Here is a 57,671-nt window from a genome sequence, read left to right on the forward strand (position 1 = left end):
TTCAATAAACTTTTAATTTAATCAGTATTACAAAGGGATTCAGAGGTTTTTACCAACCATTTTTTGCCATTAAGCCTGTTTTATAGGATATAAAAAATAAGACCAAATTTTAAAATAGTAGTATTTATAGACTCTAAGTTGATATTTGCATTTTTAAATATAGGTGAAAGACCGTAAAAAACATTCATATTAAATTCATCATAACCTGCAGATAATGTTAACCCATACTGTAAATTATTATAAGCAGAAACATTTTTATACTTAAATTTAGTATTGTTAGCATCTATGTATTCGAAAGAATTGGATAGATTGTATAAAAACTTGATACCTGTATAAATTCTCCAAAAATTATATTTTTGAGCAGTAGATGTTCGCCAGCGCAATTCAAAAGGAATCTCTAAATTATGTGATCTAAAAAAATTGGAATCGATATTTTTAGTATCATCAAAAAAAGTAGTTCCATTTATCTCATCTACTTTTAATTTATGGTTAAAATAATTATATCCATAACCTACACCAAAAGCAACAGAAATGTTGCCCTGTTTATTTAAGATAAAATCTTTTAGAAACCCAGTAGATATAGCATAAGAAAAGCTACTCTTTGTAATTGTAGAAGGTTGAGACGCAAATTGTGCATAAGAAATTGACACATATATTTGATCATCTGCATATTTATCTCCTAATTGTAAAGAATCTTTCTGCGCATTTAATGAAGTATGAACAACTAAAAATAAAATAAATAACTTCCTTATCATAATTAACAAACGTTGTATAAATATACAATATTTCATAGCCATTGTTTTTAAACCTAAAACAAAAAAAAAGGATAACTTAAAAAGCTATCCTTTTTCTATTATTTTAAAAGATATTAATTACTCCCATTTCCTTTAGAAGCAGAATAACTAATTTTAAGAGCATTTACATCTCTTAATTTTAATCTAATATCTGTAATAGTACCAACACTAGATTCTTTATCAGCTTTAATAGATGTTGTCATAAATGGAACCTCAGCTTCAGATACTTTAGATCTTGCATTGATAATAAATGCAGGAACATCATCAGCAGTTGCTATTTTGTCATTTAATTGAATTCTATTATAGCTAGTTCCGTATTTAGGATCTTTGGCTTTACCAACATAAATAGTACTTACTAGACTTTTATGTTCCAATTTTTTAACTTCTGTAGCAGAAGGTAATCTTGGATTATCAATTTTTAAGTCGGTTTCTCTCATAGTAGTAGTTACCATAAAGAAAAATAACAACATAAAAACGATGTCTGGTAAAGCAGCCGTATTTACAGCTGGCATTCCTTTTTTCTTTTTTCTGAACTTAGACATATTGTTATACTATTTTAAAATTAATTAGACGTTGGTTCAGCGTCAGAAATAATTTGAGGATAACTTGTTTTGATAAACTCAACTTTTTTCTTCAAACTTTCAGCTCTATCTTTTTGATTTTTATCATCCTTAATATCTTTGTAAGACTCTTCTAACTCAGAGAATGGAATCTGATATTTTTCTAAAGATAATCTATTACGTAATTCTGAGTAAGCTCTTAAAAGTTCGTTTTGAACTCTTAAATACGTCCCATATTCTGTACCTCTATCACTTTGAACAGAAATAATTGCTTTATTTGGATGATCTGAAGAAGACTCACTTCTTTCTCCTCTACAATAATCACATGGTCCAGTAGCAACACCGTTTTCTACTTTACCTTCTCCTCCTCCATTGTCAATAAACTTTTTAGCTGCCTCTTTTAAGTCTTTAATATCCATTCTTTCTTCTTCTACCAATAACTCATTATTTCTATTGATATTAACTTCAAAGATATTTTTTTCTTTAATAATTGGCGGCACATAATCTGGTGGTGGTTTCTCAGATAATTTCTTCGATACCCCAGAGTCTACATTCATAGTAGTTGTTACTAAAAAGAAAATTAAAAGCAAGAAGGCAATATCTGCCATGGAACCTGCATTAATTTCTGGATTCTCTCTTCTTGCCATTTATTTATGATTTTATTAGACCCTTAACTAAATCGTACACAAAGAATAAACTTGCTACGCCTCCTAACATTATACTATACCAAATTCCAGTACCAACCCATTTATTGGTTGTTGTACCAGCTTCTCCTCCTTCTATTACTTTACCTGTAGTATCTAAAACAGCTGCATCATCTGCAATGAAGTAAGCAAATACTAAAACAACACCTAATACTACTAATCCTAATAGAGTTTTCTTTAAGTTTTCTGGATTTCTTACCATACTCCATAAAGAAAGACCAATTGCAATTACTACAGCTGCATAAAACAGAATAGTTGAAAAGTATATTATTGGACTAATTACTTTATTTTGTAGGTCACCATCGGTTTTTAGTGCATCTGAATCTTCCATAAAAATTCTTACGAAAAGGAATGCACCTACAACAGCAATTACAGCTATTAATATATTTAATATTTTAGATAAATTATTACCTTTCATAATTCTTTTTATTTTTTATATTTTACCAATAAATCGATTAATTGAATTGATGCGTCTTCCATATTGTTAACGATACTATCAATTTTAGAAACGATATAATTGTAAAAAATTTGTAAAATAATTGCAACAATTAAACCAAATACTGTTGTTAATAATGCAATTTTAATACCACCTGCAACTACTGCTGGAGAAATATCATTTGCTACTGCAATTCTATCAAATGCATCAATCATACCAATTACAGTACCCATAAACCCAAGCATTGGTGCTAAAGCAATAAATAAAGATAACCAAGAAACGTTTTTCTCTAAAAGTCCCATTTGAACTCCACCATAAGATACTACTGCTTTTTCTGCTGCATCTACACCTTCATCTACTCTATCTAAACCTTGATAAAAAATAGAAGCTACAGGTCCTTTAGAGTTTCTACAAACCTCTTTAGCTGCTTCTATACCTCCAGAACTTAGAGCATCGTCTACATTTGCTACTAATTTCTTAGTATTTGTTGTAGCCATGTTTAAATAAATAATTCTTTCGATTGCAATTGCTAATCCTAGAATCAGAGCTACTAATACTATTCCCATAAAACCTGGATCACCTTCAATAAAACGAAGTTTTAATTCTTGGTGAAAAGTTCTGTTTTCATCTGATGCTGCTTCTTGTGCGAAAGTTGATTGAATGGCTCCAAAAAACATAAATCCTGCTATTGATAGGATATTTACTACTTTTTTCATCGTTGTTATAATTAATTTTTAATAGTTAACGGGTTAAAGATATAAATTTTCAATTCAAAAAAACAATATGTTAAGTATTTTATGAATAAAATCCATTAAAAAAAACAAATTTGCTTTTTTGAGACTGCCAAGTAACAAAAAATTATTGAGGATTTAAAAAAATATATCTATTTTTATGAAACAAATATTGGCTTTTCCTAATAATTAAGTTCTTTTTTAGAAATCATTCAGTAATTTCTCCTCTTAAAGATTGCTCGAAAAAAGTTTTAAAATCCTTGTTAGACAGTTCTTTATTTAGCAAGTACATTAATTTTGCAACTGCAGATTCTGTTGTAATGTCTTTACCATTTATAACTCCTATTTTTCTCATTTCAAGGCTGGTATCATAGTGTCCCATCAAGACTTTACCACTTTTACATTGTGTTACATTAACAATTTTTAATCCTTTTTCTATAGATTTTTCTAAAAGATTTATAAAAGACTTATTGTTTGGTGCATTTCCAGCTCCGTAAGTTTCTAAAACCACACCTTTTAAATTAGAAATATTTAAAATACTTTCTACAACTTTATTTGATATTCCTGGAAAAAGCTTTAAAACAACAACATCTTCTACCAATTCTTTTCTAACAATTAAATTTTGTTGTGCTGTTTTTTTATAAGAAATTAAATGTTCATTAAAATTTAAATGCACTCCACTTTCTGCCAATGGTGGAAAATTCATAGAGGTGAATGCTTCAAATTGCTCAGAGCTAATTTTTGTTGTTCTATTTGCTCTATAAAGTTTATATTCAAAATACAAACAAACTTCTTTAATAATGGGTGCATTATTTTTTTTTGCTGAGGCAATTTCTATAGAAGTGATTAAATTTTCTTTAGCATCTGTTCTCAAATCTCCTATTGGCAACTGAGAGCCTGTAAAAATAATAGGTTTCGCTAAGTTTTCTAGCATAAAACTAATTGCAGAAGAGGTATAAGACATCGTATCTGAACCAGTTAAAACAACAAAACCATCAAAATTTGCATAATTGTTTTCTATAATAGTTACTATATCTTTAAAATACGCTGTATTCATATTAGAAGAATCTATAGGTTCTGCAAAAGAAATGCTTTCTATATCACAATTAAGTTGTTGCAATTCTAGAATTTTGTTTTCTATTTCAGAAAAATCAAAAGCTTTTAAAGCCCCAGTTTTATAGTCTTTAATCATACCAATAGTCCCTCCAGTATAAATTAATAATATTTTTGGCTTGTTTGTCATATTGTCATTTGGTTTCACAAATTATAGAGTAAAAAGGTGTCAAAACTAAATTTTTAGCTAAAAAAAATAATATGGAATAATTTATGTTGTAAATTTATCAAACAAAAATGATATACAATTTAAAACTTTATAAATTATGATGGGATTTTATATTTTAATTGGTGCAATCTCTTTAGTGAGTTGGCTAGTTAGTAATCAATTGAAGAGTAAATTCAAAAAATATTCTCAAATAAGTCTAAGAAACGGAATGAGTGGTGCAGAAATTGCCACTAAAATGTTATCAGACAATGGTATATTTGATGTAAAAGTAATTTCTACACCTGGTAGATTAACAGACCATTACAACCCAAAAGATAAAACTGTAAATTTAAGTGAAGCTGTTTACAACCAAAGAAATGCAGCTGCAGCTGCTGTTGCAGCTCACGAAGTTGGGCATGCAGTACAACATGCAAAAGCATATAGTTACTTAACAATGCGTTCTCAATTAGTACCTATTGTTAGTGTTACTTCTAAATTTTCTCAATGGTTAGTTATTGGAGGTTTAATTTTGGGAGCAGCTTCTAGTAATTCTGGAATTGGTTTTTATATTGCTATTACTGGTTTGATTTTTATGGGTTTTGCAACTCTTTTTAGTTTTATAACTTTGCCTGTAGAATATGATGCAAGTAATAGAGCATTGGCTTGGCTAAAAAATAAGAACATGGTTTCTAGAGAAGAATTGGCTGGTGCAACTGATGCTCTTAAATGGGCAGCAAGAACTTATTTAGTTGCAGCATTAGGTTCTCTAGCAATGTTATTGTATTGGGGTTTACAAGTTTTAGGAAATAGAGATTAAATTAGTTACTTTTACAATCTAAAAATTTAAAAAATGAAAAAAACAATTTTATACGTAGCTTTTTCGATATTATTTTTTGCATGTAGTAGTGATAATGATAGCATTGGTGGATCTCAAACTAGTGAAGCTTGCCAAAAAGTAATTAACTCTGTTAAAGTTGCTTTAGATGCTTATACAAACTCTACTCAAGCAACTGCAAAGTCTAATTGCGAGAATTATAAAGAAGCACTTAAAAGTCAGATAGTGGTTTGTGGTGATGCTAATGGAGAAATTCAAAAAACTATAGACGATTTGAAAGACTGTAGCTTAGTTAAATAAAAAATCTTAATCCATATCATAAAAAGACTTCTTAAAATTAAGAAGTCTTTTTTTTTGCAGGAAACTTTTTATTCATTTTATGCGTCTTGATTTAATAGGAAAAGAATATCCGTTTATCGGAAAAAGAACCCAATTCGTCAGATATTTCTTTTTCTAGTGTAACAAAACTGGCACTTTTACAGTGTTATATAAATAAAATCAACCCAAATGAAAAATTTAACAACGTCACTTTTATTTTTATTCTTAGGAATATCAACTTTATTCTCTCAACACTCTATTAAAGGAAAAATTGTTGATGAACAAAACAATCCACTACCTTTTGCAAACGTCATTTTATATAAAATAGGCGAAGAAGCAAACCCTAAAGGAATGGTTTCTAACAATGATGGAAATTATAATTTTGATAAAATTGCTTCTGGAAAATATAAAATAGAAGTTTCTATGTTGGGTTTTGAAACTCAAAAGATCAAAACTTTTAATTTAAATGAAAACAAGACATTTAATATTACACTTAAAGAAGAAAGTACAACTTTAAACGAAGTTGTTATCAAAAGTAAACGACCAGTTATTAGACAAACTGCAGAAAAATTGGTGGTAGATTTAGAAAAATCAGAAATGATTAATACCAATTTACAAGATGTAATGCGTAAAATTCCAGGAGTTCTGGTTACCAACAACGGAATTTCTATTGCTGGAAATAGAGGTGTAAGAATTTTAATCAATGGAAAAACTACAGAATATATGGACGTAGAAACTTTATTACGAGATTTTCCTGCAGATAATATTGCTAAAATTGAGGTTGTAGAGCAACCTGGAGCAGAGTACGAAGCTTCTGGTTCTGGAGCCATCATTAACATTATTTTAAAGAAAAATGTAAAACTGGGCACACATGGTAGCACTAATCTTTGGGTTGGAGAAGATGAAGGTTTTGAGTGGGGTTCTGGTTTTTCTATTGCCAGCTATAAAAATAAATTAAATTGGCAAACAAGTGCTAGTTACTCTCAACCTACTTGGAGAGACGATTTGTTTTTAGTAAGAACTGTAGGTAATGAAACTTATGACCAAGTTACTAGAGAACCTTATGATCCAAATAATTTTAGAATTAGCGGAAGTTTAGATTATTATATTAACGATAAGCACTCTATAGGAATTGGAGGTAGAATTAGCACAAGAAATTCTACAAGAATTGCAAGTAGCAAAACCATAATTTCTGATGCTAACAATACAAATACACTATTTTCTGAAAACAGTTTTGATAGAGAACGAAAAAACTTTAACATTAATCCTTATTACGAGTACAAAACAGATACAGATAAATTAGTTATTGATTTTAATTATGTAGATTTTGTAAACGATAACACAAATACTTTGTCTGATGTTGCAGGAAGTACTGTTGCTTTTACAGACAGAAGATACATACAAGATGGTAAATACAATATAAAAACTTATAGAGCAGATTATACAAAAACCTTTTCTGATAACTTTAAATTAAGTGCAGGAACTCGTTTTGCTGATGTAACAACGGATAATGATTTACAAGCCTTTTCTCAAAATAATAATGGGAATTTTGATAAAGATGTAGATGAAAGTAGTCGTTTTGTAATTGATGAAACCATCTTTGCTTTGTACTCTAAAGTAAATGCAAAATTTGGAGATTGGTCTTTTTCTGGTGGATTGCGTTATGAAGATAGCAATACAGATGGGACTTCTACCTTCTTAAAAAACGGAACACCAACTACAGAAGTTCAAAAAAGACCTATTAAAAAAGTATTTCCAAGTGCATCAATTAGTAGAAAACTTACAGATGTTTTAGGTGCAAGTATTTCTTACAGTTATAGAATTCAAAGACCATCTTATAACAGTTTAAACTCGTTTCAACAGTTTTTAGATCCGTTTTCTGCTGGTGAAGGAAATCCAAATTTAACACCTGCTTACACCAATAATTATCAATTTAATTTAACGTATGAAGGTCAGCCTTTTTTTACAGTGGGTTACAGCAAAACAGACGATGTTATTTTTCAGTTGATAAAACAAGACAATGCAACTGCACAAATACGTCAGCAAGATGTAAATGTAGAAAATAACACCAATTGGAACTTTAGATTGTTTGCTCCCGTAAATTTTGCAAAAGGTTTAGAGGGTTATACAGGAATTATCGTTACAAATACAGATTTTCAATCTTCAACTTTTGGAGTAGATTTAAATAAATGGAACCTAATTTGGTTTATCCAAGCTAGTTATCAATTACCTTGGGATATCAATTTTGAATTAAGTGGAAATTATGGTACAGGAGCTTTAGAAGGTCAAATAGAAGTAGATTGGTTGGCAGAATTAGATTTTTCTTTCGGAAAAAAGTTTTTAGATGATAAATTAAAAGTAAATTTAGGCTTTAATAAAATGCTTAACAGAGGTTTTGTGGGTAATATAGATTATGGAAATGGAACAGCTGCAGTAGAAAGTAATGGCTCTAGACAAAATATTCAATTACGTTTGGTATATAGTTTTGGAGACAAATTTGGGAAGAAAAAATCAACTAGAAACAGAAATAATGATGAAGAAAACAGAATTAATGATGGTAATTAACACCTTTGTTTAGATGAATACCAAATTAAATAAATCTGATTGGATTATATTAACCATAATTTTTGCGGCTACTACTTTATTTGGTGTTTACGATTATTATCTTGAAGAAAATTCATTAATAGAATATCTCATTGATTTTCCTGTAGATATTTTCTTAAGTCTTCTAATAATTATAGTTAATATAAATTATATAATTCCAGAATTCTTAGTTAAAAAAAAGCAGTATTTCGTATTCTTTTTAGTTAGCATTCTTTTTTTAACAACCATAGGTACTATAGACAAAGTTATTGGTAATTTAACTGCTGGTAACGATTTAAGGGAAATTGATAATATTTTATCTTTTTGTATTGGAGGATTATATAATGCTGTAGATATGGGAGGATTTCCTTTAGCCATTTTACTCATAAAAAAATTTTACGAAGGCCAGCAAGAATTAGTTTCAATTCAAAAACAACAAAAAGAAAACGAATTAAAATTATTGCGCTCTCAAATAGATCCTCATTTTTTATTTAATAATTTAAATACTTTAGATGCTTTAATAGATAGCAACCCACAAAAAGCAAAAGAATATATTAATAGACTGTCTTTAATTTATAGGTATTTAATACAAACCAAAGATGCAGAGGTTATGGAACTTTCTAAAGAAATAAATTTTGCAGAAAATTATATTTTTTTGATAAAAACCAGATTCGAAGCTGATTATGAATTTAAAATTGAAGAAAATACATCTATAAAAGATAAATTTATTCCAACTGGTGCTATACAGACATTGTTAGAAAATGTGGTAAAACATAATAAATCCGATGGAAAAACGCCCATAAAAACAACTATTCAAATTAATGATGGATGGCTAATTATTACCAACTCAAAATCTGATATGGTTTCCAAACAAGAATCTTTAAAAACAGGTTTAGAAAATTTAAAAGCGCGTTATAAGTTGCTTTCAGATGAACAAATTCAAATACATGATATGGATAAAAAATTTGAAGTTTTTATTCCTGTTATTACATTAAGCGAATAAAAGTGTCAGGTCGAGCGCAGTCGAGACCTAAATTAACCTCTCGACTGCGCTCGAGTAGACAAAGTTAAAACTATGAATATTTTAATTTTAGAAGATGAAATTCCTGCATATCAAAAATTGCAAGCTTGTTTAAAATCTTATTTTAAAGATGCTGAAACAAGTTCAGCTCAAAGCGATTGGGCAAGAACAATAGTTGATGGAGAAAAACTACTAAAAGAAAATACCTACGATTTTATTTTGTCTGATATTCAGCTTTTAGACGGACTTTCTTTCGATTTGTTTAATCATATAAAAATTGAAGCTCCAATAATTTTCTGCTCTGCTCATGATGAATATTTATTCCAAGCTTTTCACACAAACGGAATTGCCTACATTTTAAAACCTTATTCTCAAGATGATTTTAATAAGGCAATTAAAAAATACGAATCGTTATTTAAAAAAGGAGATTACAATTCTTTAGACTCCAATACAATTGATGCTTTAAAAACTGCTTTACAACAAGAAAGTACAACTTATAAAAAGCGATTTGTCATTAAAAAAGCATCTGGAATTCAATTATTAAATGCTGTAGATATTGCATTAATTACTGCTTCTGGAGATTTTTGTTTGGTAATAGATAATAATGGAAAAAGGCATACCATTTCTCAAAATTTAGGTAGTATTTATCAGCAATTGAATCCAAAGAAATTCTTTAAAATTAATAGAAGTGAAATTGTAAATATCGATTTTATTGATAAAATAGAAAGTCATTTTAAAAACCGATTATTAATATCAATAAAAAACCACAAAGAAAAAGTAATGACAAGTTCTTCTACTACTTCAGATTTTAGGAAATGGTTGGAGAGTTAAATTAAACTCTATGGTTAAAAAAATTATAATAATACTGTTAGTTCTAATAGTAAGTTTTGCTATTTCGCTATTTCTTGATTCATATTTAAGAAGACAAATTTTTAATTTATACAAATGGACAACTAGTAATAAAATAATCTTTACAGGAAAAGGTTTTCATTTTTTCCCATCTACTTATTTTATTATTAGTTTTTCTATTTCATTATCAGTTTTAGTTCTAAGTTTAATTTATCATAAGCATCAGTCAATTAAAAGAATTATGCTTTGGTTAATTCTATTTGTTTTTTCAACAATAATAATTTCAGCAATACATGCAAATATTCTTGTTATTGAATGTACTGCTTGTGAAAATGGAATTAGAAAAATAAGCTATTATGATATTAAGTATGGTTTAATTTTAAGTGTTTCTTCTTTTTTGAGTTTGACTCCAATTCTTTTTAGTTTCTTTAAAAAAAAGATTTTGTAGGTTTTGATAATCTTTGAGATACAAGTTCTGCAACCACTGCTGATTTTAGAAAATTGTTGGAGAGTTGAAAAATTACTTCGTTTTAAACCTCACAGGTCTTAAAAAACCTGTGAGGTTTTTATGAATTTACAGATAAATAAATTCCCTAAAATTCCTTTTATCAATCACTTTAACATCCACATGATACGTTCTTGTAAATGTTTTTGGGATTTTTGCTTTTTGTTTTTCACTCCATTTGAATTCGAAAGCTGATAGATCTTGGTGTTTCTCCTCAATATAATCAATTTCTTGTTGCGCTGTTGTTCTCCAAAAGTATTTCCCAACTTTATTTCTTGCATATAAATTAGATTTCAAGCGCTCTGTAATCAAGAAGTTTTCCCAAATTGAACCCTTATCTATTCGTTCAGAAAAAGGACGAAAATCACCAATGATATTATTTCGTAAACCTAAATCATAAAAGTAAACTTTTTGATTTCGCTTAATTTCGTTTCTTAAATTTTTACTATAACTTGGAAGTTTATAAATAATGTAGCTTTGTTGCAAAATATCAATATAACTGCTAATTGTATTTTTATCTACACCAACAGTTTGCGATAATTCATTGTAACTTACTTCATTTCCAATTTGATATGCTAACGCTTTCAATAATTTCTCTAAAACTTCTGGCTTTCTTATATCATATAAAGCCAAAATATCCTTGTACAAATAACTATCAGATAAATTTGCTAAAACCTCTTCTTCATCTCCTAGTTTATTGATAACTTCTGGATACATTCCAAACACCAAACGATGCTCCAATTGTTGAGTTGCAACAATATAATTTTCAGAATTTTCAAATTCTTTCCAAGAAATAGGTAATAAAGTATATTCAAACTTCCTTCCTGTTAACGGTTCATTAGTTTGGTTTTTAATATCAAAAGCAGATGAACCACTTAAAATGAGTTGAATATCAGAAAAATAATCTGCAATGATTTTTGCAGTTAATCCAATATTTTCAATACGTTGTGCTTCATCAATAAAAATAGTTTGGTAGCCACTAATAATTGCCTTTATGTCTTCTGTATTTGCTGTGTTTAGTAAATTGCGTGTAGAGATATCATCACCATTTAAAAATAAATACTCTTCATTTTTCAATATTTTTTTTATTAATGTGGTTTTACCAACTTGTCTTGGTCCTAAAACAACAATAACTTTACCTTGTTTAAAACGGTTTTCTATATTTTTTTGTAACAGTCTATTTATCATATTTGATAAAATTATATTACAAAGATAAGAATTTAAATAAATTATTCACCAAATATTATGTTTTTTAGTGAATGTATTCACCAAATATTATGTTTTTTAGTGAATGTATTCACCAATAATTAAATTTATAAATTAAAATATCATCTTAATATACATCTAACAAATTCTTAAAAACTATAAAATCTGTGGAATTTATATAAAAACCACAAAGAAAAAGTAATGACGAGTTCTTCTACAACTTCAGACTTTAGGAAATGGTTGGAGAGTTAGTACTTTAATTTAGAATATCTTTCAATTTTTCATATACCAAAACTAATTCATCGTGTTTAGGCTGATTTAAGCATAAGAAGTTGGGATATAAAATAAAATACGCATCGTTTTCAAAGGTAGTCCCAGATATAATACCTTTCTTAACAATATTTATATTGTTTTTATTAGATAAAAAATCCGCAAGAAGATCATTATGAAGAAATTTATATCGTTTTGTAGAGGTTTTTTTTTCTAATATTTTTTTATGTTTTTTATATAAAATATTTAAATATTTTACAATATCCTCTACAATTAGTTTTACAGAGCTATACTCGATAAATTCTTTGAAATTTTTAGTGTTTTTGATAGCTTTTAATATTTTTTCATTTGAATCATAAATTGAATTGATTGGTTCGAATTTATTTTTAAATTCATTTTTAATATAATAATCAAAGAGTTTTATTGGTTCTTGAAAATAATATAATTCTTTCCATTTTTTAAAAGATTTAGGAAAATACCTTAAAAATAAATTCGACATAGAATTTAAGCCCAAAATTTGACTTTCTATTTTTTCAGGTTCATAGATATAGTAACTAATTTCACTAGACAGACCTTCTAATTTATTAACTAATCCTGAAGATGGAATAGTTGAATAAAAACCCATAAATCCGTCACAATTATTGGTTTTAACTCTATCAAGAATATCTTGCTCAATACTTGAACCAATAGATTTTTTTGAAAAAACATAATGTTTACAACTTACTAACCAATAAAAAGTAGAAGTCTGATCATTTACACCAATTCTAGTTTCTTTTATTTTTAAATCAATTCCACCATCAACACCTCTTGCTGGATTTTCTATAATTTCAAAACCAATATTTGATAAAAAATCTCTAGCAAATAATTCAAAAGAATCTTGGTCTCCTTTTCCAGTATTTGCTTGTGGAATTTCTTCAAAATTAATTATCATAACTCGTACAAGGAATTAATCATTCAACTTTAAAACTGCCATAAATGCTTCTTGCGGAATTTCTACATTACCTACTTGACGCATACGTTTCTTACCTTTTTTCTGTTTTTCTAACAGTTTACGCTTTCTAGAAATATCTCCTCCATAACATTTTGCAGTAACATCTTTACGTAAAGCTTTGGTAGTTTCACGCGCAATAATTTTTGCTCCAATTGCTGCTTGAATAGGAATGTCAAACTGTTGTCTTGGAATTAAAGTTTTAAGTTTCTCTACTATTTTTTTACCAATAGAATATGCATTATCTGCATGCAATAAAGCAGAAAGTGCATCTACTGGCTGCCCATTTAGTAAAATATCTACTCTTACCAGTTTAGATACTTTCATACCAATTGGATGATAATCAAAAGAAGCATATCCTTTAGAAACTGTTTTTAAACGGTCATAAAAATCGAATACAATTTCTGCCAAAGGCATTTCGAAAATTAGCTCTACTCTTTGTGTGGTTAAATAGGTTTGATTGGTAATTTGCCCACGTTTTTCTATACACAAACTCATTACTTGCCCAACAAAGTCAGATTTAGTAATGATAGACGCTTTAATAAAAGGTTCTTCTACCCTGTCTAATCTAGATGGATCTGGTAAATCTGTTGGATTGTTTAACAGAATTAATTCGTTTGGCTCTTTCTTTGTATATGCATGGTAAGAAACGTTAGGCACTGTTGTAATCACAGTCATATTAAACTCACGCTCTAAACGTTCTTGAATAATTTCCATGTGCAACATTCCTAAGAATCCACATCTAAAACCAAAGCCCAAAGCTGCAGAGCTTTCTGGTTGAAATACTAAAGAAGCATCATTTAATTGCAGTTTTTCCATAGAATAACGCAATTCTTCATAATCTTCTGTGTCTACTGGATAAATTCCTGCAAAAACCATTGGTTTTACATCTTCAAAACCATCAATTGTTTCTGTTGTTGGTTTATGAGCATCTGTAATAGTATCTCCTACTTTTACTTCTTTTGCGGTTTTAATTCCTGTAATTAAATACCCAACATCACCAGTTTTTACAGACTTTTTAACAACTTGCTCTAATTTTAAAGTTCCAACTTCATCAGCAAAATAATTTTTGCCTGTTGCCATAAACTTTATTTCTTGTCCTTTTTTAATTTCACCATTTAAGACTCTAAAATAGGTTTCAATTCCTCTGTAAGAATTATAAACTGAATCAAAAATCAAGGCTTGTAAAGGCGCTTCTGGATCTCCTTTTGGAGCAGGAATTCTATCTATAATAGCTTCTAAAATATTGTCAACTCCAAAACCCGTTTTTCCACTTGCATGAATTACTTCTTCTGGGTTACAACCTAATAAATCTACAATATCATCTGTTACTTCTTCTGGATTTGCAGAAGGTAAATCTACTTTATTTAAAATTGGAATAATTTCCAAATCGTTCTCTAAAGCCAAATATAAGTTAGAAATGGTTTGTGCTTGTATACTTTGTGCAGCATCTACAATTAATAATGCACCTTCACAAGCAGCTATTGATCTAGAAACTTCGTAAGAAAAATCTACGTGACCTGGAGTATCTATTAAATTTAAAATAAAGGGTTCTCCATTATGGATATAATCCATTTGAATGGCATGCGATTTTATAGTAATACCACGTTCTCGCTCCAAATCCATATTATCTAGTAATTGGTTCTGTTTTTCACGTTCTGTTACAGAGCCTGTATAATCTAACAATCTATCTGCTAATGTACTTTTACCATGATCTATATGAGCAATGATGCAAAAGTTTCTAATGTTCTTCATACTTCGTTTTCTAACTACTTTCAACCAACAAAGATATGCTATTTACAAACCTTGTCAAATAAAAAAAGAGGCTGTCTTAAAAGTTAATTTATCTGTCATTTTGAGCCTTTCGTCTTCGCTCAAGACAGGCTTTATCGAAAAAATCTATGTAATTGATTTTGAATAAATAAGATTTCTCCATTACAGTCGAAATGACAAATTTTAATACTTTTAAGACATCCTCTTTTAAGTTGTTATATACTTTAAATTATAAGTCTCTTTCTAATTCTGCAATAGCTACTTTAAATTCTTCCCAGTTAATGGTATCATCACTAGAAGTGTCATAACCTTTTAATAATTCATTCGCAACAATACCTCTTATAAAACCATTAACTGCTGCAGCTCTCAACATTTTTTTTATTTCCGATTTTTTTAACCTTCCATTATCATCAGAGTCAAAAAAACTAAATGCTTCTTCTGGCGTATCAAATTGATTGGTTATTAAAATTCTAATCTTTCTTAAAATATTTTCTTTTGTTCCCATTTTCTTTTTAATTATTGAATGATTAAGGTAAGAAATAAAATCAAGTTTTATGGAAATTTTTAAATCTTTTCAGAATGTGTCAGTCCTTTTAGTCCTGCCACTCTGCAATAAACAAGTTGGTATCTCTTGTTATGTATTTCAGATTGTCAGTCCTTTTAGTCCTGCCACTCTGCAATAAACAAGTTGGTATCTCTTGTTATGTATTTCAGATCGTCAGTCCTTTTAGTCCTGCCACTCTGCAATAAACAAGTTGGTATCTCTACCACCTCCATTATTTCTATTAGAAGAAAAAATTAGTTTTTTACCATCATTAGAAAATACTGGAAAAGCATCAAAAGTTTCTCCATGAGTTACTCTTTCTAAATTTTTACCATCTAAATCTATCATATATAAGTTGAAAGGAAACCCTCTTTCTGCTTCAAAATTAGATGAAAATAGTATCTTTTTTCCTGATGGATGAAAAAACGGGCTCCAATTGGCATTCCCTAAATCTGTTAGTTGGCGTAAATCAGAACCATCCGCATTACAGATATACAACTCCATTTCTGTTGGTTCTACCAAACCTTCTGCCAATAAATCTTTGTAAGCTTTTATTTCTTGTTCGGTTTTTGGTCTGGATGATCTAAAGATAATCTTACTTCCATCTGGAGAGAAAAATGCACCTCCATCATAACCTAATTCATTGGTAATTTGTTTTACATCAGAACCATCAACATTCATGGTGTACAATTCTAAATCTCCACTTCTAGTAGATGTAAATACAATTTTATCGCCTTTTGGAGAAACTGTAGGTTCTGCATCATATCCTTTTTCATTGGTTAATTGTTTTACAATGTTCCCTTGTAAATCTGCTACAAAAATGTCAAAACTATCATAAACTGGCCAAATATATTTTCCGTTTTTACGCAAAGGAACTTCTGGGCAATTCTCATCTACTAAATGCGTAGATGCATAAATAATGTGTTTATTATCTGGTAAAAAATAGGCACAAGTTGTTCTTCCTTTTCCAGTAGAAATCATTGGTGGCATTCTATCTTTAAATGTTTCATTGGCATTCATTAAAAACATTTGGTCGCAAGAAACTCCCCATTTTTTATAGTTTGATTGAAATACTAATTGTTTATCATCAAAACTCCAATATGCTTCTGCATTATCACCCCCAAAAGTTACTTGACGTAAACTTTTAAAATGAACTTCTTCTGGATATATTAATGAATTTTTTACATCATTTTTTTCTAAAATATTAGTTTCTTTTGCTTTTTTGTCGTTTTTACAAGCTGTAAAAATTAATGCAAATACTAATATGTAAACTATTCTCATTTTCTTATTTATTAATTAACTTTACAAAAATAATATATATCATCATGAGAAACATCCTATTTTTAATCTTTTTATGTTTTCTAATTTCTTGTAAACCAGAAATTAATCAAGAAAAACGTATCAAAGAAGATGTTGCATTTTTAGCATCAGACAAATTAGAAGGAAGACAAACAGGAACAGAAGGAGAAAAAAAAGCTGCTAAATATATCGCTGAGCGTTTTAAAGAATTGGGGTTACAATCTAAAGGAACACAAGAATATTTGCAACCTTTTACATTTAAACCAAAAACAAATCCTCATGATGAAGTAAAATTTGATGTTAATGGTGATGGAACTATTACTGGAAATAATGTGCTTGGTTTTTTAAACAATAACGCAGAAAATACCATAATTATTGGAGCACATTTTGATCATTTAGGTTATGGAGGTGAAGGTTCTTTGTATAGAGATTCTATCAAAGCAATACACAATGGTGCAGATGACAACGCTTCTGGAGTTGCTGTTATGCTAAACCTTGCTGCCAAATTAAGAAATAAAAACACCAATAATAATTATCTTTTTATGGCTTTCTCTGGTGAAGAAATGGGTTTGTTAGGCTCAAATTATTTTGTAAAGAATCCAACAATAGACACTAAAAAAGTTTCTTATATGATAAATATGGATATGGTTGGGCGAATGAAAAAAGATTCTTCTTTGGCAGTTTATGGTACAGGAACTTCGCCTATTTTTAAACAAGTTTTAAAATCACATAATAATAACTTTAAGTTAATTCAGCAAGAATCTGGTGTTGGCCCAAGTGATCATACCAGTTTTTATTTGGCAGATATTCCTGTACTACATTTTTTTACTGGGCAACATGAAGATTATCACAAACCTGGTGATGATTCAGAAAAATTGAATTATGCAGGTATGGAATTGATTTCTGATTACATTTTTAATATTATCACAGATTTAGATGATAATGGAAAATTAGCTTTTAGAAAAACCAAAAATGAAAGCGAAAATACCCCTCGTTTTAAAGTAGGTTTGGGTGTAATTCCTGATTATTTGTTTGATGGAAAAGGAATGCGAATTGATGGAGTTTCTGAAGGTAAACCTGCTCAAAAAGCTGGACTTAAAAAAGGCGATATTGTTATAAAATTAGGTGATAGCTTAGTTACTAACATGATGAGCTATATGCGTTCTTTATCTGTTTTTGAAAAAGGTGATAAAACAAAAGTTTTAGTAAAAAGAGGAAGTGAGAAAATTGAGAAGGAAATTGAGTTTTAGAACCATTTGTACGTTATTTTTTACAATTCACACACTTGAATCTTAATATTAGTTAAGATTTTTTAAATTAGATTTCATAAGCTGTTTATTTTGAAATCATTAAACCTATCTATTCTTTTTGTTTTTTCTTTTTTATCTGTTGCAATTTATTCTCAGCAAAAAAAAGTTGATTCTATTGCAAGATTCTTAGCTGGTAAAGCATGGAGCTTTTATGGTACTCAAAATGATAGTTGTCTACATTATGCTAATAAGGGTATAGAATACTCAAGGAAAAATAATTCTAAAAAAGGAGAAGTTTTAAATTTAGAAGTAAAAGGAGTTTATTTAGAAGAGGTAAAAAACAATTATTCTGAGGCATCAAAATATTACTACAATGCAATTGAAATTGCTGAAGAGCATTACATAAATTATATATCTCCATTATACAATAATTTGTGTATTATGTATATTGCTACTAAAGATTATGAAAAAGCAGAAGTTTACGGTAAAAAAGCAGTAGAAAACACAAGGTATATTAAAGATAGTAGAGGTGAAGCAAAAGCCTATGTAAATTTGGGAATTGCTCAAAGTCTGTTAAAAAAATATAATGAAGCAGATAAAACTTTTCAATACTTTTTATCGCTTAAAGTTTTAACACAATTTGAAAGAAATATTGCCTACCTAAGAATCGCAAAAAATTATAAAGAGCAGGGATATTATAAAAAAGCTCAACCATTACTTTTAAAAGTAGTTGCACTTGATTCATTAAAAGGTCAAAGAGATTATAATTTAGATTATAATCAACTTATTGAAAATTTAATGAAGTTAAATGATAAAGTTGCTGTAACAAAATATCTAACACCCTACAAAGAAAGTTTTAAAAATGAAAAAAGTTTAGAATACTTAGATGCTTTTTATGAAACTATGGTAAAGGTTTCTATATTCTTAGGCAACTCTAAAGATGCTCTTTATTATCAAAACAAATCAATTAAACTTAAAGATTCTTTAAACACAAAAAAATACAATAAACAAATTGCCGAACTCGAAACCCAATACCAAACCAAAAAGAAGGAAGAACAAATTGTAGAAGAACAAAACAAAAAGAAATTATGGAGCTATATTTCTATTGCTGCCTTTGTAATATTAATTGTTGTGGCTATTCTGCTCTATAAAAATAGCCAAAAAAGAAAACAATTAAGAGCCAACAAAATTGAGTTGGAAAAACTACTCAATCAAAGAAACATGTTGTTAAAAGAAACACACCATCGTGGAAAAAACAGTTTTCAAATGGTGAGTAGTTTACTACAACTACAAGCACAAGGTAGTGAAGCAGAAGTTGCAGTTACTGCTTTAGACAATGCTGTGCAAAGAGTAAATTCTATGATTGTTTTGCATCAACAATTGTATGCTAAAGATAATTTATTGGGTATTGATTTAAAGGTTTATATCAATGATTTAATTAACGAAATAATGAGTTCTTACGCATCAGAAAATATCAATTTTAATGCAATTGTAGTTTCTACAATTTTAGATATTGACACTGCAACTTCCATTGGTTTATTGGTAAATGAACTGGCTACCAATTCTATAAAATATGCTTGGAATAAAAACAACTCTAATAGAATTATCAGTTTAAACATTAAAGAGAAAGATGATGAAATTCAATTTATAATGTTTGATAATGGAACATCAAAAAAGACAAAAAACACTCAACAAAATTATGGCTCTGAATTGATTGAAATTTTAATTGAACGTTTAGATGCTATAAAATTATCATCATCAGAAAATGATTTTGGTATGCACTTAAAATTTAAAAAACAAAATGGCTAAACATCGATTTTTAATTATTGAAGATGACCCATTTATTTCTAGAACGATTAAAAAAACACTGGAAAAAAATGATGTGGAAGTTGTTGGTATTGCCAAAGATTTTCCTACAGCTATTCAATTATTAGAAATTACAAAACCTGACTTATGTTTGGTAGATATTCAACTAAAAGGTGATTTTGATGGTGTTGTTTTTGCTAAAGAATTGGATAAAATTCACTTGCCTTATTTTTATCTAACTGCACAAACAGACCCTCTAACACTAAGTGAAGTTGGTAAAACAAAACCTTTAGGGTACTTGGTTAAGCCTTTTACAGCATCTGGTTTGTGGAGTAGTATTTCTGTAGTTTGGAATAAATATTTAAGCGAAAAAGACAATATACTTTCTGTAAAATCTGATGGTTATATGTATAGAATTCCAGAAAATGATATTTTATATTTAGAAGCCTATGATAATTACTGCTATATTCATATAGAACCAAAAAAAATATTGGTACCTCATACATTAAAAAAAGTAAGAGAGCAGTTAAAAAGTAATCACTTTTTTATACCTCACAGAAGTTACTGTGTAAATACCAATAAAATTACTGATATTGGTAAAAAAACCATTCACTTAAACTCCATAGAAATTTCTTTGAGTGAAGCTAGAAGATCTCAACTCTTAGAAGTTATTAAAAATATTGATTAACTAAATGTATCAATAAAAATTTTTGAGTTTTTTTGCTCAAAACAAAACCTTACTTAAAATTAAAGATTTGAGTAAGGTTTTTTGTTTTTAAAAATATAAAAATCTGATTTACTGGTTTTTATATTTAATTCCTGTTTTCTATTTCACTAAAAAAACACCCTGTTTCACTAAAGATTTATCAATTAAAGCAGTAAGCTCAACTAAATTTGAATGAGTAAAAAACTTGCTTTTGATTATTTAAAAAAAATCACAATTTATTAATTAAAAATATAGAAATTATGAAAACAAAAAATTACATTTTAATATTTTGCTTTTTTACAGCAAATATATTCGGGCAACAAGTTGAGTTGGTTAAAGATATTAGTGTAGATGCCTTTAATAAAAATGGTTATCCTTACAACATCACAGAATTTAATGAAAAACTTTATTTTTCTGCTGATGATAAAATTAATGGTCGTGAACTATGGATTAGTAATGGTACAACAGGACAAACAAGACTTTTAAAAGACATTAATCCTGGAGAAAATGGTTCAAGTCCAAGAAGGTTTACATCTTATAATGGAAAAGTGTATTTTACTGCATACAGTAATCAGCTTTGGCAAACAGATGGCACAACAGAAGGTACAATATTAGTAAAAGAAATTGAAGGTGGTAATTTTGGAAATCAGAACACTTTTACAGTCTTTAATAACTTACTTTTTTTTACTGCTGATGATATTATAAATGGTTATGAATTATGGGTAAGTAATGGAACTACAGAAGGCACAATGATATTTAAAGATATAAATCTAGAAGAATCTAGTGCTTCAAACCCAAATATTTTATCTGAAGGTTCTAATCCATCTAGTTTAATTGTGTACAATAATAAACTTTATTTTTCTGCTGATGATGGAATTAATGGAAGAGAACTATGGGAAAGTGATGGAACAGAAAATGGAACTAATTTAGCTGTTGATATTAGAAATGGTAGCAGTAGCTCAAGCCCATCAAGTTTAACTATTTACAACAACCAATTATATTTCTCTGCTTCTGAAGGAACTCATGGAGCAGAATTATGGAAAAGTGATGGAACTACAAATGGAACAGAATTGGTAAAAGATATTAATTTAGGTAGCTCAAGTTCGATACCAGGCTTTACAGATGGCGTAAATACTGGAGGAACTAAGTTTAATGAAATGGTAGTTCTAAACAACAAATTATACTTTACTGCTAAAGTTGATTATAGTTCTTCTAATACAATAGGTATTGAACTTTGGGAAACTGATGGAACTGCAAGTGGAACTAAACTTGTAAAAGATATATTTGAAGGTTTTTCTGGGTCTAATCCTGTTTACCTAACCCAGTTTAATAATAAAATCTATTTTAGCGCAACAATAGGCTTTAATAATGGTTTAAGATTAAAATATTTATGGGAAAGTGATGGTACTGAAATAGGTACTAAAGAAGTAAAAGATATAAATAACAATTCAATTAGAACACCACAATTCATTACACCATTTAATAATAAACTATTTTTTGCTGCTTTTGATGAAAGTTTAGGAAATGAACTTTTTTCTTTTGCTCCAGAACCAACCAAAAATCAAAACACTACAAACATTCCAGACAACGCTTTTGAGCAATATTTAATAGACCAAAATTTAGATGATGTGTTAGATGACCAAGTATTAACAGCAAACATCAACACATTAACCACATTAAATTTAAGTAATTTAGGTATTGAAGATTTAACAGGTATTGAGGGTTTTGCAGCATTACAAGAATTAATTTTAGATGGTAATACAGCATTAACTACTTTCGATTTAAGCAACAATGCTAACTTAACTAAACTATCTTTAAATAATATGGGGTTAAATCAATTTGATACTTTTAATTATAGTTTTTTACAGGAATTAAGCATTAACAATAACAATTTAACAAATTTAGATACAAGTGCTCTTTATCAAATTACACATTTAGACGTTAGTCACAACCAACTTACAACTTTTGAAGCATCTTTTTTAAATCAACTTCAAGAATTTACAGGAAATCACAATGCATTTACGCAACTAAATTTTGCGGGTTTAATGAGTATAACAAAAATTATAGTAAATAATAATGCTCTTGAAAGTTTAAATATTAAAACAGGTAACTCTCAAAATATTACTCAATTTAATGCTACAAACAACCCAAATTTAACTTGTATAGAGGTAGATGATGCAACTTATGCAACAACCAATTTTACAAATATTGACGCACAAACCAATTTTAGCCAAAACTGTTCTGCATCAGCTACTACCTATGTTCCAGATGATGCCTTTGAACAATATTTGATTGATCAAGGTTATGATACTGCACCTTTAGATGATTATGTACCAACAGTAAATATTAATACTGTTACTCAAGTTTTTGTTGCTAATAAAGGCATACAAAGTTTAGAAGGCATTCAAGATTTTACTGCTTTACAAGAACTGAACTGTTCTAACAATTCTATAACTCGTTTAGATGTAAGTAACCTTGAAAATATTTCTAGTATAGATGTTAGAAATAATAATTTAAACGAGCTTAAATTGAAAGTAGGTAATATACAATTATTCCATTCTACAGGAAATACAAACTTAACTTGTATAGAAGTAGATAATTTAGCAGCTACCAATAATTTCGCTTTTTCTGGCAATCCAGATTTTAGTAAAGATAGTCAAAGCTCTTTTTCAGAAAATTGTGGTAGCCTTTACACTTATGTGCCAGATGATAATTTTGAGCAAGCACTAAAAGATTTTGGTTTTGATGATAATGCGCCTTTAGATGATTATGTGCTAACTGCAAATATAAATACTATTGAGTCTATGAATATTGCCAACAGAGCTATATCAGATTTAACTGGTATAGAAGATTTTGAAGCTTTAAAATTTTTAACAGTAAGTAGCAATAATTTAACAACGGTTAATCTTGGGCAAAATTCCAATTTAGAAATAGTAAGTATTAATAATAATAAATTAACTTCTTTAAGTGTAAATACAAACCTTAAGTTAAGAAAACTGATTGCAGGTTTTAATGAATTAACATCTATAAACGTAAATCCTAACCTTATAGAATTAGATGTAAGCAATAATAACTTAGAAACCTTAAACTTAAATGCAAAGCCACAGTTAGAAAAAGTTGTATGCAAGTCTAATAGTAATCTTTCAGAAATTATACTAACAAACTCACCATCTGTTAAAATAATAGATGCCAGCTTTTGTAATCTTTCTGCTATAGATTTATCAAATAAAAATCAACTAGTAACTTTAGATGTAAGCTACAATGCAATAACCAATTTAAATTTAGAGGGATTATTTAAGTTAGAAACTGTGCAATGCAGAAATAACCAAATGGAAACTCTAATATTTAATAACAATACTAATAAGATAAAATCTCTAATTGCTAGAGATAACAATTTAGCCTCTTTAAATTTAAGTAACGCTCCAGAGTTAGAAGAACTTTGGGTAAATGATAATAATTTATCTACCCTAAACCTAAAAAGTGGTGCAGGAAATTTATCAAAATTAACCACATTTACTGCTATAAGAAATGAAAATTTAATCTGTATAGAAGTTGATGATATTGCTTACGCTAGAGAAAATTTAACAAATATTGATAGTCAAACAGGTTTTTATGCAGACTGTAATTTTGGTGCAGAATATGTATACATACCAGATAATATTTTCGAACAAAAATTAATAGACCAAAACCTTGATGATGTTCTAGACAATCACGTGCTAAAAACAAACATACAAACGTTAACTGAATTAAACATTGCTACAGCAAATGGTGATCCAAAAATAGAGGATTTAACAGGTATAGAAGGCTTTACACAACTTAGAAAATTAAGTATGAGTAATAATAATACTGCTACTGTAAACCTTACAAACAATCTGTTTTTAGAAGAGTTTACAGCACAATTTTGTAATATTTCAGATTTAATATTACCTAATTCTCAAAGTTTAAAAAAATTAGATATTCATACTAATACTATTACAAACTTAAATGTAACCAATTATGTAAACTTGTCTTTTTTACAAATAGACACAAATAACATTACCTCAATAAACCTTAGCCAAAATACAGGATTACATTTTTTTAGTGGAAGTAATAATGCTTTAAAAAACTTAGATTTTAGCAACAATACCCAATTAAAAGAATTATATCTTTCATTTACAGGAATTCAAGTACTTGATGTAAGTAGTAATACAAACCTTACACATTTAACTTGTGATAGAAATAATTTAACCACATTAAACATTAGTAATAATACAAAGTTAAAAATACTAAATACAAGTGGTAATCAATTAAATAGTTTAAACACTACTAACAATAGGTTATTAGAAGATTTAAACTGCGAAAGCAACAATTTATCTGTTTTAGATTTAACAACTAATATAAGACTAACAGCATTTAACGTATTAGGTAATAACTTAACTTGCATAAAAGTATTTGATGTAGCCTACGCAAACGCAAATTGGAGCAACAATATAGACAGTACTGCAAGTTTTGGTGATAGTTGTTATACTGCAATACCAGATGCTAACTTTGAGCAAGCCTTAATTGATGCTAAACACGATGATGTTTTAGACGGTTTTATACTAACCTATAATGCAGAAACTATAACGTTTTTAGGCTTAAATTCTAAAAATATTTCAGATTTAACTGGTATAGAATCATTTACAGCTTTAGAATCTTTAAATATTAAAGGAAACAATTTAACCTCAATGGATTTAAGCCAAAATACGCAGCTAAAAACCTTATTTGCAAATGATTTGGAAAATTTAGACAGACTAGACATTTCCAACAACACAAACCTTCAAACTTTTGATGCGTTAGACAATCCAAATTTAACCTGTATTAAAGTTTGGGATGTAAACTATGCAAACAACAATTGGTCAGATAAAATTGATGCTCACACTTCATTTAGTGAAGATTGTAATGAAATTTGGACAGTAGAAGTTGATGAGAAAACAGAAACAATTATCATAACCATCCCTGGAATTGATAAAAACAATGATGGAAAAATTACACTTAGAGAAGCTAAAGAATTTGCTGGTAATTTAGATTTAAGTGATAAAGATATCAAAAATATCAGAGGTTTACAGGCTTTCTCTAACATTAAAAGTCTTAATTTATCTGGAAACAACCTAAATGATTTGAGTGCTTTAACTGGTAAAAAAATAACATTAATTAGTAAAACAACAGGTAAAAAAAGAGAAGTTGAGGCAAAAACATCTGGTTTAGAAACTTTAATCATCAGCAACAATAGTTTTGAAACTTTAAATTTAGAAGAACTTAAAAATTTAAAAGTGATAAATGTAAGCAACAATCCAAATTTGGTTACAATGAGTATAAAAAACAGCAATAACGCAAATATTACTTCTTTTGATGCTACAAACTCACCAAATTTAACTTGTATTATTGTTGATGATAAAAATGCTGTTTACTTAGCCAACTTTAATAAAGATGTTTCTAGCAATTTTGTTGCAAACGAACAAGATTGTAGGCAAACTATACTTTCTACAGATGATGAAATTTTAGAAAAAAAAATTATAATATACCCAAACCCAGTAAAAAATAATTTAAATATAAAAATATCTAAGCAAGTAGAGTTTAATAAAGTTTCTATTGTCAATACAACTGGTAAAATAATTTTGGAAAGCGTGCAAAAATCAATTAATATCTCTCATTTATCTAAAGGATTTTATTTCTTAAAAATTGACACGAATAAAGGTTCTATTTTTAAGAAAATTCTAAAAGATTAAGAAAAATTAATTTATTAGATTTCTAGGAAACCTCTTATGCAAATAAGAGGTTTTTTTTTGCTAAATAATAAAGTATCTTTGCAAAATGGTAAAAATAGACAACATTCAACTTCCTGACTTTCCATTATTGTTAGCTCCAATGGAAGATGTTTCTGACCCTCCATTTAGAGCTCTATGCAAAGAAAATGGTGCAGATGTTGTGTATACAGAATTTATTTCTTCAGAAGGTTTAATTCGTGATGCAGCAAAAAGTGTTATCAAATTAGATATTTACGAAAAAGAAAGACCTGTTGGAATTCAAATTTTTGGTGCCAATCTAGATTCAATGTTAAAAACAATTGAAATTGTAGAAAAATCAAATCCAGATATAATAGATATCAATTTTGGTTGTCCTGTAAAAAAAGTAGTTTCTAAAGGTGCTGGTGCTGGAATTTTAAAAGATATAGATTTAATGGTTTCTTTAACAGAAGCAATGGTAAAACATACCAATTTACCAATTACTGTAAAAACACGTTTGGGTTGGGATCATGATTCTATAAGAATTGTAGAAGTTGCTGAAAGACTCCAAGATGTTGGCTGCAAGGCTATTTCTATTCATGGTAGAACACGTGCCCAAATGTATAAAGGTGATGCAGACTGGAAGCCAATTGCAGAAGTAAAAAACAACCCAAGAATGCACATTCCTGTTTTTGGAAATGGAGATGTTACATCACCAGAAAGAGCCATGGAAATGCGAGACAAATATGGTTTAGATGGTGCTATGATTGGTAGAGCCTCTATTGGTTATCCTTGGTTTTTTAATGAAGTAAAACACTTCTTTAAAACTGGAGAGCATTTACCAAAACCCACAATTTCTGAGAGAACTCAAGTTGCTAGAAGGCATTTACAAATGGCAATTGATTGGAAAGGAGAACGATTAGGAGTTGTAGAAACAAGAAGACATTATACCAATTATTTTAAAGGAATTCCTCATTTTAAAGAATATAGAATGAAAATGGTTACTTCTGATGACCCAAAAGATGTTTTTAATGCTTTTAATGAGGTTGAAGAAAAATTTGGTAACACAATTATTCCTCAAATTTAAGTATTCTTTAAATTTACTTTTCTATAAATTGTTTCGAAATTCTACTACTTGCTATTTTTGATGCGATAAATCCTAGAACTATAATTGTAATAATAACAATTAAAAGATTAGATATTAAAAACTCTACTGGATAAGGTAAACCTGGCACTATCTCAAAAAAACCAAATTGCTTTTGAATTACAACAATAAATATTCCTAAAACAAGGCCAATTACCATTCCAAAAAAGGTTAGTAAAAAACCTTGAATTGTAAATATTTTTTTTATTTGTCTTATAGTAACTCCTAAACTAAATAATGTTTTAAGATTTTGTTTTTTATCAATAATCATCATAATTATGGCACCAATTACATTAAAAAGCGCAATAATTATAATTAAAGTAAATATAAGATAAGACACAAAATTTTCAGTATTAATTACTTTATAATATATTTCATTTAATTGCTCTTTAGTACGAACTTTAAACTTACTTCCTAATTTATTTTGAAGATTTTCAGCTACAATTGCAGCATCGCTATTTTCTGAGAGTTTTAGTTCAATACCAGTTACTTGATTATTTTTATAATTAAGTAGTTTTCTTGCAGATTCAATTTCTACAAACACATATTTATTTTTAAACTGTTCTGTACCAGAATATATACCAACTATTTGAACATTTATTTTACTAAAAGCATTGTTAGGGTTTATAAAACCAGTGCCAGGTTTAGGAATCATTATAGATAAAGGTTCTCCAAAATTTAGTATACTTAAAGATAACTTTCTTGAAATACCTTCTCCAATAACTGCTGTATTTTGGAAATCATTCTGTAACCAAGTTCCTAATTCTATAACAGAGTCTATTTTTGTAATGTTGTTATAGTTTTCTTGAACTCCTTTTATGTATGCAATTTCATTTTTCTCATTGTATTCTAAAAAAACTCTTTCTTCTATAATACTAGAAGTTCCTACAATTGATTTGTTATTTTTTAAAATCTCTTTTAAATCATCAGAATATGTAAAAGATTTTCCTTTTGTTGCCCAAATTTTTATATCTGGGTCAGAAACATCTAATAAATCGTAGCTAAATGTTTTTAAACCAGAAAACCCAGATAGAATTATAAAGAGCGCACAAGAACTAACTATAACTCCAAAAGAAGCAATAATTGTGATAATATTAATAGCATTGGTACTTGTTTTTGTAAACAAATACCTTTTAGCTATGTATAGAGAAAAGTTCAAAAACAGTTATATTTTTTTTCTTTTAGGAAGTATTTCTGGATTTAAAATAGGGTTTTCATCTTTCCCTTTCAAAGAGTTATCTATGCTTTCATTATAGTCTAAAGTATCATCACCAAAAAATAATAATTCTGGCATTCTACGTAATTGATTTCTAGTTCTAGATGCCATTTCATGTCGAATTAAAGAAGTGTTTGACTGTACTCCTTTAATAATTTCATCTCTCTTTTCTGAAGGAAAAACACTCAAATATACTTTTGCAATTCCCAAATCTGAAGTTACATGTACTTTAGAAACTGAAATGATAACCCCTTTCATTCCATCTTGTGCTGCTTTTTGCAAAACATCTACCAAGTCTTTCTGTAAAACACCTGCTATTTTTCGTTGTCTATTCGTTTCTTCCATAGTGTAAATTTACAATTTTTTGTTTGTTGATAAACAAAAAAATCTCAAAGCGTTATTTACACTTTGAGATTTTATATAATATATATTAATTTTTAATCTGCTAAAATAATTGCCTTGTTATCATTTAATTCTAATGTACCTGAATTAATTGTTAACGTTAAAATTTTATCATCAGCTTCATCTGGAACTAATTTGCCATGTAAATCATCTAATTCTATCTTAGCTTGAGAATGAATATGAATCTTTATTGTTCCTTCTTTTAAATTAGAAACAACTGGTGCGTGATTATTTAGCATTTGAAACTCTCCATTTACTCCAGGCACTGATAAAGAATCAATCTCTGATGAAAATAAAATAGCTTCTGGTGTTACAATTTCTAAAAACATATTTCTTTTAGTTTACAGTTCCGCAGTTCGCAGTTTTACAGTCTTTATAGACTGGATACTGTTTACTACTAACTATTTTAAGCTTCAGCTAACATTTTTTCTCCAGCATCAATTGCATCTTGAATTGACCCTCTTAAGTTAAATGCAGCTTCAGGATATTTATCTAACTCACCATCCATAATCATATTAAATCCTTTAATAGTGTCTTTAATATCTACTAAAACTCCAGGAATACCTGTAAATTGTTCTGCAACGTGGAAAGGTTGAGATAAGAAACGTTGTACACGTCTTGCTCTGTGAACTACTAATTTATCTTCTTCAGATAATTCTTCCATACCTAAAATTGCGATAATATCTTGTAATTCTTTATAACGTTGTAAAATTTCTTTTACTCTTTGTGCACAATCATAGTGCTCATCACCTAAAATATCTGCGGTTAAAATTCTTGATGTAGAATCTAAAGGATCTACTGCTGGATAAATACCTAACTCAGCAATTTTACGAGATAATACTGTAGTTGCATCTAAGTGCGCAAAAGTTGTTGCTGGTGCTGGATCTGTTAAATCATCTGCAGGTACATAAACGGCTTGTACAGAAGTAATAGAACCTTTTTTAGTTGATGTAATACGCTCTTGCATAGCACCCATTTCTGTTGCTAATGTTGGTTGATAACCTACTGCAGAAGGCATACGTCCTAAAAGTGCTGATACCTCAGAACCTGCTTGTGTAAATCTAAAAATATTATCTACAAAGAAAAGTACATCTTTTCCTTGTGCTTCTCCAGCTCCATCTCTAAAATATTCTGCTATTGTTAATCCTGATAATGCAACTCTTGCACGTGCTCCAGGAGGTTCGTTCATTTGACCAAATACAAAAGTAGCTTTAGAATCTTTCATACCAGATTTATCAACTTTAGATAAGTCCCATCCTCCTTCTTCCATAGAATGCATAAAATCGTCACCGTATTTTATAATTCCAGATTCTAACATTTCACGAAGTAAATCATTTCCTTCACGAGTTCTTTCTCCAACTCCAGCAAACACAGATAAACCACCATGTCCTTTTGCGATATTGTTAATCAACTCTTGAATTAATACTGTCTTACCTACTCCAGCTCCACCAAATAATCCAATTTTACCTCCTTTTGCATAAGGCTCTATTAAATCGATTACTTTGATACCTGTAAATAAAACTTCTGTAGATACTGATAAATCTTCAAATTTAGGTGCAGACCTGTGAATTGGTAAACCGTCTTTACCTTCTTTTTTCAAATTCCCTAAACCGTCAATTGCATCTCCAGTAACGTTAAATAATCGTCCATAAATATCATTACCAATTGGCATTTGAATAGGATTACCTGTTGCTACAACTTCTGTACCTCTACTTAATCCATCAGTAGCGTCCATAGAAATTGTTCTTACTGTATCTTCTCCAATATGCTGTTGAACTTCTAATACTAGAGTAGAACCATCAGCTTTTTTTATTTCTAAAGAATCGTAAATTTTAGGAAGTTCATTTTCAGTATTGAATTCAACATCAATTACTGGTCCAATAATTTGAGAAACTTTACCTGTTATTGTAGACATTGTGTATCTAATTAAGTTATTATTTTAATTCTGAGATTTCTCTCTCATTTTCAGGTTGCAAAGGTAATTTTTTTGATTGAAACTAAAAAAGTTTTTTGTTTAAAAAGTGTAATTATTAAACACAAAAAAAAGCCTCATCAAATGATGAGGCTTTTATGTATAATTTAAATAACTTTATTAGTTAGTTACTTTAATTTCAACTCTTCTGTTGTTAGCCATTCCTGCTCTAGTTTTGTTAGTATCTACTGGAGATCCTTCACCAAAACCTTTAGCTTCTAATCTAGTAGCGTCAATTCCGTTTTTAACTAAGTAATCTCTAACAGCAATTGCTCTTTTGCTAGATAATCTTAAATTTAAAGGAGCTGGACCAGAACTATCTGTATGACCTTCTATAGCAAATGTAGCCTTAGAATTTTTCTTCATAATATCTACTATAGCATTTAATTGCTTAGTAACTCCTGGCTTGAAAGAAGCTCTACCTGAATTAAATAAGATAGATTTAGCTGTAAAGTTAATAACTTCTATATCTTCTTTATTAATTACTTCTTCTGGACAACCATTATTTGAAGCAACACCTGCAACAGATGGACATTTGTCATCTTTATCTAAAACACCATCACCATCAGTATCTGGCCAAGGACAACCTGCATTTGCAGCTGGACCAGCAACATTTGCACATCTATCATCTCTATCTATAACTCCATCACCATCAGTATCAGGACAACCTTTATTAGCTTTTGTTCCTTTAGAGTTAGGACACATATCATCTTTATCTGCAACTCCATCACCATCAGCATCAGGACAACCGTTCATTGCTGCTAAACCAGCAGTATTAGGACAAGCATCATCAGAATCTTTGATTCCATCGCCATCAGCATCAGGACAACCATTAAATTCTTTTAAACCTGCAACATCTGGACATGCATCATCTTTGTCATAAACACCATCTCCGTCAGTATCTTTTCCTCCAAATTTAAATACTAAACTAAGAGCAGTTTGGTAGTGAGAAGCAACTTTATCAGAAAATCCTTTCTTAGTTCCTGTTTGGAAATTTAATCCAACATTATCGTTAAACCAGAAATTAGCTCCAACACCTCCATTAAGCATACCTTCTCCACTTGAGTCAATAGAAGTATAACCACCTCCTAAATATACATAAGGATCAAACCAACCAGTTTCACCAAATAAATAATTTAAGTCATAAGTAGCAACAGCATCAAAAGACCAGTATAAAAAGTCAGAATCATTTTTTGTTGTAAAAGTTTCAATTTTATTTAAAGACCCTGCTAATTGAATACCAAATCCTTTTTCTAAATATTTAGAAGCATAAACTCTAGAAATAGATGGCAGTATGTTCCAATCTTCATTTCCTAATAAATCTTTTACTTGGTCTGTAAAGTTAGAAGTATTATAAATATCTACTACGTTTACACCAAAACCTACAGCCCATGGGTTGTTTTCATCTTGTGCGCTTACGTTACTAACTGTTACCAACGTAAACAAAGCTATCACAGCTAATTTTAATCGTTTCATTATCAAATTTTTAAATTAAAAGTTCGTTATTTTAATTGCAAAAGTAAGTTGTTAAAACTTATCTACAAAGACAAATCTACAAAATATTCGCAAATCTGCAAGTTTTTATTAGTTCTAAATAATATTTAATTCTTTTCCAACTTCTTTAAAAGCTGAAATTGCTTTATCTAAATGCTCTTTTGTATGTGCTGCTGACAATTGCACTCTTATTCTTGCTTTTTCTTTTGGTACAACTGGAAAAAAGAAACCAATTACATAAATCCCTTTTGCTAACAGTCTGTTTGCCATTGTCTGAGATAATTTAGCATCATACAACATTACTGGAACAATAGCTGCATCTGCGCCTACCAAATCAAAACCTGCTTTTTTCATCTCTGTTCTAAAATAATTGGTATTCCATTCTAATATATCTCTTAATGAAGTATCATTGGAGATTAATTCGAAAACTTTTAAGGCACCTCCAACTAAAGCTGGTGCTAATGAGTTTGAAAATAAATAAGGACGTGAACGTTGTCGTAAGATTTCTATAATTTCTTTTTTCCCTGTGGTATAACCACCCATTGCTCCTCCTAAGGCTTTACCTAAAGTTCCTGTGACAATGTCTACTCTATCCATTACATTCTTTAACTCTACTGTTCCTCTTCCTGTTTTTCCAATAAATCCTGTTGCATGACACTCGTCAACCATTACCAAAGCATCGTACTTATCTGCTAAATCACAAATTTCATCGAGCTTAGCTACAATACCATCCATAGAAAAAACACCATCTGTAACAATTATTTTAAAACGATGGTTTTGTTTGTTCGCTTCAATTAACTGTTCCTCTAAAGAAACCATGTCATTATTATTGTATCTATATCTTGCAGCTTTACACAAACGAACTCCATCTATAATAGAAGCGTGATTTAAACTATCAGAAATTATGGCATCTTCTTTTGTTAGTAAAGGCTCAAAAACACCTCCATTTGCATCAAAAGCTGCTGCATATAAAATAGTGTCTTCTGTGGTATAAAAATCTGCAATCTTTTTTTCTAATTGTTTATGAATATCTTGTGTACCACAAATAAAACGTACTGAAGACATTCCAAAACCATGAGAATCCATCGTGTCTTTTGCAGCTTGAATTACCTCTGGATGATTTGACAACCCTAAATAATTATTCGCACAAAAGTTAATCACTTCTTCTCCTGTAGAAATTTTTATCACTGCATCTTGTGAAGATGTGATAATTCTTTCTGACTTATATAAACCAGCATCTTTAATTTCCTGTAGCTCCTTTTTTAAAGTATCCTTAATTTTTCCGTACATTTTTTATCTATTTAAGAAAAACAAAGTTACGAAGTTTATTTTTTTGTTGATACTTCAACAACATCAATTTTATCATTAATATATATGAGTAGTTTTTTATCAACCTTACAATTCATCGATTTTAATACGCGTTCGTACTTTAATAATTGCTGATGATGTTCTGTGGATGGATTTCCAGTTTTATAATCTATAATTGATACTGAACGCATCGTAAAAACCAATCTATCTGGAATCATAATTTGGTTGTCAACATCTACAATTTCTCTCTCATTATATATAATGACATCTTTTTGATAAAACTGTTTTAATTGAGGATGATTTACAACTTGATGTATTTGCTCTTTTATTAACATTGATTGATTATCATCTATAAAACCTTGCTGATGATATTGTTCTACAACTTTATTAATGTCTTTTTCAGTATTAATCTTTGCAAACATTTCGTGTAAAAGATTCCCAAAATCAATGGCTTTACCTTGTTCTGTATTCCATAATTTAGATGCACTTGCCAATAAAACAATATTGTGTTCTTGCCAAGGAGCAGAAATAAATTGCTTGTGAATTTCTGCAATAGAACTCTTGTTTTCTTTTTTATTGATTCTATTTTCATCTCCAAAAGAATACTCAAAAATAGCATCTTTCCAGATATTTTTTTCTTTTAAATAGTTGATAAAAACACCAGAATAAAAATTGGTATTTTCTTCTCCTTTTGATGATATTTTATATTCTGTGATAATGTGTAACTGCTCTACAGCTCTTGTAAGCGCAACATATAAAAGATTAAAATTATCTAATTCTAATTCTTCTCTTTGTTGATTGTAAATTTCTAAACCTCTACTACTTACCAATTCTAAACTTTTGCTGTAATCTACCAATAGTTCATTAAAACCATTATATGTTTCTGGCAACTCATTTAACCAAGATTTCGGTTTAATTTGTCTGTAAATCTCAACATCACAAGGAAAAATTACCACAGGAAATTCCAATCCTTTCGATTTGTGAATAGTCATTACTTGCACAGCATTTGCGCTTTCTGGAGCAACAATACTTAATTTGTCTTTCTTCAATTCCCAAAACTCTAAAAACTCACCAACATCAGTTCCTTTTCTTTGTTGTTCTAAGACTACATCTAAAAAAAACTGCACATAAGCATCTGAAGAATTTACCAAATTAAAACCTCTAACAATTTCTTCTATTTTCTCATAAAATGGCAATTGATAAAACATATTGATTTCAAAAGAAATTCCAAAGCTTTTTAAACCCTCAAAAATATTTGCATTTAATGCTTTTGCATAGTTTTTTAAAAATTGATGTTTTGAATCTGGTATTTTTAAATGTTGATGTAAAAAATATAATACTTCAAAACGTGTTTCTTCGTCACTTGGGTTTTGTAAAACCCTTAAAACATTAATAATAAAGTTGACTTTGGCATTGTTTTGCAACAACAACGTTTCCGAAGAAACAATAGCTATATTATGTTCTGACAAATAATTTGCAACTGCAATTCCGTCTTTTTTAGTGCGTGTTAACACACAAATTTCATTTAAAGAAAAATCATTTTTTAGTTGATTGATTTTCTCCAAAACTTTCTTTGGATATCGCAGTTTTTTCTCTTCTTTATCTTTTTCATCTTCCAAAAAAGTGAGCGATACAAATCCGCCTTTTTTTGCATTTTCTTTTTGGGTATTTCCTTCTAAAAACAACTTTTTATATGATTCATTTTGAAGAAAATTTGCTGTATGTTGAAAAAAAGAATTATTAAAATTGACAACCTCAGAAAAACTCCTAAAATTGGTTTCTAAATGCTTAATTTCTTTGCTGATATGAAAAGGATTTTCAATACCTGAACCCAAGTTGATAAACTGTTCTGCTTTTCCTCCACGCCATCTATAAATAGCTTGTTTTCCATCGCCAACCAACAATAAATTGCTATTTTCTTGTGCCAAAGCATTGTCTATTAACGGAATTAAATTTTGCCATTGTAACACAGAAGTATCTTGCATTTCATCAATAAAATAATGTTGAAAACGCTGCCCAATTCTCTCATAAATAAAAGGTGCTGGTTGGTCTTTAATATTGTCTGAAATCAGTTGATTAAACTCAGCATTTAATCTGATATTATTGTCTTCTTTAATGGTTTCTAATTCTGAATTGATATTATTTAAAACCGCTAAAGGAATGATACTTTTTAACGCAATTTTATTAAGTACATACAACGCATATTGCGCATCAAACAATTCTTTTGATTGATAATAATATTGATGAAGCTGTTCTTTTAAATCATCTATGGTATCCTTTGCCAAAGGTGATGTTTTGCCTCCATATAAATTTTTATCAGCTTCTATGTTATTGTGTAAACGACCTTCAAACTTGATGTCTCCATTTTTTAAAAATCGTAATTTTTGATATTTCTGAAAGTGTTTAGGATAATCTCCATAACTAAAATCGGTTTTAGAAAGTCCATTATCATCAATAAAACCTAAAACTTTATCCCCAAAATCTTTAAAATCTTTTTCTATCTGAGAATTTATTTTTTGTAATTTGTTTTTCAGATTAAAAAAATCATCTAATTTTTTATCTGCTAAATTTCTGAAATGCTGCACATCATCTTCATTCAACAAAATTTTAGCAAATTCGTTTAAATCTTTGGCAATGTCCCAAGATTTGTCATCATCAGTTTTATCTAAAGAATAATCGATTAAAAGATTGGTGAGTTTTTTATCAGTACCTATTTTAGAAATCAACACATCTACAGCTTCATTTAACAAGGAAACTGCATCCATTTCTACTTCAAAATTGAGAGACAAACCTAAATCGTACGCAAAATTTTTGATGATTTTGTGTGTAAAACTATCAATAGTGGTAATTGAAAATGCGGAATAATTTTGCAGAATTGCGTCTAATATTTTTCTGCTTCGTTCTTGAATTGTTGTTTTATCTAAAGGCGTTTCTTCAAGAATTTTTGGGTAAATATCAGTAGTGTTTCCCTCAGAAAATGCTTCTAAATTATACAAAACACGTTCTTTCATTTCACCAGCAGCTTTGTTGGTAAATGTGATTGCCAATACTTTCTGAAATGTAAAAATATCTTCAGAAGATAATAAAACTTTAAGGTATTGTTTTACAAGTGTAAAGGTTTTACCACTTCCTGCAGAAGCATTATATACTTGAAAAGTTGAAGGTTGTTGCACAGAACTATTTTTATTGCAAAATAATCATTCTAAAATTATTATTAATTGAGTTTGGAATAATAATTGCAACTCAAAAAACAAAACTAATTTTATGAAAAATACATTTACGCTTATACTTTTCCTTATTTCTATTCAAATTTTTTCATCAAATAATATAATGTGTGCTTCAAACGGACTAACTTTTCTACCTAAACAAAGAGAAATTAGTTTAAACTCTATGTTTATTATTGAAGGTTATGCAATGAGTCAAAAAACTATTGATAGCTTTAAAAACAGAAAAGTTTATTTAGAAAACAAAAAAGGAGAAACTGTAGATTTAATTTTATTAACAATACATAAAGGGCAGATGAGTTTAAAACAGGCAATTTTTAAACTTAAAAATGAATTACAACCAAATTCTAAATATTATTTAAAAATATCAAACCTTACAGAATTAGAAAAAATGGATTTCACGAATTGGAATTCTGAAACAGGAAAAAGAGAACCAATTTTTTGGCAGACTACAAATAAGAAACAAAGTAATTTTCTAAATAATGATTTAGAAATAGACTTTAAGAAAACTGAAGTTATTTTTTATGGTTGTGGACCATCAGCAAACGCAATTTTCAAAGTAAAAAACAAGAGAGAAAATGAAATTTGGTTTAAAACAGAAGTTGTTAACTTAGAAACCAATGAGAAAAACACGTACATTATTAGAGAGTGGAACAAAAGTTTAAATGTTGGACATGGAATGTGTTCTGGTGCATTTACTTTTAATGGAAAAGGGAAGTATAAAGTTAGATTTACACCTATGAATACAGATGGAAAAATGAATAAAACTTCAAAATGGATTAGTTTTAATAATCCGTATATGAATCAAAAAGGACTTGGGTTTTAGTACTTATATAAACACATTGTGTTTTATCCCAAACCAACATCCAAAGACATCATTACAATAAAACCACCAATAAACCCGAGTGTGGCAATATCTGTATATTTATCTCTTTGCGTTTCTGGGATTACTTCTTCTACAACTACAAAAATCATTGCACCTGCTGCAAAAGCCAAAGCATAAGGCAAAATTGGAGTAAAAAATGAAACTGCCAAAGCTCCTAAAACTGCTGCAATAGGTTCTACAATTGCAGATAATTGTCCATACCAAAAACTTTTTAATCTACTAACACCCTGTCTTCTTAAAGGCATTGCCACTGCAAAACCTTCTGGGAAATTCTGTATTCCAATACCAATTGCTAAAGAAATTGCAGCAATAATCATTTCTGTTTGCTCAACACCCACTAAAGTAGATGCAGCACCAAATAAAACACCTACTGCTAACCCTTCTGGAATATTATGTAATGTTATTGCTAAAACTAACAATGTAGTTTTGTGCCACTCCGTTTTTACACCTTCTTTTTCATTTTCCTTAAAATTAATATGTAAGTGAGGTAAAATTTTGTCCATTCCAAAAAGTGCTAAAGCACCTAAACCAAAGCCAATTGCAGATGGCAAAACTTTTACAAAACCTTCTCCAGGAGAATTATCTATGGCTGGCGCTAATAAACTCCAAAAACTTGCAGCTACCATAACTCCACCAGTAAAACCTAACATTCCGTCTAAAACAGCTCTGTTTGCTTTCTTAAAAAAGAAAACCAAAGCTGCACCAGCTGCTGTTAATCCCCAAGTAAAAAGTGAAGCGTATAATGCAGCTTGAATTGGATGTTCTTTACCAAAAGCCACTAATTGATCGAATGTACTCATTGCTTTTTAATGTATAAATTGTTCGCTATTTTATTTGAAATTGATAGTTTTTTACCCTCGACTTCTATAGATAAAGAGTCATCAAAATCTTCTTTTTCTAAAACAGTTATTTGTTTTCCTAAAGTGATGCCTTTTTTATCTAAAAACTGTAAAAATTCTGATGATGAATCATCTACTCCTACACAAATTCCTATTTCATTTTTCGATAAAGTAGATAATAAACTTTTATCAATGGTTTTTAAATTTCCATCTTTATCTGGAATAGGATCTCCATGAGGATCATGAGTTGGAAAACCCAACAAAGCATCTAATTGATTGATTAATTTAGGTGATTTTATATGCTCTAACTGTTCTGCGACATCGTGCACTTCATCCCAAGAAAAGTTGAGTTTTTCTACTAAAAAAACCTCCCACAAACGATGTTTTCTAACAATATTGGCTGCTATTTTTTTTCCTAAATCTGTTAATTTAACACCCTTATACTTTTTGTAAACCACTACTTTTTTATCAGATAATTTTTTAATCATATCTGTAACAGAAGAAGCTTTTGTTGTCAATTGTTCTGCAATAGCATTTGTACTGATGCCTTTTTCTGCATCAATTTCTAAATGATAAATTGCTTTTAAATAGTTTTCTTCAGAAAGTGTAAACATCCTAAATAATTTAGACAACAAAGATAAACTTTTTATTTAAATTAAAATTTATTTTTAGACAAGACTAAAAATTTAATTATATTTGTCAAAAATTTAGTAAAAATGAAATTATTGTTTAAGATAGCTTGTATTTTATTTTTTGGGATAAATGCTATTTCAGCTCAAAATAGTATTTCTGGAAAAATAACCTCTGCAGGAGAATTGCTACCTTATGTTAATGTCTATTTAAAGAAAACGAAATTAGGAACTTCAACTAACGAAAACGGGTTTTATCAACTTAAAAACATACCTGATGGAAAATACACATTGGTTGTAAGTTCTATTGGTTTTAAACCAAAATCTATTAAAATTTCATTTTTTGGCGGAAAAACTATCCAAAGAAACTTTACTTTGAATGAAAGCAATTCTTTAGATGAAATTGTGATTTCTGGAACACTAAAACCTGTTACAAAATCTAACAGTCCAGTTCCTGTAGAAGTATATAGCAAAACTTTTTTTAAGAAAAACCCTACTCCTTCTATTTTTGAGTCTTTGCAAAACGTAAATGGTGTTCGTCCACAATTAAATTGTAATGTTTGCAATACTGGAGATATTCATATAAATGGTTTAGAAGGCCCTTATACGTTTGTTTTAATTGATGGAATGCCAATAGTTAGTGGACTTTCTACAGTTTATGGTTTAACTGGAATTCCGCAAGCATTAATAGAACGTGTAGAAGTTGTTAAAGGTCCAGCATCAACACTTTATGGTTCTGAAGCTGTTGGAGGAATTATTAATATCATCACAAAAAAACCTTCAAATGCGCCCATTTTATCAACAGATATTCTAACAAGTTCTTGGGGAGAGGTGAATACGGATGTTGGATTGCGTTATAAATTATCAAAAAAAGCGCAAGGTTTATTGGGTGTCAATTATTTTAATTATCAGAATAGAATTGACAATAATAATGATGGTTTTACAGACTTAACATTGCAAAATAGAATATCTATTTTTAATAAAATTGATATTGATAGAAAAAGCGGAAAAACATTTACTATTGCTGGAAGATATGTTTATGAAGATAGATGGGGAGGAGAATTAGATTGGGAACGTGAATTTAGAGGAACTAATGTAAAATACGGAGAAAGTATTTATACAAACAGATGGGAGGCTTTTGGAACCTATCAGTTACCCACATTAGAAAACATTAACTTTCAGTTTAGTGCAAATGGACATTATCAAGATTCTTTTTACGGAACAGATGCTTATGATGCAAAACAAATCATTGGTTTTGGTCAATTTGTATATAACAGATTATTTAAAGAAAAACACGATTTTACTTTAGGACTCGCTTACAGATATACTTTTTATGATGATAATACTTTTGCAACTTTAGATAGTAATGGAGTTTTAAACCAACCCTCTATTACGCATTTACCTGGTGTTTTTTTACAAGATGAAATTGCTTTGAACAAACAAAACAAATTACTTCTTGGTGCAAGATGGGATTACAATAGTTTACATGGAAGTATTTTTTCGCCAAGAATAAATTACAAATGGAACTCAAAAGATAATTCTGATATTTTTAGAGTAAGTGTTGGTAATGGTTTTAGAGTTGCCAATGTTTTTACAGAAGATCATGCAGCCTTAACTGGTGCAAGAGAAGTTGAGTTTGATGGAGCGTTAAACCCAGAAACGTCATGGAATGCAAATGTGAATTATGTGAAAAAGTTTTATCCTAAAAACTCAATCATTACTTTAGATGCAAGTGCATTTTACACATATTTTAATAATAGAATTTTACCAGATTACGAAACAGATACCAATAAAATTATCTATGCTAATTTAGATGGTTATTCTGTTTCTAAAGGAATTTCTTTAAACACAGATATTTTATTTCTAAACGGATTAAGTATAAATGCTGGAGCAACATTAATGGATGTTTCCATCACAGAAAACAATATAAAAACAAGACAATTACTTACAGAAAGTTTTAGTGGTGTATGGTCTATTTCTTATAAATTTAGAAATAATTTTACTGTAGATTATACTGGAAATGTTTATGGACCAATGCGATTACCTTTACTGGGACCTAAAGATCCAAGAGCAGAATACTCACCATGGTTTAGCATACAAAACATACAATTAAGCAAAAAGTTTAGTAACTCTTGGGAAATTTATGGAGGTATAAAAAACCTATTAAATTTTACTCCTGCTGCAAATAGCATTAATAGCGCTAACAATCCTTTTGATGTTGGGGTTGATACAGAAAAAAAACCAGAATTGGCTTTTGACCCAAGTTACGTGTATGCATCTAATCAAGGAATCCGATTTTTTGCAGGTCTACGTTATACTATTTTTTAGGTCTATTTTTAATTTTTTTGATCCCAAATTCGGCTTTTTCTAGAGTCTTTAATAATAGAACTATTTCCAGAACTTGAAAATGAAAAACGATATATTAAACCAACAGAACCAAAATTATGAGAACGTTGGCTTTGAAATCTTTCTTCATTGTATTTATACATTATTTGCCCATTAAGACCCAATTTATCTGAAATCCAAATTGTTCCACCCACTCCAAAATTTAAAGTTGGTAGTGTTCTCTTTGCTTGAATTATACTTCCTCCTAATAAAATATATGGAGAGATTCTATTGTAAGAAGTTCCAAAATCATATCTAGCTTCTCCATCAAAAGTTGTATATTTTTTTGCTCCATCTAAAGAAGAAGAAATACTAGCAACAAGACTAATGTTTTTAAACAAATACCTTCCAACAGATACTCTTGGAAACTGAGTATTATATCTATAACCAATGGCTGCACCATCTTCTTGAGAATATAAAATAGAACCAGAGCCAAAAGTTATTGCCCATTTATTTTCATTGTTTTGACTTAACATTGTAAGCGTCAAAAAAAAGAAACTAAGAAATAAATAATTAATTTTTTTTTTCATTTTATTAAGGGAGAATAATTTAAACTATTATAAAACTATCGAAAAGCAAATATATTGTATTCTTTAAGAAAACAAAGTAGTTCATACTTTTTCTCTCTTTTTTTTTACAAAAAAAATAAATTACTAGTGTTTAATTTGCCATATTCTTGTTCTCCTAGACAAAGTAGTATCAAAACTAAAACGATATACAACACCTACTGTAAATTGTAAATGAGATCTCATACTCTCAAATCTATTTTCAGAAAACTTATAAATTGCTTGCATATTAATTCCTATTCTATCAGAAATCCAATAGGTGTTTCCTATACCAAAATTTAAAGTAGGCGTATTTTTCCTTTCAGATTTTATAAATGTTCCTCCTATAAAAACATAAGGTTCTAAAAAACCAAATTGTTGCTTAAAATGGTACCTAACTGAACCACCAAAAGAATTATACCTAGCAGAATTTTTAATGACACCTATATTATTAATTGTGTTAAAACCAATCTCAGCATCAACAGAAAAATTATTTTTAAAATGATAAGTTAAGTTAAGCCTAGGTATATGAAATATGTGCTTATCACCTATAAAAGAAGCATTTTTATTATTAAATTTTACAAGTGCTGCACTTACACCTATTTCCCAATCACTTTTAGTTTGAGCATGACATTTACCAACAATAATAATTGTTCCAAAAATCATAAATATTATTACGTTTTTCATATCTAAAAAATTTATTATGATTATTTAAAACGTAATTTTTATTCATTTTTACTGGTTGGGTTTAGTGTAAAAAAACATATTACAAGTATTTTCTGTTATAAAACATAAAAATTAAAGAGTTTTATTCTCTACCTAATTTAAGTCCTATATTTGCATTAAAATAGATTTAGTTGAGTACCCAGAACATTGTAAATCAATACCAAAGATCTGCGAGTGTTTCGCAGATAAATAAAGCACTTCAACAAGATAAAAACCATTTTCAAATATCGAATTTGGTTGGTTCTTCGTTGTCTTTTGTGATATCTGAAACTTTTAAAAAAGCAGACAAACCTTATCTTTTAATTTTTAATGACAAAGAAGAAGCTGCCTATTATTTAAATGATTTAGAACAACTTTTAGGTGATAAAAACGTATTATTTTATCCTGGTTCTTACAGAAGACCTTATCATATTGAAGAAACTGATAATGCAAATGTTTTATTGCGTTCAGAAGTTTTAAATAGGATAAATTCTAGAAAAAAACCTGCTGTAATTGTAACGTATCCAACAGCTTTGTTTGAAAAAGTAGTTACCAAAAAAGAACTTGAAAAAAACACACTAAAAGTTGCTGTTGGCGAAGATTTATCGCTCGATTTTGTAAATGAAGTTCTCTTTGAATACAAATTTAAACGTGTAGATTTTGTTACAGAACCTGGAGATTTTTCTGTTCGTGGAGGAATTATAGATGTTTTTTCTTTTTCGAATGATGAGCCTTACAGAATAGAATTTTTTGGTGATGAAATTGATAGTATTAGAGCTTTTGATGTAGAAACACAGCTGTCTAAAGAGAAACTGAAAAAAGTTTCTATAATGCCCAATGTAGAAAATAAAACTTTACAAGAAAACCGAGAAAGCTTCCTAAAGTACATTTCCTCTAAAACTGTTGTTTTCATAAAAAACATTTCGCTTTTAAAAGGGAGTTTAGATAAATTTTTCCAAAAAGCGGAAGCAGCTTTTCATGATTTATCTAAAGAGATTAATCACGCAAAACCTAGTGAATTATTTTGTGATGGCGATTTTATTAAACAACAATTGAATGATTTTACTTTGGTAAAACTAAGTCCTGCTAGGTTTTCAAAACCTAGTAGGTCTGCAAATGATAATCATACCAACAAGGTTTTTGAAACCTTGCAGGATAATGAAAAGATGCTGAAACAAGTTCAGCATGACATTGAATTCAATGTCAATCCCCAACCTTCATTTAACAAACAATTCAATTTATTAATTGATAACTTAGAAGAATACCACAAAGCAGGTTTTACCAATTATATTTTCTGTGCAAACGATCAACAAGCCAAACGTTTTCATGATATTTTTGATGATTCAGACAAAGAGGTTCATTATGAAACTATCGTTTTTCCTTTGTATCAAGGTTTTGTAGATGTTAATCATAAGATAGTTTGTTATACAGATCATCAAATTTTTGAACGTTATCATAAATTCCGACTAAAAAATGGTTATGCTAAAAAACAAGCCATCACATTACAAGAATTAAATAAACTTGAAATTGGTGATTATGTAACCCACATGGATCATGGAATTGGAAAATTTGGTGGCTTACAAAAAATAGATGTTCAAGGTAAAAAGCAAGAGGCAATTAAATTAGTTTATGGAGAACGTGATATTTTATATGTAAGTATTCACTCGCTTCACAAGATTTCAAAATTTAATGGAAAAGATGGTAAAGCACCTAAAATATATAAATTAGGTTCTGGAGCTTGGAAAAAAATCAAACAAAAAACCAAAGCCAGAGTTAAGCATATTGCCTTTAACTTAATCCAGTTGTATGCAAAAAGAAAACTACAAAAAGGATTTGCTTTTGGCCCAGATACGCACATTCAGCATGAATTGGAAGGGAGTTTTATGTACGAAGATACTCCAGACCAATATACAGCTACACAAGCTGTAAAAAATGATATGGAAAAAGAACAACCTATGGATAGGTTGGTTTGTGGCGATGTTGGTTTTGGAAAAACAGAAGTTGCAGTTAGAGCTGCTTTTAAAGCTGTTGATAATGGCAAACAAGTAGCTATTTTAGTACCCACAACCATTTTGGCTTTTCAGCATTATAAAACGTTTTCTGAAAGATTAAAAAACTTTCCTGTTACCATAGATTATTTAAATAGATTTAGAACTGCAAAACAAAAAACAGCTGCAATAAATGGTGTTAATGATGGTTCTGTAGATATTATTATTGGTACACATCAATTAACAAATCAACGTATAAAATTTAAAAATTTAGGATTATTAATTATTGATGAAGAACAAAAATTTGGAGTTGCTGTAAAAGACAAACTCAAAACTTTAAAGGAAAACGTAGATACATTAACGCTAACTGCAACTCCTATTCCAAGAACGTTACAGTTTAGTTTAATGGCTGCCAGAGATTTATCTGTTATCAAAACACCTCCACCAAACAGACATCCTATAGAAAGTAATGTGATTTGTTTTTCTGAAGAAACGATTAGAGATGCCATTTCTTATGAAATTTCTAGAGGTGGACAGGTTTTCTTTATCCATAATAGAATCGAAAACATTAAAGAAGTTGCTGGCTTGTTGCAAAGATTGGTGCCATCAGCAAAAATTGGTATTGGTCATGGACAAATGGAAGGCAAAAAACTAGAGGAATTAATGCTCGGTTTTATGAATAATGATTTTGATGTTTTGGTATCTACAACTATTGTAGAAAGTGGTTTAGATGTACCCAATGCAAACACCATTTTTATTAATAATGCTAACAATTTTGGGTTGTCTGATTTGCATCAAATGCGAGGTAGAGTTGGACGTTCTAACAAAAAAGCTTTCTGTTATTTCATTACTCCACCTTATCACATGATGACAGATGATGCCAGAAAACGAATTGAAGCCTTGGTTTTGTTTTCTGATTTAGGAAGTGGAATTAACATTGCCATGAAAGATTTAGAAATTCGTGGTGCTGGAGATTTATTAGGTGGTGAGCAAAGTGGTTTCATAAATGATATTGGTTTTGATACCTACCAAAAAATATTGCAAGAAGCCATCGAAGAGCTGAAAGAAAATGAGTTTAAAGATTTATATCCAACAGACAACTCCAAACCAAAAGAATTTGTAAAAGAAGTGACTATTGATACTGATTTTGAAATTTTATTTCCTGATGATTATATCAATTCAATTACAGAAAGATTGGCTTTATACAACAAACTAGGAACTTTAAAAACCGAAGAAGAACTCAAAATTTTTGAAACTGAAATTATTGACAGATTTGGAGAATTCCCAACACAAGTAGAAGATTTACTAGATTCTGTTAGAATAAAATGGTTGGCAAAAGAATTAGGTTTAGAAAAAATTATTCTAAAACAAAAAAGAATGCTGGGTTATTTTGTTTCTGACCAACAAAGCGAATTTTATCAAACAGAAGCTTTTTCTAGAATGTTAAAATATGTACAGCAAAATGGAAAAAGTTGTGTAATGAAAGAAAAACAAACTAAAAACGGACTGCGATTACTCATTACTTTTATTAAAATAGATAGTGTAAAAACAGCTTTGACTGTTTTGCAGAAAATATAAAAAGAATGTCAGGTTGAGCGCAGTTGAAACCTAAAATAAATTTATTCTTTTAAAAACCTCTCGACTGCGCTCGAGGAGACCTCTTTAAAAAATGCAAAACACACATATAAAAAATTTATCAGTACTCCTTTTAGGAACTTTATGCATTAGCACTTCTGGGGTTTTGGGTAAATACATTGCTATGCCAGCAGAAGCTATTATTTTGTGTAGAGCTTTTTTAGCAGCTATTCTAATTGGTGTTTTCTGTAAAATTAAAAACATTAATTTTACAATACAGTCTGCCAAAGACAAACGCTCTTTTTTTATAGGTGGTTTTTTAATGGGCGCACATTGGGTTAGTTATTTTTATGCCTTGAAATTATCTAATGTTGCTTTGGCAATGTTATCTATTTATACTTACCCAATTATAACTGCTTTTTTAGAGCCTTTATTTTCAAAGAAGAAAATAAATAAAGTTCATATTGTTTTGGCTTTATTTGTAATTATTGGAGTCTATCTCTTAGTACCAGAGTTTTCTTTACAAAACAATTATTTTAAAGGAATTTTATTGGCCATTTTATCTGCTTTCTTTTATGCTGTAAGAAACTTAATGGTTAAAGAAGATGTAAAAAAATACAATGGAAGCCTTTTAATGTTTTATCAAATGGTTGTAATAAGTGTTTTGTTAATTCCTACACTATTTTTTAGTGATTTTTCAAATCTAAAAAGTCAGTTACCCTTATTAGTTTTGGTTGCTTTATTAACTACTGCAATTGGACATACATTAATGGTAAATTCTTTAAAGCATTTTTCTGCAACTACAGCCAGTATTATAAGTAGTATTCAACCTATTTTTGGGATAATTATTGCCTATATTTTTGTAAATGAAATTCCTAATTTTAATACATTTATTGGCGGAAGTTTAATTCTATTAACTGTTATTATAGAGAGTTTTAGGAGTAAGAAATAAAATTGAATATCATTTATAAAAATAAAATCGACATTAAAGTTAGAGCACCTCATCTAATCTTAGAAAAAGAAGTGAGAAAATTACTTCAAAAATTACCTCGATTTATTCCTGGAAAACAAAAAAGTAAAGCTGTAAAAACTAAATATAATTTGCCAATTATTTTTGAAGTTAAATAGTTGGTTATATACCTCACAGGTTTTAAAAACCTGTGAGGTATAGTAAATTTTATTACTTATTTTATAATAACAAAATTATCTCTGTAATAAATAAAGTTAGTAAACAAGTTTAGCCCTGGTTGTAATGGCATCCTTTTTATGCTGAACTCGTTTCAGTATCTTTTTTTAAAAAATTAATTCCTTTTACTTTAAAAGATACTGAAATAAATTCAGCACAAATAAAAAGATATAATGGAAAACAGGAAATAGCTTCTAAAACAACTCTTTATTACTAATATCTAAATAGTTACGCTCTACAAATGCTAGAATAGTTTCTAAAACTTCGCCCATATTTTGACATTTTTTAAACTCTACATCACCTACGTAATTAATTAAATCTTGCTTTAGTTGTTCTACGTTTTCTGGACGCGAAATTAAATCGCCTTTCATACACTCAATAAGCCTTGTGGTTCTATTTGGTGATGTAATCATTCTTTTTGCTATAAAAGAACGTTCTTCTATTTTATACTGCTCTATAGAACTGTTTTGCAAGCGTTTACTAACCATTTCTACCATTTTAAAGTTCTCTTTCATAAACTGTAAATTATACACTTTTAGGCTGCCTTCATAAGATTGTTGGTCAAAATCTATGGCTCTAATTTTATACACAATTTTGTCAAAATCATGGATGGGTGTAATTACATAATTGTAAGAACGCATGTCTCCTAACAAACGAATCATACAACGTTCTTTAAACTTTACGAACTCTTTGGCTATTTGAGATTGCTCTGAAGAGGAACATTCTGGAAGTATATTATTGATAAAATCATCGCCAGGAATTCCAGAAATATGTTCTTCTATCAAGGTATCTTTATGTACCAAATAGTTGATATTGTAAGGTGATAATAAGTGCTCTAACTCTAATCCGTAAACCCTAGAAGCATCTGCTTTTTTTACATAAAAATAAGTAAAATTATCATTTAAAATATTTCTAACTTTAATTCTAAATGGTTTCGAATTTCCAAACGTACAGTAATCTATAGCATCTACATTTAAAAACGGAATGGTACTTTCATTACCATCTGAATGTAAAATGGTATATATTTTTTTTAAACTACGGTCTATTTCATTTCTATCCCATTCAGAATAGTAAGTCCTTATCCAAAGTGTATCTTCATCATTTTTGTCATATACAGAAACAGAACCTTGAAAACGCAACAAATCGTTGTATAAAATGCTAATTTTTGTACTTCTTTTATATTTTATTAGAAACTCATTCAAATCTTTATTGATTGGAAAAGTGGGTTTCTTTTTAGAAATTAATTTTTGATTTGTTGACATTTTATACTGAATATCCTACAAAAATAAGCATATTTAGACGATTTCGAACGTCTTTCCTGGCAAAGGTTTTAGAACTCCTTTCATTTCCATTTGTAATAAAATGGATGACAATTTAAAAATAGGAATATTACATTCTAAAGCAATAACATCTAATAATTGTTGCCCTTTTTTGTGCAATAAATCATATATTTTTTGTTCGTTTTCATTCAGTTCTACAAACAGTTGTTTTTGAATAGGTTTGGGTTTTTCTTGAATGTCCCAATTTAGCATTTTTACAATATCTGATGCAGAACTTAACAAATGTGCTTTGTTATTTTTAATTAAATTATTACAACCTCTACTATAAATATCTGTGGTTCTTCCAGGCACTGCAAACACATCTTTATTATAAGAATTAGCAATATCTGCTGTTACTAAAGAACCGCCTTTTGCTGCAGATTCTATAATAATGGTTGCTTTAGAAATTCCTGCAACAATTCTATTTCGTTTTAAAAAATTTTCTCTAAGTGGTTGCTCTCCACTCCAAAATTCGGTTAAAAAGCCTCCATTTTCATTAAGCTGATTTATGTATTTCTTATGAACTTTTGGGTAAATTTGCTCAAAACCATGAGCCAATACAGCTACAGTTTGTAATTTGTTTTCTATCGCAGCTTTGTGTGCACAAATATCAACTCCATAAGCAAAACCACTTACAATTATTGGGTTGTATTCTGCTAATTCTTCTATTAATTGATTGCAAAAATTACGCCCATAAGAACTGATGTTTCTTGTACCTACAATAGAAATGATTTTATTGTTCGATAAATCGATATTTCCATCTTTAAATAATAAAATTGGGCTGTCTATACATTGCTGAAGATTTTCAGGGTAATCATTCTCTAAAAAATAAGAATATGCAATATCATTGTCTTTTATGTATTTTAATTCTTCTTCTGCAAACTGTATGTTTTTAGGGTCAGAAAGGTGTTTTAAAACGTGTGCACCAATTCCGTTTATTTTTGATAACAAAGCAGGTTTTTCTTTAAAAACTTGTACTACATCACCAACATTTACAATCAATTTTTTGGCTAAAATATCGCCAATGGCTTTGCATCTTTGCATTCTTAAAACAGCAAGTAATTTCTCTTCTTTCAAAAGTTAACAATTTGAATACCAATATATAAAAAATTGTTGATAATTTTTGTGTAAATAATTTTAGAAAATCATTAAAATTTCTAATTTTGTTATAATGATAATAGCAAGATACATCAATGATTTATTATACAGATACGACTGTGTAATTGTACCTGACTTTGGAGGATTTGTAACCAATAGAATTGGTGCAAAATTAGATAATTCTTCTCACACATTTTATCCGCCAACAAAACAGATTGCATTTAATAGTCATTTAAAACATAATGATGGTTTGTTAGCAAATTATATTGCTGCTTCAGAAAGTATTTCTTTCGAAAAAGCTTCTACTGCTATCTCTTTGTCTGTTATTAAATGGAGAAACGAAATTAAATCTTCATCTATAAAAATTGATAATTTAGGTTTTTTATCTTTAAATGAAGAAAAACAAATAGTTTTTGAGCCCAATAATAAAGTTAATTATTTAACAACATCTTTTGGTTTATCTTCTTTTGAATCTTCTGAAATTTCTAGATACAAACAACAAGTAAAACCTTTAATTCCTGTTGTAGAAAAAGAAACCAAAAAAGGAGTGCCTGCTTTTATTAAATATGCTGCAACTGCTGCTATTTTATTAACATTAGGTTTTGCTGGTTATAATGGTTATGAAAATAACAAGCAAAAAGAGGTTTTAGCAAACCAAGAAAAAGCATTAGAAAGAAAGATACAAAAAGCGACTTTTGTTATTTCTAATCCTTTGCCAACTATCAATTTAAATGTAGAAAAAGAAACTCCAAAATTGTATCATATTGTTGCTGGTGCATTTCAATTTCCAGAAAATGCTTCAAAAAAGGTAAAACAATTAAAAGCTAAAGGTTTTGATGCTAAAATTATCGGCGTTAATAAATGGGGCTTAACTCAAGTTATTTTTAACAGCTATTCAGATAGAAATAAAGCAACTAATAGTTTGTATAAAATACAAGATACTGTTTCTAAAGATGCTTGGTTGTTAATTAAAAAGTTAAAATAATTAAACTTTACTTCTGCTTTTTTTACATCACTTTTAAATAAGTGATTGCTATCTTTGCAAAAAATATTTTTTTGATGGAAGCAAAAACTCCTAAAGAATCTTTAACAACACTTACAGATTTAGTTTTACCTGGCGAAACCAATTATTTAGACAATCTTTTTGGTGGTGAATTATTAGCAAGAATGGACAGGGCTTGTAGTATTGCTGCTAGAAGACATTCTAGAAGAATTGTAGTTACTGCCTCTGTAAACCACGTGGCTTTTAACAAATCAATTCCTGTAGGAAGTGTAGTTACTATAGAAGCAAAAGTTTCTCGTGCATTTAAATCTTCTATGGAAATTTATGTAGACGTTTGGATAGAGGATAGACAATCTAGGTCTAGAACTAAAGTTAATGAGGGTATTTATACTTTTGTGGCTGTAGATGAAACTGGAAGACCTGTTTTAATTCCGCAAATTACTCCAGAAACTGACTTAGAAAAAGAACGTTTTGATGGTGCTTTAAGGCGTAAGCAATTAAGTTTAGTTTTGGCTGGAAAGTTAAAACCAGAAGATGCAACTGCTTTAAAAGCTTTATTTAATTAAAATAATACTTATGGAATTTTACAATAACAAAATTATTCTTACAGTAGCAATACTTGTTATTGCGTTTTTTATGCGTTGGTTAATTACAAACTCTTTAAAGAAAATTCAGTTAAAGTTTGGTTTTCAAAAATCTAGAATATTAGTTACCAACAAAATAATAACCATACTTATTTATATGACTGTAATTGTTTTTGTCTCTTTTATTTGGGGTGTAGATGAAAAGCAATTATTGGTATATATCTCTTCTTTTTTAACCATTTTAGGAATTGCTTTTTTTGCACAATGGTCTATTCTTTCTAATATAACTGCTGGTTTAATTCTATTTATTAATTATCCTGTAAAAATTGGTGACACAATTACCATTTTAGAAAAAGACAATGATACAACTGGACAAATTAGAGATATTGGTGCCTTTTTTATTACTTTAAAAACAAAAAAAGGAGAACTTATTACACTGCCTAATGCTATTATTTTGCAAAAAAACATCAAATATTATCCACAACCTGTAGATTAATTTACCTCTTTAAAAGCCAAGAAGAAGGATTTAATTTTACCGTATTTTTATAAAGTACAAATACTAATTTTGTTTTACCAGAAACTTTATCTGTAAAAATATGTCCAATATTTTGTCCTGTTTTAATTACATCACCTTTTTTAACAAACACCTCATCTAAATTATTATAACTAGACAAGTAATTACCATGTTTAATAATTACCGTTTTTCTTCCTTCTGCACCAATTAAAATATTTAAAACTTCGCCATTAAAAATAGCTTCTGCATTGTTTCCTTTTTTGGTCACAAAATGCAAACCTGTACTATTTATTGTAATCCCAGGAAAAGTTGGGTGAGGTTGTTTACCAAACCTTCTTACAATAATACTTTCTTTAACTGGCCAAGGTAATTTACCTTTGTTTAATTCGAATTTTACAGCTAAAGCTTTAGCTTCTGGGCTAAGAATAAATTCATTTTTTTTAGAAGTTTTTGGCTTTATTTTTAGCTTTGCTTTGGCAATTCTGTTGGCTCTTGCAATTTCATCTCTAATAATTTTATCAATTCTTTGCGATACTTTTTTTTCTTCTTTAATTTTTTTACGAAGCTCTCTTTTGTACTTATTTTCTTTATTTTTTATTGCAGAAATTAATTTTTCTTTACGTTTTTTATCTGTTTCTATTTGCTCTTTTTGCTCTTTTTCATTTAAAATTAAAGTATCTTTAATTTGTTTTTGGTACAACAATGAGTCATTAAATTTTTTAATAACGTTGGTTTGTACAATAATTTCTTCTCCCTGTTTTTTTCTAAAAGAAGTGTATTGTTTCATATACTCTAGCCTTTTATAAGCTTGATGAAAGTTTTTAGAAGATAACAAAAACATTGTTTTGCTTTGTTGCGATTTGCTTTTGTATGATTTAAAAATAATTGCAGCATAATCTTTCTTTAAATTATCTAAGTTTTTTTTAAGATCCTTTAAACTCTTTTCATTTTTTGCAATTTCTTTTAAAATTAATTTTTTCTCAGAATTTATGGTAGTAATTAACTTATCTCTAACGCTAATTTTTTTGTTGATGTCTGTTAAATCTTCTAGTGCATTTTTTTCTTTCTTCTTTTCTTTAAAAAGTAAATTATTAATTTCTCTAATCTCTTTTTTATATTTTAAACGCTGTGCTTCTAGCTGTTTTCTTGTTTGTGTAAAACTAGAAAATGCTACAGAAAAAAGAAGAAATAATGATATGTAAAGCCTTTTATATAACACTATAATTTAATTTGCTTATATCCTTTTGGGATAGAAAAATCAGTATTAAAATCAGAGTTAAAAGTTACAGATTTTACTACAAAATCGATATTTGTATACTTATTAGGTTGTTTTGCTTTTATTTTTATTTCTGACGGAAAAATTTCATCATCAATTAAATTGTAAGAAGGATAAAAAATATCTAAACGTTGGTTTTTTATAGAATTTACAAGAGATTGTTTATCTAATTTAAAATGAGATGGATTTACTGTAAAGAAAATATCGAATAAATTAATTTGTTTTTCTGGTGATAAAACATACGAATTATCTATAATTTCTACAACCTGTTTTTCTTTTTTTACGTTTAATATTGCTTGTCCTAATAATAAGTTTTGGAGTTGCTCAAAATTAATATCTGTACCCAATAGCTTTTTTAGCATCGAAAAATCTCCCTCAAAATATTTTTTTTCTAATGGAGAATAAAAACTTACTTTTTCTGGAGTAATTTTTGCTTTAAAAATATTGATAAACTTTGTACCCTTTAACCAAATTACTTTGTCTTTTATCATTCTTAAACTCACAGAAAAACTTTGATTTAATTTACCATTATCAAAATTTGCTTTCAGTTTAGCTTCTATATTTTTTTTATCAAAATTTGCAGCAATATGTTTTCTTGCTACTTTTTTAGCAGACATTTCTTTGGTAATTTCTGTTGATGTGCTCATTATGTTTTTTTTTGTTTTACAAGAAGTAAACACAATAGCAAAAACGATAAAATATTTTATAAATTTCATTCTAACTTTTTATTTTTTTAGCTTTCTCTGAGTATTTTTTTGCCTCTTTTAAGTTTCCTAAACCATTATAGGCTTTTGCTATTTCTTTGTAAAAATCTACTTCCATTTCATCATCAATTACAAAATCAATACCATTTTTTAAACTATTTAACGCTTTTTTATAATTTTTCTTATTATTTAAGGCTTTTCCATTCATTAAATAAACAAAAGGTTGTGCAGGAAAAAGTGCAATTCCTTCTTTACTATACTTTAAAAGAGTATTGGCTTCTGTTTTGTACTTATTTAATAATTGTTCTAAAATTACATAGGCTTTATTGGTTTTGAATTGATTTTCTAAACTATTAGAATTTGGTTCTTTTTCTTTAGAATTGGTAGTATTTTTATTTTTTCTACTTTCAAGACCTTTTTTAATTCTTTGCAATCTTGCAGATAAACTATTTTCTTTTTCTAGATCATATATTAAAAAAAGAGCTTTGTCATAATTTTTATTTTGTAAGTACAATCTTACCAAGAAAGAACGCTCTTTTGGATTTTTCTCAATTATTTTTTGCTGTACTTTTATTGCTTCAGAAAAATTTTTATCTCTAATATAAATTTTAACCAAGTGTTTTAGCATCCATATATTTTCTGGGTCTTTTGCCAAAGCTCTGTCTATATATTCTTTTGCTAAAAGTGTTTTATTTAAAAACAAATAGTTTTTAGAAAATTCATAAAAAACAGAGACATCATTAGATAATATTTGATTACAACTTTCTAAATTTTCTATAGCTCTTTGGTAATTTCCTATAGATTTTTCTGAAAGTGCTTTAAAAAAAAACTGTTGGAATTTTAATTCCTTTTCTTCTGTTAAGTCTTTAGCTTCTGGAATGCTATCTTGTGTGTAAGACCTTAAAGAGAAAAGAATAAAGAAAATAGAGAAGAGAGCATATTTTGTATAAATAGCTCTCTTTTTTTTCTGTTCTATGTTCTTAAAAAGTTTAATCATTTATGTTAGTTCAGTGTAATCGCCAATACTTACAGAGGTAAATTTACCATTATATTTTGCATGGCTACCAATCATAGCATTGTTTAAATTTGCGTTAGAGATTTTTACATTTGTTTGAATTAAAGAATTAACAATTGTAGAATCTGTCACAACACTATTTGCTCCTAAAGACACATAAGGCCCTATTTTTGTGTTTTTTAAAACTACATTTTCTCCAATAAAACAAGGTTGAATAATCTCTGAATTTTCTAAAACAACATCTTTAGAAACTAAATTATTTCCTGCCTCTTTTTCAAAACCCAAAACTTGCTTATTAGTATCTACAGTTGGGTCTTTTTTACCACAGTCCATCCAAGCATTTACAGTTCCTGGAATAAATTTGGCTCCTTGTTGTTTTAAAGATTCTAATACATTTGTTAATTGATATTCTCCATTTTCTTTCAAATCATTATCAATTAAATACTGAATTTCTTCACGCACCTTATCACCATCTTTAAAATAATAAATACCAATAATTGCTAAATCTGACACGAAATCCTTTGGTTTTTCGACAAAATCAGAAATATAACCATCATTTAATTTTACCACTCCAAAAGCACTAGGATCTTCTACTTTCTTTACCCAAATTGCACCATCTGCATTTGCATCTAACTTAAAATCTGCTTTAAATAAAGTATCTGCAAAAGCAACTACACAAGGACCGTTTAAAGATTCTTTAGCACAATATATTGCGTGTGCTGTTCCTAAAGCTTCATTTTGCACATACACAGAACCTTTTGCCCCTAATTCTTCTGCAATTTTTATTAATTTTTCTGATGTATTTGTAGGAAAACCTTTTGCAGTGGGTCCAATTATAAAAGCTATTTCTTCTATTTTTTGGTTTACAACCGAAGTTATATCTTCTACTAAACGTTGTACAATTGGTTTTCCTGCAATTACAGTTAAGGGTTTAGGTACAGTTAAAGTATGAGGTCTTAATCGAGACCCAATTCCAGCCATTGGCACTATTATTTTCATATTCTTCTTTTATCAAAATTAAAGACGCAATATACTATTAATTGAGGGATGTAAAAAGAGAGAGTCTAGTTTTACTTTTTATTCTCCTCACTGAAAACAGTGAGAAAACTCACTGTTTTCAGTGAGGAAAAAATTTCACTGTTTTCAGTGATTGACATATTCATAATTATACTATATGTTTGCAAAGAATAATGTAAATATTTATGAAATTTTAACTAAAAAATAAATCTTTTACAATTATTTATTAAAATTTTTGAAATTTTAATTTAATCTATTATTAACTTAAATCATTAAAAAAGAATGAAACACAAGTACTTATTAATTAGACTTTTGCTTATTGGAGGTTTCCTCGGATTTACTTTTCAGACAAATGCGCAAAATGAAAGACAAAAAGAAGAAATACTTCAAGAATATGATCTTGAAAAACTTGAAACCCTAAAAAAAAGTTTTCAAAAAAGAAGCGCTTCAGAAAAAAAAGAAGCTTTAAAAATTGCAAAACAAAAAGGTTGGAAGACTAAATTTTCTACAAAAGACGGTCGTTTATTAGAGTTACAAAAAGTTGTTAACGGAAAACCTATTTATTATACAACCTTTAATGTTGATGCAGCAAAATCTACTAGAACAAATCATTTACACTCAGGAGGATCATTAGGTTTAAACTTAATGGGACAAGGAATGACTGCTTATGTTTGGGATGGTGGTATTGCTAGAGCTTCTCATCAAGAATATGATGGTTCTGGAGGTAATAATCGTTTTTCTGTATATGATGGAAGTTCTTCTTTAAACTTTCATGCTGCCCATGTAACTGGAACTATTATGGCTTCTGGAGTTCAACCAAATGCTAAAGGTATGGCTCCACACTCTAAAGTAAGAGGTAGTGATTGGAATAGTGATACTGCAGAAGCTACTACAGCAGCTTCAAACGGAATGTTAGTTTCGAATCATTCTTATGGATTTGCAACTAGAAACCAACAAGGACAAGTACAAATACCACAACATTATTTTGGTGGTTACATTACTACTTCTAGAGATTGGGATAACATCATGTTTAACGCTCCAAACTATTTAATGGTTGTTGCTGCTGGTAATGATGGAAATGATAATACTGCTAACAATAATCCTACAGGAGGAGCAGGTTTTGACAAATTAACAGGGCACTCTACTTCTAAAAACAACTTAGTGGTTGCAAATGCACAAGATGCAAATATTGATGCAAACGGAAATTTAGTTTCTGTTTCTATTAATAGTTCAAGTAGTGAAGGTCCTACAGATGATTTTAGAATTAAACCAGATATTACTGGTAATGGAACAGGAGTATACTCTACTTATGCAAGTAGTGATACAGCATACAATTCTATTACTGGTACATCAATGGCATCTCCAAATGTTACAGGTTCTTTATTATTGCTACAACAACACTATAAAAATTTAAATAACAATAGCTTTATGAAAGCTGCTACTTTAAAAGGTTTGGCTTT

At 28.9% G+C, this 57,671-nt stretch carries 47 protein-coding genes (1 of these 47 running past the window's edge); 19 read left to right on the forward strand and 28 right to left on the reverse strand.

Features of this window, described 5'->3' with window-relative positions; translation table 11 throughout:
• Window positions 1-80: 80 nt before the first annotated feature.
• From ACY2RW_RS08745 to ACY2RW_RS08770, 6 genes are all read right to left on the reverse strand, one after another.
• On the reverse strand, window positions 81-755 hold the full coding sequence (locus ACY2RW_RS08745; protein ID WP_490122339.1) for a porin family protein: 675 nt from the start codon (window positions 753-755) through the stop codon (window positions 81-83).
• Between the two features lie 113 nt (window positions 756-868).
• Window positions 869-1,336, reverse strand: a complete 468-nt coding sequence (locus tag ACY2RW_RS08750) for an ExbD/TolR family protein (RefSeq protein ID WP_490122340.1) — start codon at window positions 1,334-1,336, stop codon at window positions 869-871.
• A 20-nt stretch (window positions 1,337-1,356) separates the two neighbouring features.
• On the reverse strand, window positions 1,357-2,001 hold the full coding sequence (locus ACY2RW_RS08755) for an ExbD/TolR family protein (protein WP_490122341.1): 645 nt from the start codon (window positions 1,999-2,001) through the stop codon (window positions 1,357-1,359).
• Window positions 2,002-2,005: 4 nt separating this feature from the next.
• Entirely contained in the window at window positions 2,006-2,476 is a 471-nt protein-coding gene (locus tag ACY2RW_RS08760; RefSeq protein WP_490122342.1) for a hypothetical protein, read from the reverse strand.
• 8 nt (window positions 2,477-2,484) lie between these two features.
• A complete protein-coding gene (locus ACY2RW_RS08765; RefSeq protein ID WP_490122343.1) occupies window positions 2,485-3,210 on the reverse strand; it encodes a MotA/TolQ/ExbB proton channel family protein in 726 nt (241 codons plus the stop codon).
• A 223-nt stretch (window positions 3,211-3,433) separates the two neighbouring features.
• Complete coding sequence (locus tag ACY2RW_RS08770) at window positions 3,434-4,468, reverse strand: asparaginase (protein WP_490122491.1); 1,035 nt, start codon at window positions 4,466-4,468, stop codon at window positions 3,434-3,436.
• Between the two features lie 136 nt (window positions 4,469-4,604).
• Here ACY2RW_RS08770 and ACY2RW_RS08775 point away from each other — a divergent pair, with 136 nt between their 5' ends.
• From ACY2RW_RS08775 to ACY2RW_RS08800, 6 genes are all read left to right on the forward strand, one after another.
• Window positions 4,605-5,303, forward strand: coding sequence for a zinc metallopeptidase (locus ACY2RW_RS08775; protein WP_490122344.1), 699 nt, complete (start codon window positions 4,605-4,607; stop codon window positions 5,301-5,303).
• Between the two features lie 33 nt (window positions 5,304-5,336).
• Entirely contained in the window at window positions 5,337-5,621 is a 285-nt protein-coding gene (locus ACY2RW_RS08780; RefSeq protein WP_490122345.1) for a hypothetical protein, read from the forward strand.
• A gap of 207 nt (window positions 5,622-5,828) precedes the next feature.
• Entirely contained in the window at window positions 5,829-8,204 is a 2,376-nt protein-coding gene (locus tag ACY2RW_RS08785) for a TonB-dependent receptor domain-containing protein (RefSeq protein WP_490122346.1), read from the forward strand.
• A gap of 13 nt (window positions 8,205-8,217) precedes the next feature.
• Entirely contained in the window at window positions 8,218-9,225 is a 1,008-nt protein-coding gene (locus ACY2RW_RS08790) for a sensor histidine kinase (RefSeq protein WP_490122347.1), read from the forward strand.
• A gap of 72 nt (window positions 9,226-9,297) precedes the next feature.
• On the forward strand, window positions 9,298-10,074 hold the full coding sequence (locus ACY2RW_RS08795) for a LytR/AlgR family response regulator transcription factor (RefSeq protein WP_490122348.1): 777 nt from the start codon (window positions 9,298-9,300) through the stop codon (window positions 10,072-10,074).
• A 10-nt stretch (window positions 10,075-10,084) separates the two neighbouring features.
• On the forward strand, window positions 10,085-10,540 hold the full coding sequence (locus ACY2RW_RS08800) for a hypothetical protein (protein ID WP_490122349.1): 456 nt from the start codon (window positions 10,085-10,087) through the stop codon (window positions 10,538-10,540).
• A 126-nt stretch (window positions 10,541-10,666) separates the two neighbouring features.
• Here the strand turns inward: ACY2RW_RS08800 and ACY2RW_RS08805 are convergent, their stop codons facing one another.
• The 5 genes from ACY2RW_RS08805 to ACY2RW_RS08825 all read right to left on the reverse strand — a co-directional run bounded on the left by ACY2RW_RS08805 (window position 10,667) and on the right by ACY2RW_RS08825 (window position 16,659).
• Window positions 10,667-11,785: an ATP-binding protein gene (locus tag ACY2RW_RS08805; RefSeq protein WP_490122350.1), complete on the reverse strand. Its 1,119-nt coding sequence runs from the start codon at window positions 11,783-11,785 to the stop codon at window positions 10,667-10,669.
• Window positions 11,786-12,059: 274 nt separating this feature from the next.
• Window positions 12,060-13,004 carry a restriction endonuclease gene (locus tag ACY2RW_RS08810; protein ID WP_490122351.1) on the reverse strand — a complete coding sequence of 315 codons (945 nt, stop codon included), beginning with the start codon at window positions 13,002-13,004 and terminating at the stop codon, window positions 12,060-12,062.
• A 15-nt stretch (window positions 13,005-13,019) separates the two neighbouring features.
• Complete coding sequence (lepA, locus tag ACY2RW_RS08815; protein ID WP_490122352.1) at window positions 13,020-14,816, reverse strand: translation elongation factor 4; 1,797 nt, start codon at window positions 14,814-14,816, stop codon at window positions 13,020-13,022.
• A 247-nt stretch (window positions 14,817-15,063) separates the two neighbouring features.
• Window positions 15,064-15,339 carry an EF-hand domain-containing protein gene (locus ACY2RW_RS08820; RefSeq protein WP_490122353.1) on the reverse strand — a complete coding sequence of 92 codons (276 nt, stop codon included), beginning with the start codon at window positions 15,337-15,339 and terminating at the stop codon, window positions 15,064-15,066.
• 222 nt (window positions 15,340-15,561) lie between these two features.
• A complete protein-coding gene (locus ACY2RW_RS08825) occupies window positions 15,562-16,659 on the reverse strand; it encodes a TolB family protein (protein WP_490122354.1) in 1,098 nt (365 codons plus the stop codon).
• A gap of 44 nt (window positions 16,660-16,703) precedes the next feature.
• Between ACY2RW_RS08825 and ACY2RW_RS08830 the strand changes: the two genes are divergently transcribed.
• From ACY2RW_RS08830 to dusB, 5 genes are all read left to right on the forward strand, one after another.
• On the forward strand, window positions 16,704-17,927 hold the full coding sequence (locus tag ACY2RW_RS08830; protein WP_490122355.1) for a M28 family peptidase: 1,224 nt from the start codon (window positions 16,704-16,706) through the stop codon (window positions 17,925-17,927).
• A gap of 90 nt (window positions 17,928-18,017) precedes the next feature.
• Window positions 18,018-19,736 (forward strand): histidine kinase dimerization/phosphoacceptor domain -containing protein, encoded by a 1,719-nt coding sequence (locus tag ACY2RW_RS08835; protein ID WP_490122356.1) that lies wholly within the window; start codon window positions 18,018-18,020, stop codon window positions 19,734-19,736.
• Complete coding sequence (locus ACY2RW_RS08840) at window positions 19,729-20,421, forward strand: LytR/AlgR family response regulator transcription factor (protein ID WP_490122357.1); 693 nt, start codon at window positions 19,729-19,731, stop codon at window positions 20,419-20,421. Before ACY2RW_RS08835 ends, ACY2RW_RS08840 begins: the two co-directional genes overlap by 8 nt.
• A 278-nt stretch (window positions 20,422-20,699) precedes the next feature.
• Window positions 20,700-26,186 (forward strand): ELWxxDGT repeat protein, encoded by a 5,487-nt coding sequence (locus ACY2RW_RS08845; protein ID WP_490122358.1) that lies wholly within the window; start codon window positions 20,700-20,702, stop codon window positions 26,184-26,186.
• Window positions 26,187-26,271: 85 nt separating this feature from the next.
• The gene (gene dusB, locus ACY2RW_RS08850) at window positions 26,272-27,270 is read left to right on the forward strand and encodes a tRNA dihydrouridine synthase DusB (RefSeq protein ID WP_490122359.1); all 999 of its coding nucleotides are present in this window, start codon (window positions 26,272-26,274) and stop codon (window positions 27,268-27,270) included.
• 13 nt (window positions 27,271-27,283) lie between these two features.
• On the opposite strand, the gene ACY2RW_RS08855 is transcribed toward dusB, so the two are convergent.
• The 7 genes from ACY2RW_RS08855 to ACY2RW_RS08885 all read right to left on the reverse strand — a co-directional run bounded on the left by ACY2RW_RS08855 (window position 27,284) and on the right by ACY2RW_RS08885 (window position 36,892).
• The gene (locus ACY2RW_RS08855) at window positions 27,284-28,453 is read right to left on the reverse strand and encodes an ABC transporter permease (protein ID WP_490122360.1); all 1,170 of its coding nucleotides are present in this window, start codon (window positions 28,451-28,453) and stop codon (window positions 27,284-27,286) included.
• Between the two features lie 39 nt (window positions 28,454-28,492).
• Window positions 28,493-28,888, reverse strand: a complete 396-nt coding sequence (rbfA, locus tag ACY2RW_RS08860; protein WP_490122361.1) for a 30S ribosome-binding factor RbfA — start codon at window positions 28,886-28,888, stop codon at window positions 28,493-28,495.
• 92 nt (window positions 28,889-28,980) lie between these two features.
• Window positions 28,981-29,274, reverse strand: coding sequence for a FoF1 ATP synthase subunit delta/epsilon (locus ACY2RW_RS08865; protein ID WP_490122362.1), 294 nt, complete (start codon window positions 29,272-29,274; stop codon window positions 28,981-28,983).
• Window positions 29,275-29,351: 77 nt separating this feature from the next.
• Window positions 29,352-30,860: a F0F1 ATP synthase subunit beta gene (gene atpD, locus ACY2RW_RS08870; protein ID WP_490122363.1), complete on the reverse strand. Its 1,509-nt coding sequence runs from the start codon at window positions 30,858-30,860 to the stop codon at window positions 29,352-29,354.
• A gap of 177 nt (window positions 30,861-31,037) precedes the next feature.
• On the reverse strand, window positions 31,038-32,393 hold the full coding sequence (locus tag ACY2RW_RS08875; protein WP_490122364.1) for an OmpA family protein: 1,356 nt from the start codon (window positions 32,391-32,393) through the stop codon (window positions 31,038-31,040).
• A 114-nt stretch (window positions 32,394-32,507) separates the two neighbouring features.
• Window positions 32,508-33,701, reverse strand: coding sequence for a glycine C-acetyltransferase (kbl, locus tag ACY2RW_RS08880; RefSeq protein WP_490122365.1), 1,194 nt, complete (start codon window positions 33,699-33,701; stop codon window positions 32,508-32,510).
• Between the two features lie 35 nt (window positions 33,702-33,736).
• Window positions 33,737-36,892, reverse strand: coding sequence for a UvrD-helicase domain-containing protein (locus ACY2RW_RS08885; RefSeq protein ID WP_490122366.1), 3,156 nt, complete (start codon window positions 36,890-36,892; stop codon window positions 33,737-33,739).
• 91 nt (window positions 36,893-36,983) lie between these two features.
• On the opposite strand from ACY2RW_RS08885, the gene ACY2RW_RS08890 reads away from it, so the two are divergent.
• Complete coding sequence (locus tag ACY2RW_RS08890; RefSeq protein WP_490122367.1) at window positions 36,984-37,769, forward strand: hypothetical protein; 786 nt, start codon at window positions 36,984-36,986, stop codon at window positions 37,767-37,769.
• Between the two features lie 23 nt (window positions 37,770-37,792).
• Here the strand turns inward: ACY2RW_RS08890 and ACY2RW_RS08895 are convergent, their stop codons facing one another.
• Both ACY2RW_RS08895 and ACY2RW_RS08900 read right to left on the reverse strand, forming a co-directional pair.
• The gene (locus ACY2RW_RS08895) at window positions 37,793-38,629 is read right to left on the reverse strand and encodes a ZIP family metal transporter (RefSeq protein WP_490122368.1); all 837 of its coding nucleotides are present in this window, start codon (window positions 38,627-38,629) and stop codon (window positions 37,793-37,795) included.
• On the reverse strand, window positions 38,626-39,282 hold the full coding sequence (locus ACY2RW_RS08900) for a metal-dependent transcriptional regulator (protein WP_490122369.1): 657 nt from the start codon (window positions 39,280-39,282) through the stop codon (window positions 38,626-38,628). Before ACY2RW_RS08900 ends, ACY2RW_RS08895 begins: the two co-directional genes overlap by 4 nt.
• A gap of 102 nt (window positions 39,283-39,384) precedes the next feature.
• Here ACY2RW_RS08900 and ACY2RW_RS08905 point away from each other — a divergent pair, with 102 nt between their 5' ends.
• Complete coding sequence (locus ACY2RW_RS08905; RefSeq protein WP_490122370.1) at window positions 39,385-41,625, forward strand: TonB-dependent receptor; 2,241 nt, start codon at window positions 39,385-39,387, stop codon at window positions 41,623-41,625.
• Window positions 41,626-41,633: 8 nt separating this feature from the next.
• Here the strand turns inward: ACY2RW_RS08905 and ACY2RW_RS08910 are convergent, their stop codons facing one another.
• Complete coding sequence (locus tag ACY2RW_RS08910) at window positions 41,634-42,212, reverse strand: hypothetical protein (protein WP_490122371.1); 579 nt, start codon at window positions 42,210-42,212, stop codon at window positions 41,634-41,636.
• 123 nt (window positions 42,213-42,335) lie between these two features.
• Window positions 42,336-42,914 (reverse strand): outer membrane beta-barrel protein, encoded by a 579-nt coding sequence (locus ACY2RW_RS08915; RefSeq protein ID WP_490122372.1) that lies wholly within the window; start codon window positions 42,912-42,914, stop codon window positions 42,336-42,338.
• Between the two features lie 170 nt (window positions 42,915-43,084).
• On the opposite strand from ACY2RW_RS08915, the gene mfd reads away from it, so the two are divergent.
• Both mfd and ACY2RW_RS08925 read left to right on the forward strand, forming a co-directional pair.
• Window positions 43,085-46,498 carry a transcription-repair coupling factor gene (gene mfd, locus ACY2RW_RS08920; RefSeq protein ID WP_490122373.1) on the forward strand — a complete coding sequence of 1,138 codons (3,414 nt, stop codon included), beginning with the start codon at window positions 43,085-43,087 and terminating at the stop codon, window positions 46,496-46,498.
• A gap of 91 nt (window positions 46,499-46,589) precedes the next feature.
• The gene (locus ACY2RW_RS08925; RefSeq protein ID WP_490122374.1) at window positions 46,590-47,447 is read left to right on the forward strand and encodes a DMT family transporter; all 858 of its coding nucleotides are present in this window, start codon (window positions 46,590-46,592) and stop codon (window positions 47,445-47,447) included.
• Window positions 47,448-47,875: 428 nt separating this feature from the next.
• Here the strand turns inward: ACY2RW_RS08925 and ACY2RW_RS08930 are convergent, their stop codons facing one another.
• A complete protein-coding gene (locus tag ACY2RW_RS08930) occupies window positions 47,876-48,943 on the reverse strand; it encodes a hypothetical protein (RefSeq protein ID WP_490122375.1) in 1,068 nt (355 codons plus the stop codon).
• A 33-nt stretch (window positions 48,944-48,976) separates the two neighbouring features.
• Window positions 48,977-50,077, reverse strand: coding sequence for a DNA-processing protein DprA (gene dprA, locus ACY2RW_RS08935; RefSeq protein ID WP_490122376.1), 1,101 nt, complete (start codon window positions 50,075-50,077; stop codon window positions 48,977-48,979).
• A gap of 94 nt (window positions 50,078-50,171) precedes the next feature.
• Between dprA and ACY2RW_RS08940 the strand changes: the two genes are divergently transcribed.
• The 3 genes from ACY2RW_RS08940 to ACY2RW_RS08950 all read left to right on the forward strand — a co-directional run bounded on the left by ACY2RW_RS08940 (window position 50,172) and on the right by ACY2RW_RS08950 (window position 52,181).
• A complete protein-coding gene (locus tag ACY2RW_RS08940; RefSeq protein ID WP_490122377.1) occupies window positions 50,172-51,083 on the forward strand; it encodes an HU domain-containing protein in 912 nt (303 codons plus the stop codon).
• A 74-nt stretch (window positions 51,084-51,157) separates the two neighbouring features.
• The gene (locus ACY2RW_RS08945) at window positions 51,158-51,667 is read left to right on the forward strand and encodes an acyl-CoA thioesterase (RefSeq protein ID WP_490122378.1); all 510 of its coding nucleotides are present in this window, start codon (window positions 51,158-51,160) and stop codon (window positions 51,665-51,667) included.
• 10 nt (window positions 51,668-51,677) lie between these two features.
• Window positions 51,678-52,181, forward strand: coding sequence for a mechanosensitive ion channel domain-containing protein (locus tag ACY2RW_RS08950; RefSeq protein ID WP_490122379.1), 504 nt, complete (start codon window positions 51,678-51,680; stop codon window positions 52,179-52,181).
• Between the two features lies 1 nt (window position 52,182).
• Here the strand turns inward: ACY2RW_RS08950 and ACY2RW_RS08955 are convergent, their stop codons facing one another.
• From ACY2RW_RS08955 to ACY2RW_RS08970, 4 genes are read right to left on the reverse strand one after another with little or no spacing between them, the layout of a single operon-like run.
• Complete coding sequence (locus tag ACY2RW_RS08955) at window positions 52,183-53,418, reverse strand: murein hydrolase activator EnvC family protein (protein WP_490122380.1); 1,236 nt, start codon at window positions 53,416-53,418, stop codon at window positions 52,183-52,185.
• Window positions 53,418-54,191, reverse strand: a complete 774-nt coding sequence (gene lolB1 / locus ACY2RW_RS08960) for a lipoprotein insertase outer membrane protein LolB1 (protein ID WP_490122381.1) — start codon at window positions 54,189-54,191, stop codon at window positions 53,418-53,420. Before lolB1 ends, ACY2RW_RS08955 begins: the two co-directional genes overlap by 1 nt.
• Before the next feature lies 1 nt (window position 54,192).
• Window positions 54,193-55,176, reverse strand: coding sequence for a tetratricopeptide repeat protein (locus tag ACY2RW_RS08965; RefSeq protein ID WP_490122382.1), 984 nt, complete (start codon window positions 55,174-55,176; stop codon window positions 54,193-54,195).
• Window positions 55,177-56,193 carry a sugar phosphate nucleotidyltransferase gene (locus ACY2RW_RS08970; RefSeq protein WP_490122383.1) on the reverse strand — a complete coding sequence of 339 codons (1,017 nt, stop codon included), beginning with the start codon at window positions 56,191-56,193 and terminating at the stop codon, window positions 55,177-55,179. It lies immediately after the preceding gene.
• Window positions 56,194-56,493: 300 nt separating this feature from the next.
• Here ACY2RW_RS08970 and ACY2RW_RS08975 point away from each other — a divergent pair, with 300 nt between their 5' ends.
• On the forward strand, window positions 56,494-57,671 hold the beginning of the coding sequence (locus ACY2RW_RS08975) for a GEVED domain-containing protein (protein ID WP_490122384.1). Its footprint extends 2,221 nt past the window's final position; only the first 1,178 of its 3,399 coding nucleotides appear in the window; the start codon lies at window positions 56,494-56,496; the stop codon falls past the right edge of the window.

The organism is Polaribacter sp. 2305UL8-11 (assembly GCF_058147165.1).

Bases quoted from the DNA above. Each gene is read 5' to 3' on its own strand.
- lepA (WP_490122352.1), bottom strand. From the start codon at position 14,816: ATGAAGAACATTAGAAACTTTTGCATCATTGCTCATATAGATCATGGT.
- atpD (WP_490122363.1), bottom strand. From the start codon at position 30,860: ATGTCTACAATAACAGGTAAAGTTTCTCAAATTATTGGACCAGTAATT.
- ACY2RW_RS08970 (WP_490122383.1), bottom strand. From the start codon at position 56,193: ATGAAAATAATAGTGCCAATGGCTGGAATTGGGTCTCGATTAAGACCT.
- ACY2RW_RS08890 (WP_490122367.1), top strand. From the start codon at position 36,984: ATGAAAAATACATTTACGCTTATACTTTTCCTTATTTCTATTCAAATT.
- ACY2RW_RS08940 (WP_490122377.1), top strand. From the start codon at position 50,172: ATGATAATAGCAAGATACATCAATGATTTATTATACAGATACGACTGT.
- ACY2RW_RS08795 (WP_490122348.1), top strand. From the start codon at position 9,298: ATGAATATTTTAATTTTAGAAGATGAAATTCCTGCATATCAAAAATTG.
- ACY2RW_RS08810 (WP_490122351.1), bottom strand. From the start codon at position 13,004: ATGATAATTAATTTTGAAGAAATTCCACAAGCAAATACTGGAAAAGGA.
- ACY2RW_RS08755 (WP_490122341.1), bottom strand. From the start codon at position 2,001: ATGGCAAGAAGAGAGAATCCAGAAATTAATGCAGGTTCCATGGCAGAT.
- ACY2RW_RS08785 (WP_490122346.1), top strand. From the start codon at position 5,829: ATGAAAAATTTAACAACGTCACTTTTATTTTTATTCTTAGGAATATCA.
- ACY2RW_RS08800 (WP_490122349.1), top strand. From the start codon at position 10,085: ATGGTTAAAAAAATTATAATAATACTGTTAGTTCTAATAGTAAGTTTT.
- ACY2RW_RS08925 (WP_490122374.1), top strand. From the start codon at position 46,590: ATGCAAAACACACATATAAAAAATTTATCAGTACTCCTTTTAGGAACT.
- ACY2RW_RS08965 (WP_490122382.1), bottom strand. From the start codon at position 55,176: ATGATTAAACTTTTTAAGAACATAGAACAGAAAAAAAAGAGAGCTATT.
- ACY2RW_RS08865 (WP_490122362.1), bottom strand. From the start codon at position 29,274: ATGTTTTTAGAAATTGTAACACCAGAAGCTATTTTATTTTCATCAGAG.
- ACY2RW_RS08820 (WP_490122353.1), bottom strand. From the start codon at position 15,339: ATGGGAACAAAAGAAAATATTTTAAGAAAGATTAGAATTTTAATAACC.
- ACY2RW_RS08790 (WP_490122347.1), top strand. From the start codon at position 8,218: ATGAATACCAAATTAAATAAATCTGATTGGATTATATTAACCATAATT.
- ACY2RW_RS08825 (WP_490122354.1), bottom strand. From the start codon at position 16,659: ATGAGAATAGTTTACATATTAGTATTTGCATTAATTTTTACAGCTTGT.
- ACY2RW_RS08780 (WP_490122345.1), top strand. From the start codon at position 5,337: ATGAAAAAAACAATTTTATACGTAGCTTTTTCGATATTATTTTTTGCA.
- ACY2RW_RS08805 (WP_490122350.1), bottom strand. From the start codon at position 11,785: ATGATAAATAGACTGTTACAAAAAAATATAGAAAACCGTTTTAAACAA.
- ACY2RW_RS08750 (WP_490122340.1), bottom strand. From the start codon at position 1,336: ATGTCTAAGTTCAGAAAAAAGAAAAAAGGAATGCCAGCTGTAAATACG.
- ACY2RW_RS08770 (WP_490122491.1), bottom strand. From the start codon at position 4,468: ATGACAAACAAGCCAAAAATATTATTAATTTATACTGGAGGGACTATT.
- ACY2RW_RS08930 (WP_490122375.1), bottom strand. From the start codon at position 48,943: ATGTCAACAAATCAAAAATTAATTTCTAAAAAGAAACCCACTTTTCCA.
- dusB (WP_490122359.1), top strand. From the start codon at position 26,272: ATGGTAAAAATAGACAACATTCAACTTCCTGACTTTCCATTATTGTTA.
- ACY2RW_RS08745 (WP_490122339.1), bottom strand. From the start codon at position 755: ATGATAAGGAAGTTATTTATTTTATTTTTAGTTGTTCATACTTCATTA.
- ACY2RW_RS08900 (WP_490122369.1), bottom strand. From the start codon at position 39,282: ATGTTTACACTTTCTGAAGAAAACTATTTAAAAGCAATTTATCATTTA.
- ACY2RW_RS08915 (WP_490122372.1), bottom strand. From the start codon at position 42,914: ATGAAAAACGTAATAATATTTATGATTTTTGGAACAATTATTATTGTT.
- ACY2RW_RS08845 (WP_490122358.1), top strand. From the start codon at position 20,700: ATGAAAACAAAAAATTACATTTTAATATTTTGCTTTTTTACAGCAAAT.
- ACY2RW_RS08950 (WP_490122379.1), top strand. From the start codon at position 51,678: ATGGAATTTTACAATAACAAAATTATTCTTACAGTAGCAATACTTGTT.
- ACY2RW_RS08760 (WP_490122342.1), bottom strand. From the start codon at position 2,476: ATGAAAGGTAATAATTTATCTAAAATATTAAATATATTAATAGCTGTA.
- ACY2RW_RS08765 (WP_490122343.1), bottom strand. From the start codon at position 3,210: ATGAAAAAAGTAGTAAATATCCTATCAATAGCAGGATTTATGTTTTTT.
- ACY2RW_RS08875 (WP_490122364.1), bottom strand. From the start codon at position 32,393: ATGAAACGATTAAAATTAGCTGTGATAGCTTTGTTTACGTTGGTAACA.
- rbfA (WP_490122361.1), bottom strand. From the start codon at position 28,888: ATGGAAGAAACGAATAGACAACGAAAAATAGCAGGTGTTTTACAGAAA.
- lolB1 (WP_490122381.1), bottom strand. From the start codon at position 54,191: ATGAAATTTATAAAATATTTTATCGTTTTTGCTATTGTGTTTACTTCT.
- ACY2RW_RS08830 (WP_490122355.1), top strand. From the start codon at position 16,704: ATGAGAAACATCCTATTTTTAATCTTTTTATGTTTTCTAATTTCTTGT.
- ACY2RW_RS08945 (WP_490122378.1), top strand. From the start codon at position 51,158: ATGGAAGCAAAAACTCCTAAAGAATCTTTAACAACACTTACAGATTTA.
- ACY2RW_RS08895 (WP_490122368.1), bottom strand. From the start codon at position 38,629: ATGAGTACATTCGATCAATTAGTGGCTTTTGGTAAAGAACATCCAATT.
- ACY2RW_RS08840 (WP_490122357.1), top strand. From the start codon at position 19,729: ATGGCTAAACATCGATTTTTAATTATTGAAGATGACCCATTTATTTCT.
- ACY2RW_RS08905 (WP_490122370.1), top strand. From the start codon at position 39,385: ATGAAATTATTGTTTAAGATAGCTTGTATTTTATTTTTTGGGATAAAT.
- kbl (WP_490122365.1), bottom strand. From the start codon at position 33,701: ATGTACGGAAAAATTAAGGATACTTTAAAAAAGGAGCTACAGGAAATT.
- ACY2RW_RS08910 (WP_490122371.1), bottom strand. From the start codon at position 42,212: ATGAAAAAAAAAATTAATTATTTATTTCTTAGTTTCTTTTTTTTGACG.
- ACY2RW_RS08775 (WP_490122344.1), top strand. From the start codon at position 4,605: ATGATGGGATTTTATATTTTAATTGGTGCAATCTCTTTAGTGAGTTGG.